Origin of the sequence: Alcanivorax xiamenensis (assembly GCF_009846745.1) — a bacterium.
In the GTDB taxonomy this organism is placed as follows: Bacteria; Pseudomonadota; Gammaproteobacteria; order Pseudomonadales; family Alcanivoracaceae; genus Alloalcanivorax; species Alloalcanivorax xiamenensis.
In genome coordinates this window covers 1-57,671 of sequence record NZ_AQPF01000022.1, presented here as the reverse complement: position 1 = coordinate 57,671, position 57,671 = coordinate 1, and the positions used below count along the sequence as shown (strand labels likewise).

At 61.9% G+C, this 57,671-nt stretch carries 45 protein-coding genes and 1 tRNA gene (1 of these 46 running past the window's edge); 30 read left to right on the top strand and 16 right to left on the bottom strand.

The window, feature by feature from the left end; genetic code table 11:
* The 4 genes from lon to A6D6_RS13405 all read left to right on the top strand — a co-directional run.
* Positions 1-2,103, top strand: partial view of an endopeptidase La gene (gene lon, locus A6D6_RS13420; RefSeq protein WP_133490928.1) — the 3' portion only. Its footprint begins 294 nt before the window's first position; only the last 2,103 of its 2,397 coding nucleotides appear in the window; the start codon falls outside the window, past its left edge; its stop codon occupies positions 2,101-2,103.
* A 186-nt stretch (positions 2,104-2,289) separates the two neighbouring features.
* Complete coding sequence (gene hbs, locus A6D6_RS13415; protein ID WP_133490927.1) at positions 2,290-2,562, top strand: non-specific DNA-binding protein Hbs; 273 nt, start codon at positions 2,290-2,292, stop codon at positions 2,560-2,562.
* Positions 2,563-2,572: 10 nt separating this feature from the next.
* Positions 2,573-2,649: transfer RNA gene (locus A6D6_RS13410), tRNA-Asp, on the top strand.
* 219 nt (positions 2,650-2,868) lie between these two features.
* Positions 2,869-4,785, top strand: coding sequence for a SurA N-terminal domain-containing protein (locus A6D6_RS13405; RefSeq protein WP_133490926.1), 1,917 nt, complete (start codon positions 2,869-2,871; stop codon positions 4,783-4,785).
* Positions 4,786-5,220: 435 nt separating this feature from the next.
* On the opposite strand, the gene nadN is transcribed toward A6D6_RS13405, so the two are convergent.
* The 8 genes from nadN to gloB all read right to left on the bottom strand — a co-directional run bounded on the left by nadN (position 5,221) and on the right by gloB (position 16,162).
* A complete protein-coding gene (gene nadN / locus A6D6_RS13400; RefSeq protein WP_159661002.1) occupies positions 5,221-7,053 on the bottom strand; it encodes an NAD nucleotidase in 1,833 nt (610 codons plus the stop codon).
* A gap of 93 nt (positions 7,054-7,146) precedes the next feature.
* On the bottom strand, positions 7,147-7,950 hold the full coding sequence (locus tag A6D6_RS13395; RefSeq protein WP_159661001.1) for an enoyl-ACP reductase FabI: 804 nt from the start codon (positions 7,948-7,950) through the stop codon (positions 7,147-7,149).
* 81 nt (positions 7,951-8,031) lie between these two features.
* Positions 8,032-9,636: an ABC transporter ATP-binding protein gene (locus A6D6_RS13390; protein WP_159661000.1), complete on the bottom strand. Its 1,605-nt coding sequence runs from the start codon at positions 9,634-9,636 to the stop codon at positions 8,032-8,034.
* Positions 9,633-10,667, bottom strand: a complete 1,035-nt coding sequence (locus A6D6_RS13385) for an ABC transporter permease (protein ID WP_439647237.1) — start codon at positions 10,665-10,667, stop codon at positions 9,633-9,635. The genes A6D6_RS13390 and A6D6_RS13385 overlap by 4 nt, the downstream gene beginning before the upstream one ends.
* Positions 10,667-11,755: a microcin C ABC transporter permease YejB gene (locus A6D6_RS13380; RefSeq protein ID WP_159660999.1), complete on the bottom strand. Its 1,089-nt coding sequence runs from the start codon at positions 11,753-11,755 to the stop codon at positions 10,667-10,669. Before A6D6_RS13380 ends, A6D6_RS13385 begins: the two co-directional genes overlap by 1 nt.
* Entirely contained in the window at positions 11,756-13,555 is a 1,800-nt protein-coding gene (locus A6D6_RS13375) for an extracellular solute-binding protein (RefSeq protein WP_236564103.1), read from the bottom strand.
* A 136-nt stretch (positions 13,556-13,691) separates the two neighbouring features.
* On the bottom strand, positions 13,692-15,086 hold the full coding sequence (locus tag A6D6_RS13370) for a LysM peptidoglycan-binding domain-containing protein (protein ID WP_236564102.1): 1,395 nt from the start codon (positions 15,084-15,086) through the stop codon (positions 13,692-13,694).
* Positions 15,087-15,388: 302 nt separating this feature from the next.
* Complete coding sequence (gene gloB / locus A6D6_RS13365; protein WP_133490921.1) at positions 15,389-16,162, bottom strand: hydroxyacylglutathione hydrolase; 774 nt, start codon at positions 16,160-16,162, stop codon at positions 15,389-15,391.
* Positions 16,163-16,267: 105 nt separating this feature from the next.
* Between gloB and A6D6_RS13360 the strand changes: the two genes are divergently transcribed.
* The 3 genes from A6D6_RS13360 to dnaQ are packed head-to-tail and all read left to right on the top strand — an operon-like array spanning position 16,268 to position 18,251.
* Entirely contained in the window at positions 16,268-17,050 is a 783-nt protein-coding gene (locus A6D6_RS13360) for a class I SAM-dependent methyltransferase (RefSeq protein WP_133490920.1), read from the top strand.
* Between the two features lie 41 nt (positions 17,051-17,091).
* A complete protein-coding gene (gene rnhA, locus A6D6_RS13355; protein WP_133490919.1) occupies positions 17,092-17,535 on the top strand; it encodes a ribonuclease HI in 444 nt (147 codons plus the stop codon).
* Positions 17,532-18,251 (top strand): DNA polymerase III subunit epsilon, encoded by a 720-nt coding sequence (gene dnaQ / locus A6D6_RS13350; RefSeq protein ID WP_133490918.1) that lies wholly within the window; start codon positions 17,532-17,534, stop codon positions 18,249-18,251. The genes rnhA and dnaQ overlap by 4 nt, the downstream gene beginning before the upstream one ends.
* Positions 18,252-18,468: 217 nt before the next feature.
* On the opposite strand, the gene A6D6_RS13345 is transcribed toward dnaQ, so the two are convergent.
* Positions 18,469-19,566, bottom strand: coding sequence for an anthranilate synthase component I family protein (locus tag A6D6_RS13345; protein ID WP_159660997.1), 1,098 nt, complete (start codon positions 19,564-19,566; stop codon positions 18,469-18,471).
* A gap of 96 nt (positions 19,567-19,662) precedes the next feature.
* Between A6D6_RS13345 and A6D6_RS13340 the strand changes: the two genes are divergently transcribed.
* The 8 genes from A6D6_RS13340 to A6D6_RS13305 all read left to right on the top strand — a co-directional run bounded on the left by A6D6_RS13340 (position 19,663) and on the right by A6D6_RS13305 (position 30,677).
* A complete protein-coding gene (locus A6D6_RS13340; protein WP_133490916.1) occupies positions 19,663-21,432 on the top strand; it encodes a hypothetical protein in 1,770 nt (589 codons plus the stop codon).
* Between the two features lie 97 nt (positions 21,433-21,529).
* Positions 21,530-22,216: a GntR family transcriptional regulator gene (locus A6D6_RS13335; protein WP_159660996.1), complete on the top strand. Its 687-nt coding sequence runs from the start codon at positions 21,530-21,532 to the stop codon at positions 22,214-22,216.
* A 45-nt stretch (positions 22,217-22,261) separates the two neighbouring features.
* Positions 22,262-23,152: a methylisocitrate lyase gene (gene prpB, locus A6D6_RS13330; protein WP_159660995.1), complete on the top strand. Its 891-nt coding sequence runs from the start codon at positions 22,262-22,264 to the stop codon at positions 23,150-23,152.
* A gap of 67 nt (positions 23,153-23,219) precedes the next feature.
* Entirely contained in the window at positions 23,220-24,362 is a 1,143-nt protein-coding gene (gene prpC, locus A6D6_RS13325; RefSeq protein WP_159660994.1) for a bifunctional 2-methylcitrate synthase/citrate synthase, read from the top strand.
* A gap of 69 nt (positions 24,363-24,431) precedes the next feature.
* Positions 24,432-27,038 (top strand): Fe/S-dependent 2-methylisocitrate dehydratase AcnD, encoded by a 2,607-nt coding sequence (gene acnD / locus A6D6_RS13320; RefSeq protein WP_133490913.1) that lies wholly within the window; start codon positions 24,432-24,434, stop codon positions 27,036-27,038.
* Between the two features lie 118 nt (positions 27,039-27,156).
* A complete protein-coding gene (gene prpF, locus A6D6_RS13315) occupies positions 27,157-28,341 on the top strand; it encodes a 2-methylaconitate cis-trans isomerase PrpF (protein ID WP_159660993.1) in 1,185 nt (394 codons plus the stop codon).
* 238 nt (positions 28,342-28,579) lie between these two features.
* Positions 28,580-30,064: a 2-methylcitrate dehydratase gene (prpD, locus tag A6D6_RS13310; RefSeq protein WP_133490911.1), complete on the top strand. Its 1,485-nt coding sequence runs from the start codon at positions 28,580-28,582 to the stop codon at positions 30,062-30,064.
* Positions 30,065-30,233: 169 nt separating this feature from the next.
* On the top strand, positions 30,234-30,677 hold the full coding sequence (locus tag A6D6_RS13305; protein ID WP_159660992.1) for a hypothetical protein: 444 nt from the start codon (positions 30,234-30,236) through the stop codon (positions 30,675-30,677).
* A 46-nt stretch (positions 30,678-30,723) separates the two neighbouring features.
* Here the strand turns inward: A6D6_RS13305 and A6D6_RS13300 are convergent, their stop codons facing one another.
* Both A6D6_RS13300 and ppsR read right to left on the bottom strand, forming a co-directional pair.
* The gene (locus A6D6_RS13300) at positions 30,724-31,539 is read right to left on the bottom strand and encodes a thioesterase family protein (RefSeq protein WP_133490909.1); all 816 of its coding nucleotides are present in this window, start codon (positions 31,537-31,539) and stop codon (positions 30,724-30,726) included.
* 26 nt (positions 31,540-31,565) lie between these two features.
* Positions 31,566-32,384, bottom strand: coding sequence for a posphoenolpyruvate synthetase regulatory kinase/phosphorylase PpsR (gene ppsR, locus A6D6_RS13295; protein ID WP_133490908.1), 819 nt, complete (start codon positions 32,382-32,384; stop codon positions 31,566-31,568).
* Positions 32,385-32,668: 284 nt separating this feature from the next.
* Between ppsR and ppsA the strand changes: the two genes are divergently transcribed.
* Entirely contained in the window at positions 32,669-35,041 is a 2,373-nt protein-coding gene (ppsA, locus tag A6D6_RS13290; protein ID WP_133490907.1) for a phosphoenolpyruvate synthase, read from the top strand.
* 539 nt (positions 35,042-35,580) lie between these two features.
* Entirely contained in the window at positions 35,581-35,889 is a 309-nt protein-coding gene (locus tag A6D6_RS13285; RefSeq protein WP_159660991.1) for a Rieske (2Fe-2S) protein, read from the top strand.
* Between the two features lie 9 nt (positions 35,890-35,898).
* On the opposite strand, the gene A6D6_RS13280 is transcribed toward A6D6_RS13285, so the two are convergent.
* Positions 35,899-36,534, bottom strand: a complete 636-nt coding sequence (locus A6D6_RS13280; RefSeq protein ID WP_159660990.1) for a lytic transglycosylase domain-containing protein — start codon at positions 36,532-36,534, stop codon at positions 35,899-35,901.
* Between the two features lie 196 nt (positions 36,535-36,730).
* On the opposite strand from A6D6_RS13280, the gene A6D6_RS13275 reads away from it, so the two are divergent.
* Together A6D6_RS13275 and gorA are read left to right on the top strand one after the other, a co-directional pair.
* Positions 36,731-38,296 carry an FMN-binding glutamate synthase family protein gene (locus A6D6_RS13275; RefSeq protein WP_133490904.1) on the top strand — a complete coding sequence of 522 codons (1,566 nt, stop codon included), beginning with the start codon at positions 36,731-36,733 and terminating at the stop codon, positions 38,294-38,296.
* Between the two features lie 152 nt (positions 38,297-38,448).
* Positions 38,449-39,828, top strand: coding sequence for a glutathione-disulfide reductase (gene gorA, locus A6D6_RS13270; protein WP_159660989.1), 1,380 nt, complete (start codon positions 38,449-38,451; stop codon positions 39,826-39,828).
* Between the two features lie 140 nt (positions 39,829-39,968).
* On the opposite strand, the gene A6D6_RS13265 is transcribed toward gorA, so the two are convergent.
* A complete protein-coding gene (locus A6D6_RS13265; RefSeq protein ID WP_133490902.1) occupies positions 39,969-41,315 on the bottom strand; it encodes a cytochrome P450 in 1,347 nt (448 codons plus the stop codon).
* 340 nt (positions 41,316-41,655) lie between these two features.
* Here A6D6_RS13265 and A6D6_RS13260 point away from each other — a divergent pair, with 340 nt between their 5' ends.
* Both A6D6_RS13260 and A6D6_RS13255 read left to right on the top strand, forming a co-directional pair.
* A complete protein-coding gene (locus A6D6_RS13260) occupies positions 41,656-42,435 on the top strand; it encodes a ParA family protein (protein ID WP_159660988.1) in 780 nt (259 codons plus the stop codon).
* Positions 42,428-42,811 carry a YkvA family protein gene (locus A6D6_RS13255; RefSeq protein ID WP_159660987.1) on the top strand — a complete coding sequence of 128 codons (384 nt, stop codon included), beginning with the start codon at positions 42,428-42,430 and terminating at the stop codon, positions 42,809-42,811. The genes A6D6_RS13260 and A6D6_RS13255 overlap by 8 nt, the downstream gene beginning before the upstream one ends.
* A gap of 109 nt (positions 42,812-42,920) precedes the next feature.
* Here the strand turns inward: A6D6_RS13255 and A6D6_RS13250 are convergent, their stop codons facing one another.
* Entirely contained in the window at positions 42,921-44,042 is a 1,122-nt protein-coding gene (locus A6D6_RS13250) for an alpha/beta fold hydrolase (RefSeq protein ID WP_159660986.1), read from the bottom strand.
* Between the two features lie 151 nt (positions 44,043-44,193).
* Here A6D6_RS13250 and A6D6_RS13245 point away from each other — a divergent pair, with 151 nt between their 5' ends.
* The 4 genes from A6D6_RS13245 to A6D6_RS13230 all read left to right on the top strand — a co-directional run bounded on the left by A6D6_RS13245 (position 44,194) and on the right by A6D6_RS13230 (position 47,808).
* Positions 44,194-44,634: a PaaI family thioesterase gene (locus A6D6_RS13245; protein WP_133490898.1), complete on the top strand. Its 441-nt coding sequence runs from the start codon at positions 44,194-44,196 to the stop codon at positions 44,632-44,634.
* Positions 44,634-45,086: a PaaI family thioesterase gene (locus A6D6_RS13240; RefSeq protein ID WP_133490897.1), complete on the top strand. Its 453-nt coding sequence runs from the start codon at positions 44,634-44,636 to the stop codon at positions 45,084-45,086. Before A6D6_RS13245 ends, A6D6_RS13240 begins: the two co-directional genes overlap by 1 nt.
* A gap of 178 nt (positions 45,087-45,264) precedes the next feature.
* Positions 45,265-46,377 carry a ferritin-like domain-containing protein gene (locus A6D6_RS13235; RefSeq protein ID WP_133490896.1) on the top strand — a complete coding sequence of 371 codons (1,113 nt, stop codon included), beginning with the start codon at positions 45,265-45,267 and terminating at the stop codon, positions 46,375-46,377.
* A gap of 168 nt (positions 46,378-46,545) precedes the next feature.
* Positions 46,546-47,808, top strand: coding sequence for an MFS transporter (locus tag A6D6_RS13230; protein WP_133490895.1), 1,263 nt, complete (start codon positions 46,546-46,548; stop codon positions 47,806-47,808).
* 56 nt (positions 47,809-47,864) lie between these two features.
* Here A6D6_RS13230 and A6D6_RS13225 read toward each other — a convergent pair whose 3' ends face one another.
* Positions 47,865-48,530 carry a YiaD family glycine zipper/OmpA-like lipoprotein gene (locus tag A6D6_RS13225; protein WP_159660985.1) on the bottom strand — a complete coding sequence of 222 codons (666 nt, stop codon included), beginning with the start codon at positions 48,528-48,530 and terminating at the stop codon, positions 47,865-47,867.
* A gap of 213 nt (positions 48,531-48,743) precedes the next feature.
* On the opposite strand from A6D6_RS13225, the gene A6D6_RS13220 reads away from it, so the two are divergent.
* Genes A6D6_RS13220 through A6D6_RS13205 form a run of 4 tightly spaced genes read left to right on the top strand, consistent with a single transcriptional unit; the run spans position 48,744 to position 53,880 of the window.
* Positions 48,744-50,348 carry an FAD-binding oxidoreductase gene (locus A6D6_RS13220; protein ID WP_159660984.1) on the top strand — a complete coding sequence of 535 codons (1,605 nt, stop codon included), beginning with the start codon at positions 48,744-48,746 and terminating at the stop codon, positions 50,346-50,348.
* On the top strand, positions 50,345-51,853 hold the full coding sequence (locus A6D6_RS13215; RefSeq protein ID WP_159660983.1) for a glycerol-3-phosphate dehydrogenase/oxidase: 1,509 nt from the start codon (positions 50,345-50,347) through the stop codon (positions 51,851-51,853). The genes A6D6_RS13220 and A6D6_RS13215 overlap by 4 nt, the downstream gene beginning before the upstream one ends.
* Positions 51,850-53,412, top strand: coding sequence for an FGGY-family carbohydrate kinase (locus tag A6D6_RS13210; protein WP_133490891.1), 1,563 nt, complete (start codon positions 51,850-51,852; stop codon positions 53,410-53,412). Before A6D6_RS13215 ends, A6D6_RS13210 begins: the two co-directional genes overlap by 4 nt.
* A 42-nt stretch (positions 53,413-53,454) precedes the next feature.
* Positions 53,455-53,880 (top strand): MerR family DNA-binding protein, encoded by a 426-nt coding sequence (locus A6D6_RS13205; protein ID WP_159660982.1) that lies wholly within the window; start codon positions 53,455-53,457, stop codon positions 53,878-53,880.
* A 183-nt stretch (positions 53,881-54,063) separates the two neighbouring features.
* Here the strand turns inward: A6D6_RS13205 and A6D6_RS13200 are convergent, their stop codons facing one another.
* On the bottom strand, positions 54,064-55,914 hold the full coding sequence (locus tag A6D6_RS13200; RefSeq protein ID WP_133490889.1) for a cation:proton antiporter: 1,851 nt from the start codon (positions 55,912-55,914) through the stop codon (positions 54,064-54,066).
* 559 nt (positions 55,915-56,473) lie between these two features.
* Between A6D6_RS13200 and A6D6_RS13195 the strand changes: the two genes are divergently transcribed.
* Entirely contained in the window at positions 56,474-57,652 is a 1,179-nt protein-coding gene (locus A6D6_RS13195; RefSeq protein ID WP_159660981.1) for a multidrug effflux MFS transporter, read from the top strand.
* Positions 57,653-57,671 lie beyond the last annotated feature (19 nt).

Sequence of the window (57,671 nt, the reverse complement as noted above, 5' to 3'; positions counted from 1 at the left end):
TTCGACGAGCAGGGCGGGGTGGCGGACGTGCGGGAACTGGACGATCAGTTGCCGTCGCTGAGCGAGCAGGAGGCTCTGGCCCGTTCGCTGCTGGCGCAGTTCGAGGAATACGTCAAACTGTCCAAGAAAGTGGCGCCGGAAGTGATGAGTTCGGTGCAGTCGATCGAGGACATCAGCCGTCTGGCGGACACCATTTCCGCCCATCTTCAGCTCAAGCTGGAAGAAAAGCAGGACGTGCTGGAAATGGCCGATGTGCGCGAGCGGGTGGAACACCTGGTGGCGCTGATGGAATCCGACATGGATGTGCTGAAGATGGAAAAGCGCATCCGTGGCCGGGTCAAGAAGCAGATGGAGAAGAGCCAGCGCGAGTACTATCTGAATGAGCAGATGAAAGCGATTCAGAAAGAACTTGGTGATCTGGACGACAGCGGTAACGAGCTCGAGGATCTGGAAAAACGCATCGACAGCGCCGGCATGAGCAAGGACGCCTTGGAGAAATCCAAGGCTGAATTGAGCAAGCTGCGCATGATGTCACCGATGTCCGCCGAAGCCACGGTAGTGCGCAGCTACCTGGACTGGATGACCTCGGTGCCATGGAAAAAGCGCAGCCGGGTGCGTCACGACCTGGCCCATGCCCGTGATGTGCTGGATCAGGATCATTACGGCCTGGAAGAAGTGAAGGAGCGGATTCTGGAGTTTCTCGCCGTGCAAAGCCGGGTCGGCAAGGTCAAGGGGCCGGTGCTTTGTCTGGTGGGACCGCCGGGCGTGGGCAAAACCTCCCTGGGCCAGTCCGTGGCCAGAGCCACCAACCGCAAGTTCGTGCGAATGGCGCTGGGCGGGGTCCGTGATGAAGCGGAAATTCGCGGTCACCGCCGTACTTATATCGGCTCATTGCCGGGCAAAGTGATTCAGAAGCTCTCCAAGGTCGGTGTGCGCAATCCACTGTTCCTGCTCGACGAAGTCGATAAGATGGGCATGGATATGCGTGGCGATCCCGCGTCCGCGCTGCTGGAGGTGCTGGATCCGGAACAGAACAACACCTTCAACGATCACTATCTGGAAGTGGATTACGATCTCTCCGAGACCTTGTTCATCTGCACGTCCAACTCGATGAACATTCCCGCGCCGCTGCTGGATCGCATGGAAGTGATTCGCCTTCCCGGTTATACCGAGGAAGAGAAGGTCAACATCGCTTCCCAGTACCTGATTCCCAAGCAGATCAAAGCCAACGGTTTGAAGAAGGACGAAGTGGCGTTCAGCGACGACAGTCTGCGTCATATCGTCCGCCATTATACCCGTGAAGCCGGGGTGCGTGGTCTGGAACGGGAGATCAGCAAGATCTGCCGCAAGGTGGTGAAAGAGCATTCGCTGAGCCGTTCCTCCGAGACGGTGACATTGTCCGAGGACAATCTCGATCACTATCTGGGAGTGCGCAAGTTCAGCTACGGTCTGGCCGAGGATCAGGACCAGATCGGGCAGGTTACCGGCCTGGCCTGGACCTCTGTTGGCGGCGAGTTGCTGACCATTGAAAGTGTATCGACGCCGGGCAAGGGCCGTGTCACCACCACCGGGTCTCTGGGTGATGTGATGCAGGAGTCGATCCAGGCAGCCTGGACCGTGGTGAAAAGCCGTTCCCGGATGCTGGGAATTCGTCGCCGGCAACTGGAGCGTAACGATCTGCACATTCACGTGCCGGAAGGGGCGACCCCAAAGGATGGTCCCAGCGCCGGGACTGCCATGTGCACCGCCTTGGTTTCGGTATTGTGCGGGATTCCGGTTCGCGCCGACGTGGCGATGACTGGCGAAATCACCCTGCGTGGTCAGGTTCTGGCCATCGGTGGACTTAAAGAAAAATTGCTGGCCGCTCACCGCGGTGGCATAAAAACCGTCTTGATTCCTCAGGAAAATGAGCGCGACCTGAAGGAAGTGCCGGAAAATATCAAAGCGTCATTGGATATTCGTCCGGTAAAATGGATCGATCAGGTGCTGGAAGTGGCCTTGACGCAAACGCCTACGCCTTTGAGCGAAGCGGAAGTTGAAGAGGATCTGGCCCTGGCCGATGAAAAAGCGCAGCGAGAATCAGAGCGGCCAAGTACTCATTGAGCCGCCTTTTTTTCCGCGTTTAACAGTTTGATTTGGCAGACTTTTTTACAATCACGTGAGTTATCGGTATAGCGCCTTTCCTTTCTTGACGCCTGCCTAAAGCCATTGGTATAAAGGCGGCTTCGTCGTAAGGAGAGTGCGTTACGCCTCGACCACGAAACCGGGAAACAGCAAAAGGGGAATTTTGTGAATAAATCAGAACTGATTGATGCGATCGCAGCGGCTGCTGACATTTCCAAGGCCGACGCGGGTCGTGCTCTGGATGCGACGCTGGAAGCGGTCACCGGTGCACTGAAGAAAGGCGATAGCGTTTCTCTGGTTGGCTTCGGTACTTTCTCCGTGAAGCAGCGTGCCGCTCGTGAAGGCCGCAATCCGCAGACCGGTGAGACCATCAAGATCGCCGCAGCCACCGTGCCGGGCTTCAAAGCCGGCAAGGCACTGAAAGACGCGGTGAACTAAACTGGTTCCGGGAGCGGTAGTTCAGCTGGTTAGAATACCGGCCTGTCACGCCGGGGGTCGCGGGTTCGAGTCCCGTCCGCTCCGCCAGTCCCAGGAAGCGTATCCGGAGAGCGGATGCGCTTTTTTGCTTTGAGAACCTGTTCATGATTTTTATCTCGCCTGGCTCCGGTCTTCGTGCCGGGATCATCGAATTCCGCATGCGGAGGTAAAAATCATGAACAGGCTCTCTGGAACCCGGAACCGTCTGGCGCCTTGGTGTTCCAAATAAAAACGAATCGATTGATCGGTATCTCTTTGGAGTGAAGCATGCAGGAGTTCAGGCGATTTGTCCGCGGGCCCGTGGGCAAGGTTCTGCTCGCCGCCATTATTCTCCCTTTTATTATTTCCGGGTTTTATGGTTATTTCACCGGTGGGGGTGACTCGGTCTCGGTGGCCGAAGTGGACGGCAACAAGATTTATCGCAACTACGTGACCGCGAGAACCGAGCGGCTGCGGCAGATGCTGCGTCAGCAAAGTCCGGGTATGAACGAGGCCATGCTTGATGCCTATGTGCGTCCGGAAATGGTGCTGGAAGGTATCATCAACGAGCAGCTCACTTTGTCCGCCGCCAATAACGCTGACATGGCTTTCAGCGAAGTGCAGGCCGCGGCGGAGATCCGTTCCAATCAGGCGTTTTTCGAGAATGGAAAATTTTCCGACGAACAGTTCGAGCGTTTGTTGCGCAGCCAGGGCATGACCCCGCGTGGCTATCTCGATGGCTATCGTCAGGACCGGCTGACCCAGCAGTACCGGTTCGCCTTCACCGGCACCGACTTCGCGTTACCCGGTGAGCTCGCCGAACAGCGCCGCCTGGGTGAGCAGACCCGTGACTTGCGTTATGTGCGGTTGTCCCTGGCGGATCTGGAAAGCCAGTTCAACGCCACCGATGAGCAGGTGGAGCAGTATTACCAGGACCACCAGGACCAGTTCATGCGCCCCGAGCGCTATCGCATCAGCTATCTGGTGTTGAGCCCGGAGCAGTACGCCGGGCAAGTTGAGGTCAGCGACGATGATATTAGCGCCGAATACGAAGCTCGCCGCGGCATGGCGGAGAGCCGCGCCAATGGTTCCAAGGAAGTGGCCCATATTCTGATTGGCACGGACGGCCGCGGTGCGGATGAAGCGCTTGAGCGTGCCCGTGAAGTGCGCGAGGCCATCGAAGGTGGTGAGTCTTTCGCCGATGCCGCGAAGACCTATTCCGATGACCCGGGCAGTGCCGATAACGGCGGTAATCTGGGTATGCTGGCTCCCGGCTCGTTGCCGGAGGCATTGGATGAGGCACTGAAGTCTCTGTCCGTGGGCGATGTTTCCGAGCCGGTGGTGTCTGAATCCGGTGTGCATTTGCTGACCGTGCTGCGCGAGGACAAGCAGACCTTCCCGCCGCTGGACGAAATGCGCGAGCGTCTGACCGCCGATCTCAAAGCCGCCCGTGCTCAGTCCATGATGATGGACGCGTTGGCACAGATGGAAGAACTGGTGTTCGAGCATGGTGATCTGCAGACTCCGGCGGAGCAACTGGGCCTGAAAGTCGAGACCACGGATTGGGTAGCTCTGAATGCCCTGCCGGCGGAGCTGGATTCGGCCAAGGTGCGTGAAGCCCTGAACACGCCGGCGGTGAAAGAGCAGGGCCATAACAGTGACGTGCTGGAGCTGAATGGTGGCCGCTATTTGGCGGTGCATCTGGAGGATCGCCAGGAGCCGGAGCCGTTGCCGCTTGATCAGGTGGCGGAACGGATTCGCGATACCCTGAAGGGCCAGCAAGCGCGGGAAAAAGCCAGCTCTCTGGCCGAGCAGGCGCGCGAACTGGCCAAAGAGGGCAAGGCGATGGATGAAATCGCGGCCTTGGCAAATGTCCAGATCGAAGAGCAAAGCGCGGTGCATCGCGGTGCTCGTCAACCGGCACCGATGGTGGTGCAGCAAGCCTTCACACTGCCATGGACGCAGGAGCAGGGCGCCTCTGAAGTCCAGGTGGCGGATTTACCCAATGGTGGCTGGGTGGCATTTCAGGTTACCGGTGTGACTGACGGCGGTGGGGAGCCGCTGCCGGAGAACCAGCAGAAGCAGGCTTTGCTGCAACTGGGTGAGATGGAAGGTGAGCGCGACTTCGAGCAGGTCATGGCGTTCCTGCGCGATACCCGCGATGTTGCCATCCATGCCGATGAGCTGCGAGCCAAACCTGAGTAAGTCGCCGACGTCGCGACGATGATGAAAGCCCGCCCTGATTCAGGAGCGGGCTTTTTTTGTGTCCACCATCCGTGGCGGTTACCCTTTGGGCCGTCGCAAGCGACGTCAAAAATCGTTCCCGACGATTTTTTGTTTCGCTGAAAAGGGAATGGGGAGCGCCATCGGAGCACGCTAACAGGGGAACCTCATAGCTTTGCAGGCATGGATTCGCGCTGTATTCGCTGGCAAGCCAGCTTCCCACAGCGGCTCCGTAGCTCCCTCTGTGGGAAGCTGGCTTGCCAGCGAATTGGTGTGCCAGCGTGCTGCGTATAGGCGGACTGTTTCATAACTGTGGGGCAGCTGTGCTTACTGTCCACAAACCCCGCGATGAACATATAAAAAGCCCGCCCTGTTTCAGGGGCGGGCTTTTCATTAGACCGTCCACGGTGATGCCGCTTACTCCGGCGCCGGGGTGTAGTAACGGGTGGAATAGGTGTCCTGAGCCGGCTTGCTGACCGTGCCGACTTCCATCATGTAGTCGACAAAGGACTGTGCGTAGTCAAGGAAAGTGTCCTCGGCGCGGCCATCTTCGCTGACCGTACCGAAGGTCACGTAGCCGTCCTGACCGCTGGCGGTGAAGCTGTTGCTCACCACGGTCAGCTCGGTACTGTCTTCCAGTGGCTGCCACTCGCCTTCGTTGCGCTGACGGTACTCTATGTCATAAAGACGTGCACCTTCAGGCCGATTCATGTCCACGTACCATCGCAACCCGGCGGCATAGGGGTAAGCACCGGAGGAGTCCGTGTGGGCATACTCCACCGCTTCATTGAGGACCTGGCGGATTTCCGCGCCGGTCATTTCCAGGTTGGTGAGGGTGTTGCCGAACGGCAGCAACTTGTAGGCATTACCAATGGTGACGGGGCCCGCCGGGATATCGATGCGCACGCCGCCGGCATTCTGGATGGAGACGTCGGCTGCCTTGCTCATGAACAGAAAGGCGTTGGCCACCACATTGGGAATATCACCGCCACGATCGGGATCCTCGCTGGGGCAAGGATCGCCATACTCCTGACCGGGGATCCGGGCCAGGCACAGGTCTTCGGTGGCGGTGCCGATCTCGATATTCTGGAATTCATCGAGTTGGTCGGTAAAACCAGCCAGCAGCGTCCGCGCATTGAGGTCGGGGCTGGTCAGACTGAGTTGAGCGTCGGCGTCAATGGCGGCGAGGATCTGTTGCCGTTCCGCTCCCTCCGGCTGGTAGGTTTCGTCGTTGGCGGTTTCGCGGGTGATTGAGTCTCCCAACAGCAGGTGCGGCACCCCCGCGCAGGCGGTGACGTTACCCTCGCCATCCCACTCCACGTTCAACTCTCCCACCACCTGGGAGTACTGCCAGGCCTGGGCGACGCAGGCCAGATCGCCATCGGCGTTGGTCACAATGGTGGGGTAATCACCGGATGCGGGCAGGCCATAATCAGCAAAATCTCCCAGCAGGGTGTGCGAGTCACCGCCGATGATCACATCCACGCCGGACAGATTGGCGGCCATTTCCAGATCGTTCTGGTATTGGTAGTGGGTCAGCAGGACGATTTTATTGACGCCTTGATCGGCCAGCTCGTCGATCATGGCCTGGGCGGTTTCCTGCTCGTCCAGGAACTGAGTGGTGTCCAGCGGGCTGGAACTGTTCTGGGTTTTGCCGGCGATGTCGATGCCGATAATGCCCACCTGTTGCCCGTTCACTTCGTGGATCACGTAGGGCTTGATGTAGTCGTCCTCGGCGTTGGGCGCCAGCGGGGTGCCTACTTGAGGTTTGACGTTGGCGGCCAGAGCCGGAGTCCCGCAGCTGTCATCGGCGAGGTAGTCGAGGAACTTCTTGAGGCCGGCGTCACCCCGGTCGAATTCGTGATTCCCCAGAGCGAAGGCGTCGAAACACACCTGGTTCATCAGCTTGGCGTCGGCCTCGCCTTCGAAGCTGGAGAAGTACAGAGTGCCGGTGATGGCATCCCCCGCGTGCAGCTTGAGGACATTGCTCCGCGCTGCTTCCCGTTCGGCGATCTTGGCCACCACGCGGGGAAAACCACCTGACTCAAAGGTGGTTTCCGCGCCGGCGATATCCAGCGTCAGGCTCGACGGCTCCAGATTGGAGTGATGATCGTTGATATGAAGGAGGGTCAGGGACAGCGGCTCCCCACCGTCGCTGTTATCGTTATCGCTGCCGTCGCCACCGCAGCCGGCCAGGGCCAGCGCGGATACCAGTGGCAACAGGGCCAGAGAGGTTTTCGGGCTCACCATCGGGCTCCTTTTTTGATCGGTTCGGAGCCGCCAGCCTGACAGTGGAATATGTCAGTGTGGTGATGGGAGAGGGCGGGGAGAGGGCGGCGAGGATTAATCCTCGCCCGGTTCCTCGAACGGCATGGAGACGGTGGCGGCCCCGGCGTCCACATAGGTGATTTCACCGGTGATCCCGGAGGCCAGATCGGAACACAGGAAGGCGGCGGTATTACCCACTTCCTCGATGGTGACGTTACGGCGCAGCGGCGCCTTGGAGGCGTTGTACTCCAGCATGGTGCGGAATTTCTTGATGCCGGAGGCGGCCAGGGTGCGGATCGGACCGGCGGAAACGCCGTTCACGCGGATCCCTTCCGGGCCCAGGCTGGAGGCCAGATAACGCACCGAGGCTTCCAGACTGGCTTTGGCCAGGCCCATGACGTTGTAGTTCGGCACGGTTTGGCGGGAGGCATGATAGGACAGCGTCAGCAGGGCGCCATTGCGGCCTTGCATCAGAGGCCGTGCCGCCTTGGCCAGCGCCACGAAGCTGTACGCGGAGATATCGTGAGCAATGCGGAAGCCTTCCCGGGTGGCGACCTCGGCGAAGTTACCATCCAGTTCGTTGGCGGGAGCAAAGCCCACCGCGTGCACCACGCCGTCCAGGCCGTCCCACTGTTGCCCCAGGTCGGCGAACACCTGGTTGATTTCCTCATCGGAGGTCACATCGCAGGGGAAGCACAGATTCTCGTTGCTGCCATAGGCCTCGGCGGCTTTCAGCACCCGCTTTTTCAGCTTGTCGTTCTGGTAGGTGAAGGCCAGTTCGGCGCCTTCCCGGTGCATGGCTTCGGCGATACCGGTGGCGATGGAGCGATCGCTGGCGATGCCGACGATCAGGAAGCGTTTGCCCGCGAGAAAACCCATGGTCTGTCCTCGAATATTGGTGTTGAAGATAGCTGCTCCAAGTATAGAGAAAACCGGCCGGGGATAAACGGTGCCGGCCTTTCAATGTGCAACGGCGTGTTTCTTCTCGGTACTGAAAGCCGCGTCGATCAGGGTGCGCGTATAGTCGTGAGCAGGCCGCTGAAAGACAGTCTCGGTGTCGCCGTGCTCGACCACCTGGCCCTGGCGCATCACCAGCAACCGGTGGCTGAGGGCTCGCACCACCTTGAGGTCATGGCTGATGAACAGGTAGCTGAGCCCGTGCCGGCGTTGCAGATCGCGCAGCAGATCCAGTACCTGGGCCTGTACGCTGCGATCCAGGGCGGAGGTGGGCTCATCCAGGATCAGCAGATCCGGTTTCATGATCAATGCCCGGGCGATGGCGATCCGCTGGCGCTGGCCACCGGAGAACTCATGGGGATAACGCTCCAAGGCCTCGGGATCGAGTCCCACTTCCCGCAGCAGCTGCCGCACCCGATCCCGGCGCTGGTCGCGGCTCAGATCCGGTTGGTGTACGCGAAGTCCTTCCTCCACCGCTCGCAATACCGTCAGACGCGGATTCAGGCTACCGAACGGGTCCTGGAACACCACCTGCATATGGCGCCGCCAGGGACGCAGGGCGCCACCCCGCAGACGGGTGAGATCCTGATCCAGCAGCATTATGCGGCCCTGGCAGGCAACCAGCCGCAGCAGCGCCAGCGCCAGGGTCGACTTGCCGGAGCCGGATTCACCCACCACGCCCAGGGTTTCACCCCGGCGCAGTTGAAAGGAAATGCGGTCCACCGCCCGGGTCTCCTCCCGTGGACCGAACCAGCCACGGCGACCGCCTTTGAAGCTCACTTGCAGATCATCCGCCCGCAGCAAGGTGGGCGCGTCATCCGGCACCGGTATCGCGGTACCGCTCGGCTCGGCGTCGATCAGATGGCGGGTATAATGTGCTTGTGGCTGGCTCAACACCTGCTCCGACGGGCCACTTTCCACCACCTTGCCGTGGTGCATCACCGCCACGTCCTCGGCGAACCGGCCCACCAGTCCGAGATCATGGCTGATCAGCAGAATGCCCAGATTGCGCTCATGCTGCAGGCGTTTGAGCAGGTCCATGATGGTTTCCTGGACGGTCACGTCCAGGGCGGTGGTGGGCTCATCGGCGATCAGTAACTCCGGGTCGTTGGCCAGGGCCATGGCGATCATCACGCGCTGGCGTTGTCCACCGCTGAGCTGGTGCGGATAGCGCGACAGCATGGCTTCGCTGGCGGGCAGCTCCACCTGGCTCAGCAACGACAGGCTGCGTTGGCGCGCGGCGGCGCCGTTGAGCCCCTGGTGAATGCGCAGCGTTTCACCGATCTGTTTCTCCACCGTGTGCAAGGGGTTCAGCGCCGTCAGCGGTTCCTGGAAGATGGTTCCGATACGGCCGCCGCGCAAACGCCGCCGTTGCGGCTCCGAGCAGGCCAGCAGATTCTCATCATCCAGACGCAGGGCCTTGGCCTCGCGGGTAGCGCTGGCGGGAAGCAGGTCGAGGATGGACATGGCGGTCAGTGATTTGCCGGAACCGGATTCCCCCACCAGCGCCAGCATGCGGCCCCGTTCCAGTTTGAGACTGACCCGATCCACCACCGGCGCGGCGTCGCCAAAACGGACCGTCAGTTGCTCCAGCTCCAGCAGGCTCATGACAGGAATTTCCTCGGGTCGAAGGCATCGCGCACGGCTTCGCCGATGAACACCAGCAGAGACAGCATCAAGGCCAGGGTGGCGAAGGCGCTCAGTCCCAGCCACGGGGCCTGCAGGTTGGCTTTGCCCTGGCCGAGCAGTTCGCCCAGTGACGGTGATCCCGGTGGCAGGCCGAAGCCGATGAAATCCAGGGAGGTAAGGGTGATTACCGCGGCGTTCAGTACGAAGGGGAGATAGGTCAGGGTAGCGACCATGGCATTAGGCAGCATGTGACGGAACATGATCACCGGCGTGCGCACGCCGATGGCCTGGGCGGCACGCACATACTCCATGTTGCGGCAACGCAGGAACTCGGCGCGGACCAGATCCACCAGCGTCATCCATGAGAACAGCAGCATGATCACCAGCAGACTCCAGAAACTGGGCACCACGAAGCTGGAGAGGATGATGATCAGATAGAGGATCGGCATGCTCGACCAGATCTCGATAAAGCGCTGTCCGGCCAGATCGGTCCAGCCGCCGTAATAGCCCTGGATCGCGCCCACCATGATACCGATGGCGCTGGCGCTGAGGGTCAGCATCAAACCGAACAGCACCGAAGTACGGAATCCATAGATCAGGCGCGCCAGAACGTCCCGACCCTGATCATCGGTGCCGAGCCAGTTCTCCGCGGAAGGCGGCGCTGGCGCCGGCACGGTGAGCTCGTAATTGATGGTGGTGTAGTGGTAACGGATCGCCGGCCAGAGCATCCAGCCTTTTTCCTCGATCAATTCCCTTACCACCGGATCCCGGTAATTGGCTTCGGTCTCGAAGAAACCGCCAAAGGTGGTTTCCGGATAGGTGTGCAGCACCGGGGTATAGAAAGCACCGTCATATCGGATCAATAAAGGCTTGTCGTTGGCGATCCACTCCGCGCCGAGACTGACCAGGAACAGCACCAGAAACACCAACAGGGACCAGAAGCCGCGACGGTTGGCCCGAAATGCCCGCCATTGCCGCCGCCAGAGGGGGGCGCTTGCCGTCGCCATCATCAGTGGGCCCTCCGCTCGAAATCGATACGCGGGTCCACCCACATGTAGGTCAGGTCGGAGACCAGTTTCAGCAGCATACCCAGCAGGGTGAAGATGAACAGGGTGCCAAACACCACCGGATAGTCCCGATTGATTACCGATTCGAAGCCAAGCAGCCCAAGGCCGTCCAGAGAGAAAATGTACTCGATCAACAGCACGCCGGTGAAGAACACGCTGACGAACGCCGCCGGGAAACCGGCGATGATGATCAGCATGGCGTTGCGGAAAACATGGCGGTAGAGCACCTGCTTTTCACTCAGCCCCTTGGCCCGGGCGGTCTGGACATACTGTTTGCCGATCTCGTCGAGGAACGAGTTCTTGGTCAGCATGGTGAGGGTGGCGAAATTGCCGATGACAATGGCGAGGGTGGGCAGGGCGATGTGATGCAGGTAATCGGTGATCTTGCCGGACCAGGATAACTGCGCGAAGTTGTCCGAGGTCAGGCCTCGTAGCGGGAACCACTCGAAATAGGAGCCGCCGGCGAACAGCACCACCAGCAGGATGGCGAACAGAAAACTGGGAATGGCGTAGCCGATGGCGATGGCGGTACTGCTCCACACATCGAAGCGGGAGCCATCCTTCACCGCTTTGCGAATGCCCAGCGGAATCGACACCAGATAGGCGATGAGCGTGCTCCACAGCCCCAGCGACACCGACACCGGAATCCGTTCGATGATCAGATCCGACACCGGACGATCACGATAATAGGACTCGCCGAAGTCGAATCTCAGATAATTGCGCAGCATGATCCAGAAGCGTTCCAGGGCCGGTTTGTCGAAGCCGTAGAACTGTTCGATACGGGCCACCAGTTCCGGTGACAGCCCGGTGGAGCCGCGATAACCGGAATGCCCGGCACCACCGATGGTATCCGCGGTGGTGCCGGCGAAGCCGCCGCCGGGACCCCCGCCGCCGCCCTGACCCTGGAGCTCGGCGAGCACGCGCTCCACCGGGCCGCCAGGGGCGGCCTGCACCACCAGGAAGTTCAACAACAGAATGCCGAACAAGGTGGGAATGATCAGCAATAACCGTTTGAGAATATAACGTGGCATTTATTCCGCCGTTGTATCCCACCAAAGGTCCAGCGCCCCGTCGACACCGAGGTACGGCGGCAAATCCGGGTGGGCCAGCCGCGAGCGGTAGGCGAAGCGGTGATAATCCATCCCCCAATTGGGGATCACGTAGAATCCCCACTGCAGGGCGCGATCCAGCGCCCGGCTGCTGGTCACCAGGGCCTCACGGTCCTTTGCGGAAATCAGCGTTTTTACCAGACTGTCGATGGCAGGGTCCTTGATGCCGGCGTAATTGCGGCTGCTGGGACGGTCCGCCGCCTTGCTGGACCAGAAATCCCGCTGCTCGTTGCCCGGGGAGGACGACTGGCCCCAGCCGCCGACGATCATGTCGAAATTGAAATTTCGTATGCGCTGAAGATACTGGGATTCGTCCACGCGAATCACATCGGCATTGATGCCCAGCGCCTTGAGATTGCGGGCGAAGGGCAGAACCACACGTTCGAAAGCCGGGCTGTAAAGCAGAAACTCGAACTTCACCGGCTTCCCTTCGGGGTTGAACAACTGTCCGTTTCGCACCTCGTAGCCGGCCTTCTTGAGCAGAGTTTGGGCGGTACGCAGATTCTCCCGCGGACGGCCGCTGCCGTCGGAGACTGGCGGCTGGTACTCCTCGGTAAAGACTCGCTCAGGCAGCTCATCACGTAAGGGGGCCAGCAGCTTAAGCTCCGTCTCGGAGGGCAGGCCAGTGGCGGCCATTTCCGAGTTCTGGAAATAGCTGCGGGTACGCTTGTATTGATTATAAAACAACTGCTTGTTGGACCATTCGAAATCCAGCGCATAGGCCATGGCTTCCCGCAACACCGGATCCTGAAACAGTGGACGGCGCGTGTTGAAGATAAAACCCTGCATGCCCGAGGGGTTCTGGTGATGGATTTCTTCCTTGACCAGTTTACCGTTGTTGAAATCCCGCCCGGTGTAGGCGGTGGCCCACAGTTTTGAGTTCATTTCGAAGCGGAAGTCGTAATCGCCTTTTTTGAAGGCTTCCAGCGCTACGGTCTGATCCAGGTAGTACTCGAAGATCACCCGGCCGAAATTGTACTGGCCCTGGATCACCGGCAGGTCCCAGGCCCAGTAATCATCGCGGCGTTCGTATACCACTTGCTTGCCGGGCTTGAAACTGGCGATGCGATAGGGGCCGGACCCCATCGGCACGGTGAGATCCGCCTGAGTAAAATCCTTGTCCTTCCAGAAGTGCTTGGGTAATACCGGAAGCTGGCCGACGATCATCACCAGTTCCCGGTTGTCGCCGGGTTTGAAGGTGAACTTCACCTTGCGTTCGGAGAGCGCCTCCACTTTTTCCACATCGGCATAGTAGTAGGCGTAAAGTGGCTGGCCATGTTCAGTCAGCTGATTGAAGCTCCATACCACGTCCTCGGCGGTGACTGGCTGGCCGTCGGCGAAGCGGGCTTGGTCACGCAGAGTAAAGGTGATCCAGCTGCGGTCGTCGGGCCATTCCATGCGTTCGGCGAGCAGGCCGTATTCGGTGAACGGTTCATCCAGGCTGCGCACGGTCAGGCTGTCGTAGAGGAAGCTGGGACCGAGACCGCCGACGCCGGCGGCGGCGCTGCCTTTGGGCAGGTAGGGCATGAAGCTGTCAAAGCCGCCAATTACATGGAGCTTGATCTGACCGCCGGTGGGGGCGTTGGCGTTGACGTAGTCGAAGTGACGGAAGGAAGGGCCATACTTGGGAGCGTCGTACATGGTGATGGCATGGCTGCTGTGCACTTCGGCGAGCGCCGGCAGGGCCAGCAGCAAACCCAACAGAATGGTGACGGCTCTCATCGTTATTATCCACTCCTGATCGTCATCGAATCCCACATTAGAGCCTGTCGAAGGCTTGGGTGCCAGCTTTCAATGCCTTCGACAGGGTATATGACCATGAGCGGCGCGCGGCGTTCCGGCGGTCCGCACGGTTCGATCAGGGAGCCTCGCGAATGTCCACGAACAGCGTGACACGGTCACCGGGGCGCAGGTAGCGGCGCTTGCTCAGGGCATTATTCCAACTGCGAATATCGTTCACGGACACATTAAAGCGATTGGCGATGGTGTACAACGAATCACCGTGACGTACCGAGTAACGAACCTGACGGACCATTTCCGCCCTCTGAGTCCGGCCGCCGCCATCGTTGCCGTTCACTACTTTCAAGGTCTGCCCGATTCGCAGCGGTGCCTTGGGGTCGAGATTGTTCCACCGGGCCAGGTCGCCTACCGATACCTGGTAACGTCGTGCCAAATCCCACAGTGTGTCACCGTCACCGACCCGGTGCGCCAGCCTACGGCCCTGAGAGTTGGCGCTGTCACCGGCCGGGGGCACGCCGCTCCTGGCGGATTGCGGAATCAACAGGGTCTTGCCGGCGATGATGGTGTTGCCCTTGAGATGATTGATTTCGCGCAGGACCTGCACTTTGGTGCGATGGCGTTGGGCGATACTTTGCAGATTGTCGCCTCGGGCAATGGTGTAACGCTGCCAGCGCATCCGCTGGCCGGTGGACAGGGTGGCCAGACCGGCCTTGAACCGTTCCGCCTTGTCCGCCGGCACCAACAGACGGTGCGGTCCGGCGGGGGCGGTGGCCCAGCGATTGAAGCCGGGATTAAGCAGATACAGCTCTTCCATCGGCACTTCGGCGAGTCGGGCTGCCTGGGTCAGGTCCAATTGCCCGCCGGTATTGACGCTGATGAAGTAGGGCACATCGGCGATCGGGTGCAGGGCCACGCCGTATTGCTTCGGATTCCTGACGATGTCCGCCACCGCCAGCAGCTTGGGAACATAGGCAGTGGTTTCCGTGGGCAGATCCAGACTCCAGAAGTCCGTGGGTTTGCCCGCCGCTTCATTGCGTTTCTGTGCCCGGAGAACGGTGCCGGCGCCGGCATTGTAGGACGCCAGCGCCAGCAGCCAGTCGCCCTCGAAACGGTCGGCGAGTTGCCGCAGGTAAGTCAGGGCGGCCCGGGTGGAGGCGATGATGTCGCGGCGACCGTCGTACCACCAGTCCTGGCGCAGGCCGAAATGCTGGCCCGTTGAGGGAATGAACTGCCAGGGGCCGGCGGCGCGGCCGTGGGAATAGGCGAAGGGGTCGAAGGCGCTTTCCACCACCGGCAGCAACGCCAGTTCGGTGGGCATGTCGCGGGCGGTGGCTTCATCGACGATGAACTTCAGATAGCGTTCCGCGCGGGTGGTGACCCGGGTGAAATAGACCGGGTGACGAGTGTAGAAAACACGCTGTTCCTCCACCCGGGCATTGTCCACCCGGGGCAGGCCATACCCTTCGCGCAAACGTACCCAGAGATCCTGGTCCGCCGGTTCGGCGACGCCCACGGGAACAGGTTCCATGCCGTTGGCAAGGTCGGATGCACCTGCCTCCGAGCCCGGTATTGGTTCTTGTTCCGGCTCCGGTGCCGCCGGTGGCATGGGCGGTAATTCATCCACGGATGGTGTTAGTGAGCAGCCCCCGCTAAACAACAACACCCCCAAGGCAAAAACGCCTAGAAGTCTATGCATGTCAATTATATGGCTATTGAAATTCCGGTGAATTCTAGGGAGCGGGAAAGGTTACGGCAAGGTTAAATATGGTGGTGCGGGGAGGGGCGGACGCCCGGTGCCGGGCGCCCGCCCCGCGATCAACCGCTGTCCTTCCAGCGCCGCAGGGCGGCAAAACTGTCCACCGGAGTATCCAGCGGCGCCTCGAAGTGGCGCTCACAGGACTGGCGCAGAGCTGGCTCGGTGGCGCGCAGGAACGGGTTGGTACGGCGCTCCATGGCGATGGTGGAGGGCAGGGTGATGCGCCCGGCATCGCGCAGGGCCTTGACGTCGTTCAGGCGCGTGCGGACGTCGGGGTCCTCGGGGGTCACCTTGGCGGCGAAGGTGAGATTGGCCAGGGTGTATTCGTGGGCACAAAAGACCTGGGTGCCCTCCGGCAGCGCGGCCAGCCGGGACAGCGAATGATGCATTTGTTCCGGGGTGCCTTCGAACAGCCGCCCGCAGCCTCCGGCGAACAGCGTGTCGCCGCAGAACAGCCAGCCCGGCTGACGGGCATGGTAGGCGATGTGGCCCAGGGTGTGGCCAGGCACGTCCAGTACTTCCAGCTCCAGATCCAGGTCCGCCAGTTTCACCCGGTCGCCGTCATTGAGGGGGTGGGTAAGGCCGGGAATGGTTTCCCGGGCCGGACCATGGACCGGGATCTCCCGGTGTTCCAGCAAGGCTTGAACGCCGCCGACATGGTCGGGATGGTGGTGGGTGATAAGAATGCCGGTAAGAATCAGGCCCTGTTCGCGTAACCAGGCCTCAACCGGGGCGGCGTCGCCAGGATCAACCACCACGCAGTGATGGTCACGGCGGAGGGCCCATATGTAATTATCCTGGAAGGCGGGAATCGCCGTAGGGGTCTGAAGCATGTCGTGCTACCCTTGTTTTGGCGCTGATACTTGGCGCTGGAACTGATACCGAACATCCACGTTAAGCCTGTCACGGAGTCAAGCCTACCACGGAGAGCGTCACGGATGCAGTTGCCCCCTTTGCCCCGCGGCCCCTACCGGCGCCACCCCCAGGATATGCCGCACCGCTTTGATCGCTGGCTCGACAGCGACGCCGGCCGCGCGTTGCTGAACGAGGAACGCGAGCTGCTCGCCGACTGGCTGCCCAGACTGGTGGGGCAGCGGGCGGTATCGGTGGGCTCCAGCGCATGTCGCCATATGCTGGAAGGTATTCGTATTCCTTGGTGCTGCAACGTTACGCCGCCGAAGCTGGGCGGCGGTCAGGTGCAGGCTCAGGCCAGGGCGCTGCCGATAGCCAAGAACAGCGTGGATGTGTTGTTGCTGCACCATGGCCTGGAGTTTCAGAACGAGCCGCACCAGGTGCTGCGGGAGGCGGCCGGTTGCGTGGCGCCGGGTGGCATGATCGCGGTGGTGTCGTTTCAACCGGTCAGTCTGTTGGGGCTGGCGCGCTGGTTCCGGCCTGGTGCCAACCGCCGGCCCGGCTGGGTCGGCCGTTATTTCACCCCTTATCGGGTCAGTGATTGGCTGCAGGTGTTGGGGTTTGAAGTGGAAGGACTGGCCAGCGGCTTTCATAATCTGCCGTTGGGTGAGCGCGGCCGCCGCAGGTTGTCCTGGCTGGAATGGCTGGGGCGGCGCCTGTGGTGGCGTCACGGTGCCAGTTATTTGCTGGTGGCGCGCAAGCGCGCCGCCATGGTACGGCCTCTGGCGCCGTCGTTCCGGCGGGGCGAGCCATCACATCCGACGGTCATCTCCGTGCCGTTGGCCCGCTGGCAACGTAACGTGGAATGAGCGCAACGCGGAATGATCATCGAAAGTGACTGGAGTGGTTCTTGAAGACAGTGGAAATTTTTACCGACGGCGCCTGTCGTGGCAATCCGGGCCCGGGAGGCTGGGGGGCGCTGTTGCGTCATGGCGAGCACGAAAAGGAATTATTCGGTGGCGAGCCGTTGACCACCAATAATCGCATGGAATTGATGGCGGCCATCGTCGCTCTGGAAACCTTGAAGTCCCCCTGCCGGGTGGTGCTGACCACGGACTCCCAATATGTACGTCAGGGTATCACCGAATGGATGGCCAACTGGAAACGGCGTGGCTGGCGCACCGCCTCCCGCCAACCGGTGAAGAACGCTGACCTGTGGCAACGCCTGGATCAGGCCGCCGCGCCCCATGAAGTGGAGTGGCACTGGGTACGAGGGCACAGCGGGCACGCGGAGAACGAACGGGCCGACCGCCTGGCCAACCGTGGAATTGATCAGATGAGAGTGGACGGATGAGACAGATCGTACTGGATACCGAAACCACTGGCCTGGAGCCCGCCGCCGGACACCGTATCATCGAGATCGGCTGCGTGGAGGTGATGAATCGCCGTATTACCGGCAACAACCTGCATCTGTACATCAACCCGGAACGGGAAATCGACGAAGGGGCGATGGAGGTGCACGGGATCACTCTCGAGTTCCTGGCCGACAAGCCGGTGTTCGCGCAGGTGGCCGAGGAATTCGTCAATTTCATCGATGGCGCCGAGTTGGTGATCCATAACGCGCCTTTTGATGTCGGTTTCATCAATCATGAATTGAAGCTGCTGGGCGCCCGCTGGGGTACGGTGGAGCAGCGCTGCCGGGTACTGGATACGCTGCGGCTGGCGCGGGAGATGCACCCCGGGCAGAAGAACAGCCTGGACGCGTTGTGCCGCCGCTACGACGTGGACAATGGCCACCGGGAGTTGCACGGCGCTCTGCTTGACTCGGAGATTCTTGCCGACGTTTATCTGGCCATGACCGGTGGCCAGACCAACCTTTCCCTGGGTGGGCAGGATGGCGGCGGCGGAGGCCAGCGGCAGGCGGAGGCGATTCGCCGGCTGAGCGCGGATCGTCCTTCGTTGCGAGTGGTGTCCGCCGGTGGTGACGATCTTCAGCGCCATCTGGACAAGCTGCGCTCGATGGCGGAGCAAAATGGCCAGCCGACATTGTGGGAGAGCGAAGAGGGCTGATACCGAAGTCGAAAGAGCATCACGGTAGTCCATGGGGGCTGGAGGCATGAACGCGCGCTGCATTCGCGAGCCAGCTCGCTTCCCACGGAGAGCACTACAGAGCCGCCGTGGGAGCGGCCTTGGCCGCGAATGGAGCGCCTCAGTGGCGCGTGTAAGAGTGCTGGCGAGTCGCGGTACAGCAATGATCGACGGACCGCAATGTTCCTTTGGTGCCGGGCTATAACACCGCCATCAGTTTTTCCACCTTAAAGCGGCTCTCCCGATACTCTTCCTCGGTGGTGGAATCGATCACGATGCCACCGCCGCCGTGGCAGTACAGCGCGTTGCCCCGGGTGTAGAGGGTGCGGATCAGAATGTTGCTGTCCAGCCGGCCCTGATCGTCCTGCCAGAACAGCGTGCCGCAGTAGGGGCCGCGCGGCACCGGTTCCAGTTCCTGAATGATTTCCATGGCCCGTTTCTTCGGCGCGCCGGTGATGCTGCCTCCGGGAAAGGCGCTGATCAGCGCGGCCAGGGGCGTCACCTCCGGACGCAGGCGTCCGTGCACGGTGGAGACCAGATGCTGGACATTGCTGAAGCGGCGTAACTCGAACAGCGGGTCCACCGTTATCGAGCCCGGTTCGCAAACCGCGCCCAGATCGTTGCGTAACAGATCGACGATCATAAGATTCTCGGCGCGGTCCTTGGGATTGGCCAGCAGGGCTTCTCCCAGGCGCCGATCTTCCTCTTCATTGTTACCGCGCGGCCGTGAGCCCTTGATCGGCTCGGTGACCACGTCGCGGCCGTCCACCCGCAAGAAGCGCTCCGGCGATACGCCGAACACTGCTTCGCCACGATCACGGAAAAAACAGGCATGGGGAGCGGGGTGCGCACGCGCCAGCCGCTGGAAGGCGATCAGCGGATCGCCTTGGAAGCGGGCATCGAAACGTTGACTGTAATTTACCTGATAGCAATCTCCGGCTACGAGATAGCAACTGATCCTTTGCAGTGCATAGGCATACTTATCAGCAGTTTGCTGTGGCTGGAACGGCCGGGTCAGACGGAAGGCGCCGGACTGCTCCTGGAACGGCCGCGGCGTGGACCGGTAAAGGTGCACCACCGCCGGCGCATCACTGTCGCCGATGCCCTGTAGAGCCAGGCCCGCCGCATAGGGCAGCAGTCCGCAGGCGAACCGGTAACCCCGGCTGAGGGCGCTGGCGACCCGTTCTGGCAGGGCGCTCAGGGCGTCGCGGTCTCGCGCGTAAAGCGTGTGATCGGGTGGTCCGAGGGCCAGCAAACGGCCATTTTGACGAAAGACGACGTGAACGCTATCAAGCATGAGGTGTCGGGAAAGGCTCGCGAGCGGCGAAAACAGGCCGGCTAGTGTAGCGCCACCGGCGCCGGGCGGCGAGCCGTGGTGAAGGAATAAACGCGCATGAAAAAACTGTTGTTGATATCCGGCTGTCTGGCCCTGGCGGCCTGCGGTGGTGGGGGCAAAAGCTATTCCCAGCATGACGTGGGGGTCTGCCCCTCCACGGCGCGGTGTCTGCTGGAACCTGGTGGTGAGTATCAGGTGACGTTGGAGGGCACCGTGGCGACCAACCTGTCTTATGAGTGCGGCAGCTCTCTTTATTATGTATTGGATACCGCCACCGAGCAGTTGCCAGCGGACCGGGCCCTGTGTCCGTCGGACGCTGAAAGCATCGCTTTCTTTCTCGGGGACCGCCGCTACAAGGGGCGCTGGGTCACCCTCGGGGAGGCCTATTTGCCGCAACGGCTGACAACCCGCGATTATCGTTTCACTCTGGCCGATATGGTGGAGGCGCCGCGCCGGATCGCCGCCAGCGACTATCGGGTACGCAACCGGACGGCGTTGCTGATGGCGCTGGACAGTGATCCGGCGACCTCGCGGCTCGAATTGCCGGAAGTGGTGAATGAGCTGGTCAGCGAGAACTTCGATACCCTGGTACCGTCGCTGGAATTTGATTATCCGGACTATGCCGCTTTCCGCGCCGCCTGGCAGCCGTTGTTGGATGCGGTGTCCGCGGAGGCTACGGTTTCCGGTTTCCCGGCGGATCCGTCCACGGTGACCGCCCGGATCGATAACGCCAACACGGCGACGCGGGCCGGCCAGTATGTTCTCGAGACCTGTCAGGATGGCGCCGCCCCCTGTGATCAGCCGAAGGCATTCGACAGCAACCAGAACGCGCTGCGCATGGAATCCCTGGTGCTGCCCGATGGCCGCGTGCTGGGTTTGGGACAGCTGCAAAAAGGGGATCCGGACAACGGAGGCAGTGAGGATCTGGTGGCCTGGGAAGGTGTTCCCACGCTGGCGGCGGGACTGACCGTCCAACAGGGAACCCTGGTTGGCCTCTTGAACAGCACGGCCGCCACCGACGCCACCCTGAGCGGGCGTCTGCTGGGGCATCGGGCGCTTTACATCAATCAGCGGGTGGGGGGCGGTTTCGTCACCGACTTCGCGCTGGATCTGCCGGGCAGTCCGTCCGCCCCCAGTGGTGGTGAAACCGGGCGGATCCAAGGCAGCGTGCTCGGCGCCGGCAACATTGGCCTGAGTGTTCGTGCTACCCAGACCGGGTCGGTGATGGGGAACGGTGACGGGCTTGGCGGTGCCGCCGGCTATTACGCCGTGACCCTGAAACGGGCCTGTGCCAGTGACTCGGCGGAGTGTTCGGACTTCATTCCCACCAGGGAACTGGGCAGCGACGGCAACTATCCGCGGTGCTTGCGGGATGGCAGTGGCGTCTGCCAGCCGTTGGAGCCGAACCAGGCCCGCGAGCGGAACCGGGCCGATCAGAACCAGACCGAAACCTTCGTGGTGCGGATCGCCAACGACGGCACCGCCTACGCCGCCGCGACCTGCGAGGACGAGCTGCTTCCAGCCGGATTGGTCACCTCCGCCAGCGCCAACACCGCGACAGTGGCGTTGCTGCTGGCGCCAGGGGCCACCAACCGGACCGGAACACCGCATTTTGGAACCCGCATTGACGGCACCCTGGATCTGACCAGCGGCCCTCGCACCTTGTATCGCTCTGACCGTTACAGCGAACGTCTGCGTGGCACTTGGCGTGATCTCTACCGCCCGGCCCAACTGCGGGCCGCCGGAAGCAATGATCTGGAACGCCAGGACTCGGAAAGCCGTGGCTCGGTGGAATGGCGTTATCAGGGTAGTGCTTGCGCTCTCTGAGTCCATCTCGGCATCATTGTCGACAATAATCATTGAAAGATTGGATGGCGCCGAGTAAAGTCGCCACCTGATCCTTCAATTGTCGACAATGGATGCCATGACCCACGCCCTCGACGATAACGTAAGAACCCTGGCGGATCGGGTGTTTGCCCGTCTCCAGGACGATATCGTGCGCGGTGTGATCGCCCCCGGCACCAAAGTCAGTGAAACCGATCTCGCCAGCCGCTACGGCGTCAGCCGCGGCCCCTTGCGCGAAGCTCTGCGCCGCCTGGAATCCCGCAAGCTACTGGAGCGGGTGGTCCATGTGGGCACCCGCGTGACTTCCCTCAGCTTCGACGATCTGATCGAAATCTACTATGTGCGCGAAGCGCTCGAAGGCATGGCCGCGCGCCTTGCCGCCGAGAACATGAGTGATGAGGAAGTGCGCGGTCTGACCGCCTTGCTCGGTCAGCACGAACAGCAGCAGGACCTGCGCGAGGACACCGCTTATTTTCAACGCGAGGGTGACCTCGATTTCCATTACCGCATTATCCAGGGCAGCCACAATGCCACGCTGATCCAGATGCTGGTGGGCGGGTTGTACCACCTGGTGCGGATGTACCGTTATCAGTTCAGTACCGTGTCCAACCGGCCGCAGAAGGCCCTCAACGAGCACCGCCGTATCGTCGAGGCGATCGAGGCTCGGGACGCGGACCTGGCGGAGCTGTTGATGCGCCGCCATATCAGCCGGGCAAGAGAAAATATCGAACAGCAGGCGAAGCGGAAAGAGCCGGGCGCCGTCTGAGCGTCCCGCGCCGTGAGCCGGGTGGAACCGACACAGGAGATGACAATGAGCCAGCCGAATAGCGCCGGCGCCCGTTTTCGACGGGCCCTGGCCGAAGAAAAGCCCCTGCAGATCATGGGCACCATCAATGCCTACTGCGCCATGATGGCGGAACAGGTGGGCTACCGGGCGATCTACTTGTCCGGTGGCGGCGTGGCCAACGCCTCCTATGGTTTGCCGGATCTGGGCATGACCTCCATGAACGACGTGCTCGAGGATGTGCGTCGCATCTCCGCCGCCAGTGAGGTGCCGTTGCTGGTGGACATCGACACCGGCTGGGGGGGCGCCTTCAACATCGGCCGCACTGTCAAGGAAATGATCCGCGCCGGCGCCGGCGCCGTGCACCTGGAGGATCAGGTGGCGCAGAAACGCTGTGGTCACCGTCCGAACAAGGAAATCGTTTCCCAGGAGGAAATGGTGGATCGGGTCAAGGCCGCCGCCGATGCCCGCACCGATGACGACTTCTTCATCATCGCCCGCACCGACGCGTTCCAGAAAGAAGGTCTGGATGCCGCGGTGGAGCGCGCCCGTGCCTGTCTGGAAGCCGGCGCCGACGGCATCTTCGCCGAGGCCGTGCACACTCTGGATGACTACCGGGCCTTTTCCGACGGCATCGGTAACGCGCCTCTGCTGGCCAATATCACCGAGTTCGGCGCCACGCCGCTGTTCACCCGCGAAGAACTGGCCGACGCCGGGGCCAGCATGATTCTGTATCCTCTGTCGGCGTTCCGTGCCATGAACCAGGCGGCGTTGAACGTGTATCGCGAGATCCGCGAAAAGGGGACCCAGAAAGAAGTGGTCGACACCATGCAGACACGTATGGAACTGTACGATTTCCTCGGCTATCACGACTACGAGCGCAAACTGGACGAGTTGTTCGCCAAGGGCAAGGGCTGATGACAACCCCTCTCCCGGCAGAGGAGGGGGAGACGTAAATACACGGAATTGAAGCAGGAGAATGACAATGGCAGAAGGCAAGAAACTGGCGGGCGCCGGCCTGCGAGGCCAGGTGGCAGGTAAAACCGCTCTGTCCACCGTGGGTAAATCCGGCTCCGGGCTGACATACCGGGGCTACGACGTGAAGGATCTGGCGGAACACTGCCAGTTCGAGGAAGTGGCTTACCTGATTCTCAAGGGCGAACTGCCCAGCCAGGCGCAATTGGACGAATACAAGGCCAAACTGAAAACCCTGCGCGGTTTGCCCCAGGCCCTCAAGGAAGTGCTTGAGCGTATTCCCAAGGACGCCCATCCCATGGATGTGATGCGCACCGGCTGTTCCATGCTCGGTAATCTGGAGCAGGAAGACACCTCCGTTCTGGGCGTGTTCCCGAATCAGGAAGACTGTGTCGACCGCATGCTCGCTTGTTTCCCGTCGATCATCTGCTACTGGTATCGCTTCAGCCACGATGGCGTTCGTGTGGAAGAGAACACCGATGACGATTCCATCGGCGCTCATTTCCTGCACATGCTGCGTGATGAAGCCCCCAGCGAACTGCATGAGCGGGTCATGAACGTGTCCCTGATCCTGTACGCGGAGCATGAATTCAACGCCTCCACCTTCACCGCCCGGGTTTGCGCTTCCACCCTGAGTGACATCCACAGCTGTGTCACTGGCGCCATCGGCAGCCTGCGTGGCCCTCTGCACGGCGGCGCCAACGAAGCGGCCATGGACATGATTGAGAAGTTCAAGGACGCCGACGACGCCGAGCAGGGCATGATGGGCATGCTCGAGCGCAAGGAAAAAATCATGGGCTTCGGTCACGCCATCTACAGCGAGTCCGACCCGCGCAACGCCATCATCAAGAGCTGGTCCGAGAAGCTCGCCGCCGATGTGGGCGACACCGTTCTGTACCCGGTTTCGGTGCGTTGCGAGGAAGTCATGTGGCGGGAGAAGAAACTGTTCTGTAACGCCGACTTCTTCCACGCCTCCGCGTACCACTTCATGGGAATCCCGACCAAGCTGTTCACCCCGATTTTCGTGATGAGCCGCCTGACCGGTTGGGCCGGCCATGTCTTCGAGCAACGCGCGGACAACCGTATTATCCGCCCGAGCGCCGAGTACACCGGTCCGGAGCTTCGCAAGGTAACCCCGATCGCGCAACGCTGATCCGGGAAGGGGAGCGGTGCGCCGCTCCCTCGACCCAGCCCGCCAACCCGACTCGATTGATGCCTAGCCATGAACACTGATTACCGCAAACCGCTGCCCGGTACCGATCTCGACTACTTCGACACCCGTGCCGCGGTCGACGCCATCCAGCCTGGCGCCTATGACAAACTGCCCTATACCTCCCGCATCCTGGCCGAACAGCTGGTACGCCGCTGTGCACCGGAGGCGTTGACGGATTCTCTTAAGCAGTTGATTGAACGCCAGCGTACCCTGGATTTCCCCTGGTACCCGGCTCGTGTGGTGTGCCATGACATTCTTGGACAAACCGCGCTGGTGGACCTGGCCGGTCTGCGTGACGCTATCGCCGAGAAAGGCGGGGACCCCTCCAAGGTGAACCCGGTGGTGCCGACCCAATTGATCGTGGATCACTCCCTGGCCGTTGAGCACCCGGGCTTCGAAAAAGACGCCTTTCAGAAAAACCGGGAGGTGGAAGAACGCCGTAACGCGGACCGCTTCCACTTTATCAACTGGACCAAAACCGCGTTCGATAACGTGGACGTGATCCCGCCGGGTAACGGCATCATGCATCAGATCAATCTGGAGAAGATGTCCCCGGTGGTGCAGGTCCGTGCTGATGGCAGCGGACGGAGCGTGGCTTATCCGGATACCTGTGTGGGGACCGACAGTCACACTCCGATGGTGGATGCCCTGGGCGTGATCTCCGTGGGCGTGGGTGGTCTGGAAGCCGAAAACGTGATGCTGGGCAATCCGTCCATGATGCGTTTGCCTGACATTGTCGGCGTGGAATTGACCGGTAAATTGAAACCGGGCATCACCGGCACCGACCTGGTACTGGCATTGACCGAATTCCTGCGCCGTGAGCGGGTGGTCGGCGCCTATCTGGAATTCTACGGCGAAGGCGCCGACAGCCTGTCCGTGGGCGACCGCGCCACCATCGCCAACATGACCCCGGAATACGGTGCCACCGCCGGCATGTTCTTCATCGACGATCAGACCATCGAGTATTTGAAGCTGACCGGCCGTGAAGATGAGCAGGTGGCTCTGGTGGAGACGTTCGCCAAGGAAACCGGATTGTGGGCGGACAGCCTGAAAGCCGCCGAGTATGAGCGCGTGCTGAAGTTTGATCTGTCCGGCGTTGAGCGCAATCTGGCCGGACCGTCCAACCCGCATGCGCTGCTGCCCGTGTCCCAGCTGCACGATCGTGGCATCGCCAAGGAATGGGAAGAGGAAGAAGGGTTGATGCCCGATGGCGCGGTGATCATCGCGGCCATCACCAGCTGTACGAATACCTCCAATCCGCGCAACATCATCGGTGCCGGGCTACTGGCCCGCAACGCCAACAAACTGGGCCTGGTACGCAAGCCCTGGGTAAAAAGCTCCCTGGCGCCGGGCTCCAAGACGGTGAAGATGTACCTGGAAGAGTCCGGCCTGCTGCCCGAGTTGCAGAATCTGGGCTTCGACGTGGTGGCGTTCGCCTGCACCACCTGCAACGGCATGTCCGGGGCTCTGGATCCCAAGATCCAGAAAGAGGTCATCGACCGCGACCTGTACGCCACCGCCGTGCTTTCCGGCAACCGTAACTTCGACGGCCGCATCCACCCCTACGCTAAGCAGGCGTTCCTGGCCTCGCCGCCGCTGGTGGTGGCCTACGCCATCGCCGGCACCATCCGTTTCGACATCGAAAAGGACGCGCTGGGCAAGGACCAGGACGGCAACCCGGTCTACCTGAAGGACATCTGGCCTTCCGATGAGGAGATCGACACCATTGTGAAGTCGGCGGTGAAACCGGAACAGTTCCGCAAGACCTATATCCCGATGTTCGAGAAGAAGGGCGATGGTGCTCGCGCCGCCAGCCCGCTGTACGACTGGCGTCCGCAATCCACCTACATTCGCCGCCCTCCTTACTGGGAAGGCAATATGGCGGGCCAGCGCCAGATGAAGGGCATGCGGCCGCTGGCGATCCTGCCGGACAACATCACCACCGATCACCTGTCGCCCTCCAACGCCATCCTGCTGGACAGCGCCGCCGGTGCCTACCTGCACAAGATGGGCCTGCCGGAAGAGGACTTCAACTCGTACGCGACGCACCGTGGCGATCACCTGACCGCTCAGCGTGCCACTCTTGCGAACCCGAAACTGTTCAACGAGATGTGCCGTGACGACAGCGGTAACGTGATCCAGGGCTCGCTGGCACGGGTGGAACCGGAAGGCCGGCAGATGCGCATGTGGGAAGCCATCGAAACCTACATGGAGCGCAAGCAGCCGCTGATTATCGTTGCCGGCGCGGATTACGGGCAGGGCTCGTCCCGTGACTGGGCCGCCAAAGGCGTGGCACTGGCCGGGGTGGAGGTGATCGCCGCCGAAGGTTTCGAGCGGATTCACCGCACCAACCTGATCGGCATGGGCGTCATGCCCCTGCAGTTCGAGGAAGGCACCACCCGCAACACGCTCAAGCTTGACGGCACGGAAATCTATGACGTGGAAGGTGAACTGGCGCCGCGTGCGACGCTGACGCTGGTGATTACCCGCAACAACGGTGACGTGGACCGCGTGCCGATGATCTGCCGGTTGGATACCGCGGAGGAAGTCTCCGTCTACACCAACGGCGGCATCCTGCAGAAATTCGCCAAGGAGTTCATGGCGGAAGCAGGCTGAGAGACGCCGGCACGCTCACACGTGACACGCCAGCACGCTACAACCGGAGCCGTTCTTCGGTTTGGCGTGTTGCGCGCGGCGTGTCGCGTGCAAGCCTTACTCATAAAGTGAGAAACGCATGACACATTCATCCCAGCCCCATGCTCCGCAGATCAGGATTCCCGCCACCTATATGCGCGGTGGCACCAGCAAGGGCGTTTTCTTCAATTTGCAGGATCTGCCGGAAGCGGCGCGGGTTCCCGGTGAGGCCCGGGACAAGCTGTTGCTGCGGGTGATCGGCAGCCCCGATCCCTACGGCAAGCACACCGACGGTATGGGCGGCGCGACGTCCAGCACCAGTAAAACGGTGATCCTGTCGAAAAGCGAAAAACCGGATCACGACGTGGATTATCTGTTCGGTCAGGTTTCCATTGATCAGCCTTTTATCGATTGGAGCGGTAACTGCGGCAATCTCACCGCGGCGGTCGGTTCCTTCGCCATCAGCAACGGGCTGGTGGATCCGGCGCGGATTCCGGAAAACGGCACGGTGGTGGTGCGGATCTGGCAGGCCAATATCGAGAAGACCATCATTGCCCATGTGCCGGTCACCAACGGCGCGGTGCAGGAAACCGGCGATTTCGAACTGGATGGCGTCACCTTTCCGGCGGCGGAAGTACAGATCGAATTCATGGATCCGGCGGATGGCGATGGCGCCATGTTTCCCACCGGCAATCGGGTGGATGAGCTGGACGTCCCCGGCATCGGCACCCTGAATGCGACGCTGATCAACGCCGGTATTCCCACCATTTTCGTCAACGCGGCGGACATCGGTTACACCGGTACCGAACTGCAAGGCGACATCAACGAGAACGCCGAAGCGCTGGCCCGCTTTGAAACCATTCGTGCCCACGGTGCGGTGCGCATGGGTCTGATCAAGGACATCAGCGAGGCGGCCGCGCGGCAGCACACGCCGAAGGTGGCCTTCGTCGCACCGCCGGCCAGTTACACCTCTTCCAGTGGCAAAGCGGTGAGTACCGATGATGTGGATCTGCTGGTACGCGCTCTGTCCATGGGCAAACTGCACCACGCCATGATGGGGACGGCGGCGGTGGCCATCGGTACCGCCGCGGCGATTCCCGGCACCCTGGTGAATCTGGCCGCCGGTGGTGGCGAGCGTAACGCGGTGCGTTTCGGCCATCCCTCCGGCACCTTGCGGGTCGGCGCCGAGGCCGCCGAGGTCAATGGCGAATGGACCGCCACCAAGGCGATCATGAGCCGCAGTGCGCGAGTCCTGATGGAAGGCTGGGTGCGGGTGCCCGGATAATCCGCGTCCGGTTTGACGGATTCCGCGGTATCGTCATTCGCCGCCAAGACAGCTTCCCACAGCCGTATCTTCGCGGAGCCGCTATGGGTGCTGCCTTGGCGGCGAAGGGGCGTGTCGCGGATCAAGCCCTGACGCTGTAAGCCCTCGCCGGATTGACCGGCCCCTTCACATCCCGCATCTTGAACGTCGGATAGCCGTCGCCATTCCGCCTTTGAATAACGGAAAAGGAGTGAGCCCGATGAGCAGTAACGTCGATCAAAACCTGCGCCCGGATTACGACGTCGAAATCCAGGCGATTGTCGATTACGTCCTCAACTACCGCATCGATTCCCTGGAAGCCTGGGACACCGCCCGCAATTGTCTGATGGATACGCTCGGTTGCGGGTTGCTGGCGTTGCGTTTCCCGGAATGCACCAAGCATCTGGGCCCCCTGGTGGAGGGAACGGTGGTGCCCCATGGCGCCCGGGTGCCGGGCACCTCGTTCCGGTTGGATCCGGTGAAAGCGGCCTGGGACATCGGCTGCATTGTCCGCTGGCTGGACTACAACGACACCTGGCTGGCGGCGGAATGGGGCCATCCGTCGGACAATCTTGGCGGTATCCTGGCGGTGGCGGATCACCTTTCGCAAAAGAACCTGGCCAATGGCAAGCCGGCACTGACCATGAGGACGGTGCTGGAAGGCATGATCATGGCCCATGAGATTCAGGGTGTGCTGGCGCTGGAAAACTCGTTCAACCGGGTCGGCCTGGATCATGTGGTGCTGGTAAAGGTCGCCACCACCGCGGTGGTGGGCAAGATGATGGGCGCGAATCGTGAGCAGTTGCTGTCCGCGGTGTCTCACGCCTGGGTGGACGGGCAGTCCTTGCGTACCTATCGGCATGCACCCAACGCCGGTTCACGTAAATCCTGGGCCGCCGGTGACGCCACCAGCAGGGCGGTGCGGCTGGCGGACATCGCGCTGCGCGGGGAAATGGGTATTCCCGGCGCGCTCACCGCGCCGCAGTGGGGCTTTTACGACGTGTCGTTTTCCAAAACCAACAAGGATCAGAAGCTGAAACCGGAGGGGGAACGCCGTTTCTCGTTTCAGCGGGAATACGGTTCCTACGTAATGGAAAACATTCTGTTCAAGATCAGTTTCCCGGCGGAGTTTCATAGCCAGACCGCCTGCGAAGCCGCCGTGACCTTGCATCCGCGGGTCAAGGACCGCCTGGATCAGATCGACCGGATTGTCATTACCACCCACGATTCGGCGATCCGCATCATTTCCAAGGAGGGGCCGTTGGCCAATCCGGCGGACCGGGATCACTGCATCCAGTACATGACAGCCGTGCCTTTGATCTTCGGCGACCTGGTGGCGGAAAATTATGAGGACGATTTCCATGCCGCTCATCCGCTGATCGACGAACTTCGTGACAAAATGCAGATCGAGGAAGACGAACGCTACACGAAGGATTATTATGACCCGCGGAAACGATCCATCGCCAACGCCGTTCAGGTGTTTTTCAAGGATGGTTCCTGCACCGACCAGGTCGCCGTGGAATACCCCATCGGCCACCGTCGCCGTCGCGCGGAAGGTATTCCGCTGCTTGAAACCAAATTCAGGCGTAATCTGGAAACCCGCTTTCCCAGCGGGCGGGCCAGAACGGTCTTCGAGTTGTGCAAGGATCAGGCGACCCTGGAAAGGACCCCGGTAAACGCATTCATGGACTTGCTGGTGATTTGAGCCGGTCTCGTACCGCACACCGGTAAGCCGCCCAAGACTGGCGGCAACCCCGCCAACCCCAGCGACGCCGAGGCGTCGCACCCAGGCCCGGCCACAAGCTGGGCCTTTTTTATGGTGGCCAATCCCGGGTAAGGCGTCGAAAGCGGTTAAGAGCGAGGTCTTAAGCGACATGGAAGTGGTTGTTGTTTTCATGCTGGTGATGGCCGTAATCGGCATCGCCACGGCTGGAGTTGACTATGCACGGCGGCGTGGCAAAAAGCAGAAGACTAATAAAGAGAGGATGCCAACAGGTGGGATCCCTTGGCACGCGGTGAAGAAGTTCGCGCTTGCGGTGCTCTGCATTACCGTTCTTTTTGCCGGGTCGTTCGCCTATATGGAACACTTTGGCGGTAAGGGACGGAGGGCGGCCGTGTCGGCCTGTGTGGCACTGGCGACCGCCCAGGGGCTGGATATCGAATGGCGCCTGAATGAACGGATGCAGACGGTGGGGCGTGTCTGGTCTTTCCGGTACTTCGATGGGCGCGCGAATGCCGACGGGTATAGCGAGGATTATGAGTGTCGCGCGTACCACCATCGCGGGGAGGGGTGGACGGCGGAGATCTCCCGAGAATAGTGTCTCCGCCAGGATAAAGAACAATCGGTGCGCTCGGTTGGCGTGTTCAGCCAGCGTACACCGGCATCGCCAGCGTCGCTTGCAGCACCCGGCCCACCGGGCCATGCTCATCGAACAGGGTGGTTTCCACCAGGCCGTTGCCGTTGTCCTCCATGCGGGAGCGAGCGTCCAGTCCCAGCCAATCGCCACGCGGGTCACGGTGCAGGTACAGCGAGATGTCGGCATTGATAGTGCCGATGTCCCCGGCGACTTTCAGTTGCCCGACGCCATTGCCGAAATCCGACAGGGTGGCGGCCCGCACCACGGTGGAGCAGGGCGCGCCTTCGATTACCGGGACCGGCAGCCGCATCCAGGCCCGTCCCCGGCCACGCCCTTCGACGCCATCGATCAGTGCCACCTCCACGGTGCTGTGCAGGCCGGGGAGGGGCAGACGCGGCTTTTCCAGGTCCCGTTCCGCCACCGCGATCAGCGAGGCCACTGGCCGGCTGTCTCTGGCGGGTAGAGCGGGAGCGTCGAAACGGGCTTCGGCGGGTACGGTCACCGGGGTGCGTTCCAGATACAAGCCGGTTGCCCGGGATACCACCACACCGTCAGCCGACAAGGTACCTTGCAATACCCGCAAGCGTCGCCCGGCGCGCACGGTCTCCACCGTCGCCAGCAACGGTTTGGCGGGTACCGGACGCAACAGGTCCAGGGTGAAGCGGGCCAGACGCAGGTCGGCGCCGTCCATGGCATCCTCCATGACCGCCGCCAACAGGCCGGAAGGGGAGCCGCCATGCAGAAAATCAGGGCTCCAGGGCCCCAGGGCCGCCTGATTCGGGTGATAAAGGTCGCCATCGCGACGAAACAGTCCACGGGTCATGTTGTTGTCCTTTTCTTTGCAACGGGTTACTGCAGCCGCCGGGTCAGGCCTTTCATGGCCAGGATGCGGGTGCTGATCTCCTCGATGGACAGCTCGGTGGCGTCCAGATGGGGAATATTGAATTTGTTGTATAGGGCCTGCAGGGCGCGCACCTCCATCTCGCACTGGCGTGGTGATGCGTAACGGCTGCCCGCCTTGCGTTCGCTACGGATGGCGCTGAGGCGGTCCGGATTGATGGTCAGCCCGAACAGCTTGTCCTTGTGGGGCGCCAGGCTGTCCGGTAGACGCAGATCATCGAAATCGTCTTCGGTGAGCGGATAATTGGCGGCGAACAGGCCGAACTGCAGGGCCAGATACAGACAGGTCGGGGTCTTGCCGGAGCGTGACACGCCGATCAGGATGACGTCGGCCTGGTCGTAGTGCCGGGTGCGGGCGCCGTCGTCGTTGTCGAGGGCGAAGTGCACCGCGTTGATGCGAATCCGGTAGGCCTGCTGGTCACGGATGGCGTGGCTCTGGCCCACCTGGAGGCTGGAGCGCACTCCCAGTTCGTCCTCCAGCGGCTGCAGGAAGGCGGTGAACAGGTCCAGTACGCGACCTTTGCAGGTGTGCAGGATCTCACGATGGTCGTCGTGGACCAGAGTGGAGAACACCACCGGCGCCGCGTCGTCGCGCTCCGCGGCCTGATTGATCCGCGCTACCGCCTCGCGGGCGAGCTCATTGGACTGGACATAGGGGATGGTGGTCTGGCTGAATTCGACACTGCCGAATTGGCTCAGAAGACTGTGACCCAACGTCTCGGCGGTGATCCCGGTGCCGTCGGAGACGTAGAATGCGGATCTTTTCATGCGGTGAAGCTCCTCGTGGGTACAGATGGCGGGCCCGCGAACATGGGCCCGTCGCGGCCGGTTGACCGTAACGCCGGCCTGGTTCTAAACGAAAGTCGTAACAGTTTACCCAATCCATGCGGGCAAACCGCCTTGGTTTTGAGTAGAATGGCGGCTCGGTTCAATCCGGTAAAGGAACTCCTGGTTAATTTTTCTCCACGGTTCCGGGCGCCTCCGGCCTGGACCGGGATGTATTAAACAGTGGGTTTCCACAGTATCGGCCAGCAATATCTAAGGAGACGACCTTGGCGGAGTACGTAGTCTGGTTTAAGGATCTGGGCAAGGGAGACGTGGAACGCGTCGGTGGTAAAAACGCCTCCCTCGGCGAGATGATCAGCAACCTGGCGGCGGCCGGTGTGTCCGTTCCGGGCGGTTTCGCGACCACCGCGGAAGCCTTCCGCGAGTTTCTGGAACACAACGACCTGACCACCAAGATCAACGACGCGCTCAGCAGCCTGGACGTGAACGATGTGGTAGCGCTGGCGGCGACCGGTGAGCAAATCCGTAAATGGGTGGTGGACGCGCCGTTCCAGCCCGCCCTGGAAGCCGCCATTCGTGACGCCTACGAACAGATGTGTGAAGGCAACGGTGATCTGCCGGTGGCGGTGCGCTCTTCCGCCACCGCGGAAGATCTGCCGGATGCTTCCTTTGCCGGTCAACAGGAGACCTTCCTCAATATCCGCGGCCTGGACAGTGTCATGGTGGCGGTGAAGGAAGTGTTCGCCTCCCTGTTCAACGACCGCGCCATCAGCTACCGGGTGCATCAGGGGTTTGACCACAAACTGGTGGCCCTGTCCGCGGGCATCCAGCGTATGGTGCGCTCCGAAACCGGCGCCGCAGGCGTGATGTTCACCCTGGATACCGAGTCCGGTTTCCGTGACGTGGTCTTCATTACCGCGTCCTATGGCCTGGGCGAAATGGTGGTGCAGGGCGCGGTGAACCCGGACGAGTTCTACGTTCACAAGAAAACCCTGCTCAACAAGCGCCCGAGCATCCTGCGCCGCAATCTCGGCAGCAAGATGCAGAAGATGGTTTACGGCAGCGAAGCGGTGGCCGGCAAGTCCGTGCAGACCGTGGATGTGAGCGCCGAGGACCGTCTGCGCTTCTGTCTCTCCGATGCCCAGGTGGCGGATTTGTCCCGCCAGGCCATCGAGATCGAAAAGCATTACGGCATGCCCATGGACATCGAGTGGGCGCTGGACGGCGATGATCAAAAACTGTACATCGTGCAGGCCCGTCCGGAGACGGTGAAGAGCCGTTCCGACGCTTCCGTCATGGAGCGCTACCTGCTCAAGCAGACCGGCAAGGTGCTGGTGGAAGGCCGGGCCATTGGCCAGCGCATCGGCGCCGGTCCGGTGCGGATCGTTTCCAGCATCAAGGAAATGGAAAAAGTGCAGCCCGGCGATGTGCTGGTCACCGACATGACCGACCCGGACTGGGAACCGGTCATGAAGCGGGCCGCCGCCATCGTCACCAACCGGGGTGGCCGGACCTGTCACGCAGCGATCATCGCTCGCGAGTTGGGCGTGCCCGCCATTGTCGGCTGTGGCGACGCCACCGAGCAGCTCACGGACGGTCAGAAGGTGACCGTATCCTGTGCCGAAGGCGACACTGGCAACATCTATGAAGGCATGCTGGACTTTGACGTTCAGCGTAACTCCATCGAATCCATGCCGAAGTTGCCGTTCAAGATCATGATGAACGTGGGCAACCCGGATCGCGCCTTCGATTTCGCCGCGCTGCCGAACCAGGGCGTGGGGCTGGCCCGTCTCGAGTTCATCATCAATCGCATGATCGGTGTACACCCGAAGGCCCTGTTGAACTACGACACCCTGCCGCGGGACGTGCAGCAGGCCGCCGACAAGCGTATCGCCGGCTACAACGACCCGGTGGATTTCTACGTGGAGAAACTGGTGGAGGGGATTTCCACCCTGGCCGCCGCCTTCCACCCGGAGAAAGCCATCGTCCGTCTGTCGGACTTCAAGTCCAACGAATACGCCAACCTGATCGGCGGCAAGCTCTATGAGCCCGAGGAAGAGAACCCGATGCTGGGCTTCCGTGGCGCCAGCCGTTACATCAGCGAGAACTTCCGCGACTGCTTCGAGCTGGAATGTCGCGCGCTGAAGAAAGTACGCGATGAAATGGGCTTCACCAATGTGGAAATCATGGTGCCCTTCGTGCGTACACCGGGCGAAGCCGAGCAGGTCATCGATCTGCTGGCCAAGAACGGTCTGAAGCGGGGCGAGAACGGTCTGCGCATCATCATGATGTGCGAACTGCCCACCAACGCGTTGCTGGCCAATGACTTCCTCAAGTTCTTCGATGGCTTCTCCATCGGCTCCAACGACCTGACTCAACTGACCCTGGGTCTGGACCGTGATTCCGGTATCGTCAGCCACCTGTTCGATGAGCGGGATCCGGCGGTGAAGGCGCTGCTGAAGATGGCCATCGACGCCTGTAATGCCCAGGGCAAATACGTGGGCATTTGCGGTCAGGGCCCGTCCGATCACCCGGATCTGGCCAAGTGGCTGATGGAGCAGGGCATTTCCTCCGTGTCCCTGAACCCGGATTCGGTATTGGATACCTGGTTCTACCTGGCGGAGAAACACGGCCACTAATCGGTCCGTGCTGAACGAAAAAGCCGTGTCCCGAAAGGGGCACGGCTTTTTTTGTGGCCGCCATCCCTGGCGGCCACCCTTCGGGGCGTTGCTGGCACAACGTCAAAAATCGCTCCCGGCGATTTTGTGGTTCATCGCGGCTTGGCGGGAAGCGATCTTACCTTGCATCAGGGACAGCGTAGCCGTGTTACGCCTTTGCGGGAACGTCGTGAAGCAGGTTCCGCAAAGGCGTAACACGGCTACGCTTCGAGGTGAGGGTCTGGCATAGAAGGGCCTCGAAGTCGCTGTGGGAGATTCTATGGTGCCCCGCAAAGCTCTTTTAAGGGGTGCGGGGCGCCATGGAATCTCCCGCGGATTGGGCCACGAAGCCGCTGTGGGAAGCTTGCTGGCAAGCGAATGGCCAACGGAGAGGCATTCGCGGCCAAGGCCGCTTCCCACAGCGGCCTTGTAGCGACCTCTGAGCAGCCCTCAATAGATGGCCATGCTATTGCTTACAGGAACCCCCTCCGTGCTATCGTTCCCGAAAAAGAGGGAACAGCATGTTTTATCGCATCATTCGCACTCTGGAGCTGTACGACGGTCTGCGCCTGCCGGTGCGGGTGGCCGGGGTGGAGTTATTGCTGGTGCACGATGACGGGAAAACCTGGCTGATTCAGCGCCGCTGTCCCCATGGTGAATTTCCGTTGGAGCGGGCCACGGTTCATCGCGGCGTGCTCCGCTGTCCGGGGCATGGTTTGGAATTCTCTCTGGACAGCGGCCGCTGTCCGAATCAGAGCTATCAACTGCGCCGCTACCGTATTGACTACGAAGGGCCCTGGCTGGGAGTGTGGGTGGCCGATGGCGACTGATTCCGGGAATCAGCGGATCGCCAGGGTGTCGTCGTCCTGAGCGGAGCGGGCGGCCAGTTGCACCTGGTAGCGCAACCTCAACGCCTTCACCTTTTGTACATAGGCCTGGGTTTCGGCAAAGGGCGGGATGCCGTCGTAGCGGCGGACATTGCCTTCTCCGGCGTTGTAGGCCGCCAGCACCCGATCCAGATCATCGAAGCGGCCTTGCAGATAAGCGAGAAAGCGGGTCCCGCCGTCGATGTTCTCATCGGCATCGAACGGGTCCAGCACCTGAAGATGCCGGGAGGTCTCCGGCATCAATTGCATCAGTCCCTGGGCGCCGACCCGGGATACCGCCAGGCGATTAAACAGGGACTCGGCGTGGATCACCGCTTTGACCAGCGCGGCCTCCACGTTATGGGCACGGGCGGCGCGGGCGATGACCGCGTCGTAGCGGTCGCGCTGGGCGGCGGTGAGGCCTCGGGGCACGTAGTTCCAGCCCTTGCGGACGGACAACAGGGTATACTCCGGGCCAACCCGGTCACGAGGTTGATCGGTGAACAGAATGCTGCCGTCGGCGGCCCGATACTTGTAGATGTCCCGGGCCCAGGACGGCGATCCTACCAGCAGGATCAGAAGCAACCCGAATACCCCAAAGCGTGTCATATCTCGTTATTCAATCCGTGCTGCTATTGTTTATCGGTCCATATCCAAATGGACGGTTCCCCCAAGGGTTCCTTTGATACCATAGCGGACGGCCACGGGGTAGGGGGTAACGGCTTCCCTCTGAACCAGGTCTCACCTTTCCCGCGGGGGCGCTGGCCAGTACTCTTTACAGAGCCCGAGTCGTCAAGGAGGAAGTATGTTGTCTCCACAGCTGCAGTCTTGGCTGGATACGTTCATTACCTGGCTGGAACTGGGGTTGTTGCTGGCCCTGGTGATCGTGCTGCTGACCGCCCTGGTGCTGTGGTTTCAGGATCGCTATCTGCAAACCGCCCATTCCATCCGCCGAAATTATCCGCTGATCGGCCGGTTCCGTTATTTCTTCGAGCACCTGGGCGAATTCTTCCGCCAGTATTTCTTCGCCATGGACCGGGAAGAGTTGCCGTTCAACCGCGCTCAGCGCAGTTGGGTGTACCGGGCGGCGAAAAATCTGAGCAACACCGTGGCGTTCGGCTCCACCAAGCAGAATGGCGCTGGCCGGGTGGTGTTTCTCAATACGCCGTTTCCGACCCTGGAGAAGGACGCGGCGGAGACCATGCCATTGATGATCGGGCCGCACGCCCGTCAGCCCTACGTGGCTCGCAGTTTCTACAATATTTCCGGAATGAGCTTCGGTGCTTTGTCGAAACCCGCGGTCAGGGCGCTATCCCACGGTGCCTCGCTCGCCGGGTGTTGGCTGAATACCGGGGAAGGGGGACTGGCCCCCTGGCACCTGGAGGGCCACTGTGATGTGATTTTCCAGATTGGCACCGCCCGCTATGGCGTGCGCGATGCCGAGGGCAACATGGATGACGCCAGGCTGGAACAGGTGGCGCAGCGCCCGGAAGTGAAGATGATCGAGATCAAGCTCAGCCAGGGGGCCAAGCCGGGCAAGGGCGGGATTCTGCCGGGGCCCAAGGTGACCGAGGAAATCGCCGCGATTCGCGGTATCCCGGTGGGACAGCCGTCGATCAGCCCCAACGGCCAACCGGATGTGGGCAGCGCCGCCGATCTTCTGGACATGATCCACCACGTCCGCGATGTCACCGGCAAGCCCACCGGTATCAAGGCGGTTATCGGTTCCTGGCAGTGGCTGGAAGACCTGTTCATGGAAATCCATGAACGCGGTCTGGACAGTGCGCCGGACTTCATCACCATCGACAGCGGCGATGGCGGCACCGGCGCCGCGCCGATGTCATTGATGGACGATGTGGGGTTGAATCTGTCCGAATCGTTGCCCCTGGTGGTGGATTTGCTCGACGGCTTCGCCCTGCGGGAGCGGATCCGGGTAATCGCGTCGGGCAAGCTGATCACGCCGAACATGGTGGCCTGGGCCATCGCCATGGGCGCTGATTTCTGTGTCTCGGCACGGGGCTATATGTTCGCCTTGGGATGCATCCAGGCCATGCAGTGCAACCGCAACACCTGTCCCACCGGCGTCACCACGCATAACCCCCGTTTGCAGCGTGGCCTGGTGCCGGCGGAAAAGGCCCAGCGGGTGGCTTACTTTCATGCCAATCTGGTCAAGGAAGTGGAAACCATCGCCCACTCCTGCGGCGTCGGCGAGCCGCGGGAATTGCGCCGGCATCATGTTCGGCTGGTCAATTCCAATGGCGATTCGATTCCCATGGAAGAATTGTGGCCGCCAATTGAGCGCGGCCTTTATCTGACCGAGGGGCGTCCCAGCCTGCATGCGCCCTTTGCCCGTTTCCGCGTGGGTGCCTGAAGATCGTCAACAGGCCCTAGAGGGTATCGCCGTCCGCTATCGGCGTTATTGTCAGCGCCGGCTTGTGATTCCCGGGACAGGCGCCAGAATAACGGCATCTTCCCGGGGACCGTAACCGGTGCCCTGATCCAACATGAATCAAGGAGCAGCTTGTGTCCGCTGAATTTGACCTGGTAGTGATCGGCGCGGGATCCGGCGGTGTGCGTGCCGCGCGCATGGCCGCCAGCCATGGCGCCAAAGTAGCGATCATCGAGGAGCGCTTTTTTGGCGGCACCTGCGTCAATGTGGGCTGCGTGCCGAAGAAGCTGTTCGCTTATGGCGCCGGGTTCCCTGGTGAGTTCGAATTGGCCGCCAGTTATGGCTACCGGGTGGCTGACTGGTCCTTCGACTGGGCTACCTTGCGGGACAACAAAACCCGTGAAATCGAGCGCTTGAACGGCATTTATCGCAAGCTGCTGGACGGCGCCGGGGTACAAATCTTCGAAGGCCATGGCCGGGTCGAGAGCAGTGGCACGGTCAGCGTGGACGGCGGCACCGTACTCCAGGCCCGCCATATTCTCATCGCCACCGGCGGCAAGCCGTACGTACCGGACTTCCCCGGCCGTGAACAGGTGCGTATCTCCGATGATCTGTTTTACCTGGAGCGGTTGCCGAAACGGGTGGCGGTAGTCGGTGGTGGTTACATCGCCAGCGAGTTCGCCTCCATTCTGAATGGTCTGGGCGTGGCGGTGACGCAACTGTATCGCCGGGAGCTGTTCCTGCGCGGCTTCGACAAGGATGTGCGGGAGTTCGTCGCCGAAGGCATGCGCCACGCCGGCGTGGACTTGCGTTTCAATACCGACGTGACCGCCATCGAGGAGCAGGGCGGAGAGAAAGTGCTTCGCCTTACTGACGATTCCGAGCTGCGTGTGGACGAGGTGTTCTATGCCACCGGCCGGGTGCCGAGGCTGGACCGGTTGTTCGCCGACGGCATGGCGGTGCGAACCAATGAGCGCGGCGCCATTGAGGTGAATGATCGCTTCGAGACCAGCGTCGCCAATGTTTATGCCTTGGGCGATGTGATCGACCGGCTGCAGTTGACGCCGGTGGCGCTGGCCGAAGGCATGTGGCTGGCGGCCTTCCTGTTCGGTGAACAAAAACCGGAAGGACCGGTGGTCTACAGCGACGTGCCCACGGCGGTGTTCTGCCACCCCAATATCGGCACGGTCGGTTTGACCGAGGAGCAGGCTCTGGCGCGTTATGGCACGGTGCGGGTGTACCGCAGCGAGTTCCGGCCGTTGCGTTACACCCTCAGCGACATTCAGGAACGCACGCTGATGAAGCTGATCGTTGATGACAGCAGCGATAAGGTGGTGGGACTGCACATGGCCGGCGAGGAGGCCGCGGAAATCACCCAGGGTTTCGCCGTCGCCATTCGCATGGGCGCCACCAAGGCGGACTTTGACGCTACCGTGGGCATCCACCCCAGTTCCGCCGAGGAGTTCGTCACGTTACGCCAGGGCGAGACGGTGACCGCCGCGCCGCGAAACTGACTGGTGTTTTGGCAAACCCGGAAAGCATTCGCGGCCAAGGCCGCTTCCCACAGCGACTTTGTGGCTCCCTCTGTGGGAAGCTGGCTTGCCAGCGAATGCCGTGCGTCGGCGTGTTGCGTGTCAGCCGGGGCGCTTGGCGCTTAAAGTCGCTCCAGCGTCACTGGCAAGCCATCGGCGGGCACCGGCAGGCTGCGGGTGTCCAGCGGCATTTCATAATCGTCCGGCACCTCCCAGCGAAAACGCAACAGCATCTGATGCAATACGGATTTCACTTGCATCTCGGCGAAATGCAGACCGATGCATTTATGCGCGCCGCCGCCAAAGGGAACCCAGGCATAGGGGTGTACCCGGTCTTCACGGCGGGCATCGCTGAAGCGCTCCGGGTCGAACCGTTCCGGATCCGGCCAGTATTCCTCCATGGAATGGGTGAAAAACGGCGCGATATTGATGAAGGTGCCGGCCGGAATATGGAAACCGTCATACTCCACGTCCTTGACGGTACGCCGGGGCATGCTGGGCACCGGGGCGCATAGTCTCAGAGCTTCCTTCATGGCCATGCCGATACCGGGGAGTTTGTCCAGATCCTCGTGTTCCAACCAGGGCTTGCCCAGCGCCAGGGATTCCTCCCTTAGCCGTTCCTGCCATTGCGGCTCCCGGGCCAGATGATAGAGCAGGGTACACAAGGTGATGGTGGTGGTGTCGTGGGCCGCCATCATCAGAAAGATCATATGGCTGACCACGTCCTCGTCGCTGAATTCATGGCCATCCTCGGTACGGGCCTGGCACAGCATGCTGAACAGGTCGCTATCCGGAGCGGCGCGCTTGGCACCGATATCGTCCATGAACAGCCGTTCAAGAACCCGTCTGCCCCGTAACCCTTTGGACCAGCCAAGCCCCGGTACCGGAAAACGGACCAGGGAGGTGCCGGCGCGTACGGTATCGATAAAGGCGCGGTTGATCCGGTCCGTCTGATCCCCCAGCTCCCGTCCCATGAACACGTCGGTGGCCAGATCCAGAGTCAACTGCTTGAGAGCCGGCAGCAGCTTGACGGGGCCCTCGGACCAGTGCGACAGACCTTCCTCGGTGCGTGGCGCCATCCGCTGCAGGTAACCGCGCAGGGCTTCACGCTGGAACGCCTGTTGCATGATACGGCGATGCCAACGGTGCTCCTCGAAATCCAGCAGCATGATGCCGCGATGGAAGAACGGGCCAATGAAGTAAGACCAGCCCTGGTGGTTGGAAAACAGATCGCCACGGTTCATCAGTACAAACTGATTGGCGTCGGGGCCGAGCATCTGCACCATCTTCAAACCAAACAGGTGAGTCCAGGACACGGGCCCGAAACGGTCATAACGTTGCCGTAACGTGGTGACCGGGTCGCGCATCATCGCCAGGGTGTTGCCGATCAACGGCAGCCCGGCATCGCCGGGGACCGGTTTCAACGTGCTGCCAGCGGGAACCGGCGCCAGCGGGGTGATGGTGGCCATGTAGCTCTCCGTTCATGGTAATGCCGTTATGGCGATGCCGTTGTCGTTATGATGTCGGTGTATATAACGTGTTTACCTGCATGCTGAGCATGCTTCGGGCGGAAGGCAATAGCGGGTATATGTCTTTCTGTCGGATATTTACCCGGTGGTGGGTAAAGAACGATCATGTGGCGGGCAGCTCCCGTATTCTCCCGGCCACGGCGGGCCATCAACGGCTTATGCACGCGGTTATCCACAGAAACTGTGGACATCCCGCACGCCTGTGGCGTTGGTCTCCACGGCCGCTGTTCCATGCTGGCCGGCTGTGTACCATGTGGGCTCGGGTTATGGAGGTATTTTGATGCGAACAGTGGTGTTCAACCGCAAAGGCGGGGTCGGCAAATCCAGTATCACCGTCAACCTGGCCGCCATTGCCGCCAGCGAAGGCCGCAAGACGCTGGTGGTGGATCTGGATCCGCAATGCAACGCCAGCCAATATTTGCTTGGCATGGAGGCGTATCGGGGCGAGGACGGGCCCGCCCCCAACATCGGTTCATTCTTTGCGCAGACGCTGTCATTCAAGCTCAAGGAAAAGGCGCCGCGGGAATATGTGCACACCACTCGTTTCGAGAACCTGTATCTGCTGCCCGCCAACGGCGAGCTGGGTGAAGTGGAACACCTGCTGGAGTCCAAGCACAAAATCTACAAACTGAGAGGTTTGTTGAAGGCGCTGGCACGGGAGTTCGATGCCATCTATGTGGACACGCCACCGGCGTTTAATTTTTATACACTTTCGGCGTTGATCGCCTGCGACCGGGTATTGATTCCGTTCGATTGCGACGCCTTCTCACGCAAGGCGTTGTATTCGCTGCTGGAAAATATTCACGAAACCCGGGAGGACCATAACGAGGACCTTTCCGTGGACGGCATCGTCGTCAACCAGTACCAGCCCCGTGCCCGTCTACCCCAGGAGCTGGTGGCGCAGTTGCAGGAGGAGGGGCTGCCGATCCTCAACAGCCGGTTGTCCGCCAGTGTCGCCATGCGTGAATCCCACGACAAGGCATTGCCACTGGTGCACTGGAATTCGCGTCATAAACTCACCGACGAATACCGGGCGCTGTACCGGGAGCTCTATGGCTGAATCCACTTGGCGCCGTGCCCGGCAACGGGCCGGCCGTGTACTCAAATCCCCCGCCAGTGCCGCCAAGGCCTGGGCCAATCGTGACCGTCTGGGGGAAGCCTGGGACAGGTTGCAGTTGGCCGGGAGCATGCTGAAGGACTGGTCCCTACGGCGTTATCCCCAGGCGCCCTGGGCCACGCTGATCACGGTGGCGGCGGTATTGATCTACTTCCTGATGCCGCTGGACGCGGTGCCGGACATGATCCTCGGCGCCGGTTTGCTGGATGATCTGGTGGTGCTCAATCGCGCCTGGCGCTGGATCGGTTCGGACCTGGAGAAGTACCGGCTGTGGCGGGACGGGCAAGAAGAGCCGGACGCTGGACGCCGGACGCTTTAGAACGCGGTTTCTTGAAGCGTTGCGGGTCTAAATAATCGCGTTCAAGGCTTGCACGGGCCGGAGGCCGGGCTTCATCGTCTGGCGTCTGGCGTCTGGCGTCTGGCGCTTTTCACCCCCGCGCCGCCAGCCAGTCGGCGATGATGCGCCAGGTATGGGACGGGGCCTTGCTGCCGGCAAAGACGCCGGCATGACCGCCCGGCGCTTCCTCGAAACGCTTTTCGCTACTGCCCACTACCTTGAGAATGTCCCGCGCCGCGCGCAGGGTGACGATACGATCACTGGTGCCGCCGATGGCCAGCAGATCCTGGGTGACGTTGGCGAAATCCACTTCGTGGTCAGCCAGTTTGATACGGCCGTCGGCCAGACTGTTGGCCAGAATCAGTTTCTCGATCACTTCTCTGACCACCGCGCCGGGGTAGTCCACCATGTCGTTGAACCACTGGCCCATGGTCATGTATTCGGTGAGGTAGTCGCGGTCGGCGGAGTTGCGCCATAAATCCACGTAGGACTGCACCAGCCCCGGCGGATTGGTGAGCTTGAACCCCCATGACAACAGGTTGGCGGGAATGTGAAACAGCTTGCTGTCCAGTGGCTCCAGACGCACCTGGAACCAGTCATGCACCTGCATGGCGGGGATCGCGGCAAGACTGAAGACGGTGCCGAACGGGCCGCTTTTGTGGAAATTCACCGGGCTGGCGATGGTGGCCAGGCTGTGCACCGGCGCCCCTGGGTGGCCGCCCAGGTACATCAGGCTGAGCAGGCCGCCCATGCAATAGCCAAGCAGGTTGATGTCCCCGGCGCTGGTGTGGTCGCGTACCGCTTCCACCGCCGCCGGCAGCCAGTGATTGACGTAGGTGTTCAGATCCAGCTCGCGGTCCGCCTTGGAGGGCTGGCCCCAGTCGATCAGATAGACGTCGTGGCCGCGCGCCATCAGGTAACGCACCATGGAGCGGTTCGGCATCAGGTCGAAGGTCCAGCAGTGGATCCCCAACGCCGGCACCAGCAGCAACGGTCGGCGGTGCTTGTGACGCTCCACCGGCACGCTCTCATCGCCCACCGGAATCCGCTCCATGGGTGGCAGACTGTAGTGGCGAACCGACATGATGCCGTCCTGGTAGATACGATCCCAGGGGGTTTTGTCGGTCTGGATGAAGCGGCGCGGGTGGCGTCGGCGTTCCATTGCCAGACCCAGGGCGCGGGCGCCGTTCTTCAGGGAGAAACGAGGTGACATCAGGGCTCCGAACTGCCAGGCCCGGCGATAGAGACTCACCGGGCATTTGCCATTGGCGCTTTTCAGCGCTAAAACAAGGCGTTAAGCTTGCCGCGCTTTGACCAAGGGAGCATTGGCCGCCGTGACAGATTCCTCCGTACCGTATACGCGAATGGACGTTTGCAAACGTTCCCTGGAAACCGTGCGTCACTCGCGCATGCTGGGCCTGCAAGTGCTCAGCGCGGAAGAGGAAGGGGTGCGGCTGCGTTTGCCCTGGCGCGAGGATCTGGTGGGTAATCCGGACACTGGCGTGCTGCACGGCGGCGCGGTCTTCGCTCTGATGGACCACGCTGGCGGCATGGCCAACAGCTGCCGGCTCTATCCAGCGGTGGAGATCACCCCGACCATCGATTTGCGCATTGATCACCTGCATGCGCCAACGCCGGGCAAGGCGGTGATCTGCGACGCCACCTGCTATCGCCTCAGCGCCCACGTCACCTTCGTGCGCATGACAGCCTGGGAAGAGGGCGACGAACAGGGCGAGCCGGTGGCCACCGGTCAGGCCACCTACACACGTATGAAACTGGACAGAAGCGGGCGGGTGGCATCCTGATGAGCGACACACTGAAAGCATTGGTTCAGGCCTGCCGGGCCGGCGAAGCGGATTACCAGGATCTGATCGACCGGGTGCCTTACGCCCGTTTTCTCGGCATTCAGGTGCGGGCCCAAGGGGAGGAACTGACCTTCATTCTGCCCCGCAACGAGAACAATCTGGGCAACCCGACCCTGCCGGCATTGCACGGCGGCGCCGTGGCCGGGTTCATGGAGCAGGCGGCCATCATCTTTATTCTGCTGCAGATGGGGGAGCCGCGGGTGCCGAAGACCATCGATTTCACCATCGACTATCTGCGTGCCGGGTTGTACCAGGATACGTTCGCGGAATGCCGGGTCACCCGCCTTGGCCGGCGTATTGCCAATGTGCATATCAGCGCCTGGCAAAGGAACCGGGAAGAACCGATCACCATTGCCCGCGCTCATTTTCTTCTTTCCGATGAAAATGCTTGAGGTTTCTTTTCCATCTTATTGATAAGAAAGAAAAAGAAACCATAAGTTGATGTCATTTTTGATTGTGATTTTACGACAGATTCAACGGCAAATTGTCATTGTCCGACATTGCCGTTGGTGGTCGGCCTGACTAGCGTGATGAGAGCATCCAGCTGCGTAAAGCATAAGGAGCCTCATCATGCGCATCAAGGAATTGGCATCCCCGCCATCGGACATCACCTACTATGAAAGCTGGGACGGTCCCGGCAGCGACGATCTGGAAGAGCGGCTCACACCGGCCCATGTCGAGGACGTGGTGGAAATCTTCCAGACCCCGCTCACTGGCCATTACAACTGGGACTACAGCAGTGCCGATGGCCGGATCCGCAAGCTCTACCGGCTCGGCAAGGAACTGAACTGGAACGCGGACATGGATGTGGACTGGTCGCAAAACTTCCCGAAATCGGAAGTGCCGCTGGATCAGAAACTGAACCCGTTCCACGACTGGGAACCGTTCGCCACGCTGCCGGATGAGGAAAAACTGCGCTTCGGCTGGCACAACCTGGCCTGGATGCTGGCTCAGTTCGTTCATGGGGAGCAGGGCGCCTTGCTGGTGGCCTCGCAGCTGGCCAGTTGCGCGCCGACCTACGACGCCAAGCTCTATGCCGCCAGCCAGACCTTCGATGAAGCCCGCCATGTGGAGGTATTCACCCGCTATCTGCAGGAGAAGATCGGCATTTTCTACCCGGTCAACAAGCATCTTAAATCGTTGCTGGACAAGATCCTGTCCGACCCGCGCTGGGATCTGAAATTCATCGGTATGCAGATCATCATCGAAGGGCTCGCCCTGGCCGCCTTCAACACGCTCAAACTGACCGCCCAGGACCCGCTGCTGCGGCAAATCATCCAACTGGTTGTGCGCGACGAGGCCCGTCACGTCACCTTCGGTGTCAATTACCTGGAAGACTTTGTGCAGACCCTCACCGAGCAGGAGAAGGAAGAGCGGGCCCATTTCGCCTACGAAGCCTGCGTGGTGATGCGTGAGCGGCTGATCGCGGTGGAGGTGTTCGAAGAGTTTGGCTGGGATGTGGAACAGGCGCGGGAGAAAGCGCTGGCATCGGCGTTGATGGCGCAGTTCCGCAATCTGCTGTTTACCCGCATCATCCCCAACCTCAAGCGTATCGGTCTGCTGACCGAGTCGGTAAGGCCCAAGTTCGAGGCTCTGGGGATTCTGCAGTTCGAGAACCTGGTGGACGACGGCGAAGTGGACTGGGCGGAGTTGTCCCGGCCGCTTTACGATGAGGTTTCCTGAAATCGGTTCCGATTCGCTGGCAGTTCGGCTTCCCCCAGAAGGGGCTACGGAGCCGCTGTGGGAAGCTGGCTTGCCAGCGAATCGCCACCTGATTCGTCACCCCCGGTTACCAAAGGAGCAATTCGGCTGACACAAAGGGTGCTACCATAGCCCTTTTCGGAGGACCCCATGCCCGCCGCGTCGCCCGCCGCCCGTTCCCCGGCATTCGTGCAAACCCTGCTGCTCGCCGCCGTCGGTGTCACCGCGTTGGGCCAGACCCTGGTGTTTACCTTGCTGCCGTCACTGGGGCGTTCCACCGGGTTGGCGGAGATCCAGGTGGGGCTGATCATCAGTTGCTCTTCTCTGGCCTTCGCTCTGGCCAGCCCGATCTGGGGGTACCTGAGCGAGCTGTACGGGCGCCGGCCGGTGTTGATCATCGGGTTGAGCGGTTACGCCGTGGGCACTGTGTTGTTCGCCGTGGTGTTCCATCTCGGCCTCAATGGCTGGCTCACCGGTGGTGCCCTGGTCGCTTGTCTGGTGGTGGCGCGGATGAGCCAGGCGGTGATCATGGCCGCCACTCCGCCCTCGGCGGCGGCCTATACCGCGGATATCACCGCCCCGGAAGCGCGTACCCGGGGCATGGGGCGCATCGGCGCGGCCAACAATCTCGGCACCGTGCTGGGGCCGGGCATCGGTGGACTGTTGGCCGCGCTCACGTTGATTCTGCCTCTGTACCTGGTGGCCGCCGTGGTGGCCTGCATGGCGCTGCTGATTTTTCTGCTTTTGCCGCCTTCCCCTTATCGCACCCAGGCGCCGGATACGCGCGTACGCAGCGTCATGGCCACGGGACTGCGGGCTTACACCGACCCCCGTTTTCGTGATCTTTTGATCACTGGTGTGGTTCTGTTCATGAGCTTTGCCCTGGTGCAACAAACCCTGGGCTTTCTGTTTCAGGACGCGCTGCACATGTCTCCCTCCGCCGCCGCCGGGGCCTTGGGCACGGCCATGATGGCGGCGGCGGTGACCTCGCTCACCGGGCAGATTCTGGTGGTGCAATGGTTGCGCGCGCCGGCCCTGGTATTGCTGGGTATGGCGGTGCCGCTGATCGGCGCTGGCGCGTTGCTGTTGTGGTTGTTCGATCAGCGCCTGGCGTTGACCGTGGCGGTAATGCTGGTGGGGTTGGGGATCGGTTTCGGCATGCCGGCGATCATGGCCCTGGCCAGTCTGCGCGTGGACAGCTCCGAGCAGGGTCGGGTGGCGGGTCTGGCCAGTGCTTGTCCTTCCCTCGGATTCATCATCGGCCCCTTGGCCGGCACCGCGCTGTACAGCATTGATCATCGCTTCCCGTACATCATGGTGGCGGTGTTGATGGTGCCGCTGGCGGTATTGGTGTGGCGACTGCGGCGGCGTTCAGTGGCCGGGGCGAAGGCGGAAGCGTCCGGGGAAGAGTAGGTCGTCGATAAGGCGGGGCGAAGCTCCGGCCATGAGACCGGAGCCGGACTTGCCGTTTACTTGGTGTACGGCAGCAGGGTCAGTTCAACCCGGCGGTTCTGTTCACGGCCCTGGGCGGTACCGTTATTGGCGATCGGCTGGGTCTCACCAAAGCCCACCACGTCCAGGCGCACAACTTCAACGCCGTAACTGCTCAGTACGTTGGCCACGGATTGAGCGCGTTGCTGGGACAGCAGCAGGTTGTAGCGTTCGCCGCCGGTGCTGTCAGTGTGGCCGGCCACCTGGATCATGGTGGACTTGTACTCCTTGAGCACTTCACTGACGGACTCCAGTACCGGACGGAAGTTGCTCTTCACGTCGGACTGGTCGGTGTCGAAAGTGACATTGCCCGGCATGTTCAGAATGATGTTGTCACCGTTACGGGTCACGGACACGCCGGTGGCCTGCAGCTTATCCCGCAGTTTCTTTTCCTGAACATCCATGTAATAGCCGACGCCGCCGCCCGCCACGGCGCCAATGCCCGCGCCGGCCAGAGCCCGTTCCTTGCGTTCCTTGGCATTGTCCGAAGTGGCGATACCGATCAGAGCCCCGGCTACCGCGCCGATGGCGCCGCCGGTGGCGGTCTTGCTGGTTTGACTTTCGCCGGTGTAGGGATTCACGGTGCTACAACCGGCAAGGGTGACGGCGGCGGCAAGCATGGAACAACCGAGGATGTGTTTCATTGTGTCTCCTTGTTATCTCGAAATCCGGATCTGCCTGATCCAAGGTACTGTAATCGTGGGACTGTACCATAGTGTTCCGGTAAAAAGCGGTAAAGCCTAGCGGTTCCGGAATGAGGAATGAAACCGGCGGTGGCGGGTTTTGGCATGGCCGGCCGGTGCAACGGTGACAGGGACCGATTACCATCGGAAACGGATCAGAACAGGGAATTCACTATGCGTCGTTGGAATGGGTGGGGGGATGAAGCCACGGAGTTTCCGTTGCGGCCCTCCGCCGTGCGTTTTTTGCGTCATCGCATCGGCAACGGGCGGCCATTGGCCGACGCCGATCTGGACCAGGTGATCGCGTCGGTACCGGAGAGTCGCCTGCCGGAACACCCGTTGGTGGACCGTTCCCCGGAGGCCCGTGTCCGCCATGCCCGGGGACAGAGCCTGGGGGACTGGTTGGCGATGCGTTCGGGACAATTCGGAGTCTTTCCGGACGGGGTGGCCCGGCCGACCGACAGTGACCAGGTGCGGCAACTACTGGACTGGGCGCTGGCGCGGGGCGCGGTGGTGATTCCCTATGGTGGTGGTACCTCGGTGGCCGGCCACATCAACCCGCCGGTGGATGATCGGCCGGTGTTGACCTTGAGCCTGGCTGCCATGGACCGGTTGTTACGGCTGGACCCGGAGAACCGCCTGGCGCGTTTTGGTGCCGGCACCCCGGGCCCGGCACTGGAAGCGCAATTACGTGAGCATGGATTCCGCCTCGGCCATTATCCCCAGTCCTGGGAGCTGTCCACGGTGGGCGGCTGGGTGGCGAGCCGTTCCAGTGGCCAGCAGTCCCTGCTGTATGGCCGCATTGAGCAGCTGTTCGCCGGAGGCCGTGTTGAAACACCCGCCGGCGGTTGGCGTCTACCCACCATCCCGGCGTCGTCAGCCGGCCCGGACGTCCGCGAATGGGTGCTGGGCAGCGAAGGCCGGCTGGGCGTGATCACCGAGGTGGATGTGCGTATCAGTCCGCTGCCCGAGTTTGAGCAATTTTACGTGGGTTTCGTGCCGGGCTGGGATCAGGCCCGGGAACTGGCCCGTCAGCTTGCCCAGGACAGGTCCTTGCTGTCCATGGCCCGTTTCTCCAACGCCGAGGAGACCGCTACCCAACTGCGTCTGGCGGCCTCGCCGCTGGCACTTTCCGCGCTCAACCGCTACCTGTCCTTGCGTGGATGCGGCGATGGACGCTGCATGGTGACTTTCGGTGTCAGTGGGGAAACGGCGCTTTGCCGGGCCGCCATGAAACGCGCCTCGGCCCGGGTGCGGGCCCATGGTGGGGTCATGATCGGCAGGAGCCTGGGCAGAAAATGGGAACACGCCCGCTTTCGCTCCCCGTACCTCCGTCACGGATTGTGGGAGCACGGTTACGCTGTGGACACGCTGGAAACCTGCGTGGAATGGTCCAAGGTGGATGAGACCGTGAGCGCCATCGAAAACGCCCTGCACGCCCACGCCGGAGAAGGCGAGAAAGCGCTGGTGTTCACGCATTTGTCCCATCTCTATCCCCAGGGTTCCAGTATTTACACCACCTACGTGTTCCGCTGTTCGGCGGACTATGAGCAAACCCGGCGGCGCTGGTGGGCGATGAAGTCGGCGGCCAGTGACGCGCTGGTGGCGCGTGGCGGCACCATCAGCCACCAGCATGGCGTGGGCCGTGATCACCTTGGCTGGCTGGGCGAGGAAAAAGGCGTCCAGGGGGTGGCGGCGTTGCGTGCCCTGGCCGCCCATTTCGATCCTTCCGGACAGCTTAATCCCGGCTGTCTGGTGGCACAGGAGGAGAATCCATGACACTGGGGCCACGGCCGACACTGGCGTCACTGAGTGAACAGAACTGGGACCTGATCGTGATCGGCGGCGGCATCACCGGCGCCGGCGTATTGCTGGAAGCCGTGCGCCTGGGCTACCGGACCCTGCTGTTGGAGCAGGCCGATTTCGCCTGGGGCACATCAAGCCGATCCTCGAAAATGGTCCACGGAGGCTTACGTTACATCGCCCAGGGCCAGGTGCGGCTGACCCGCGACGCGTTGAGAGAGCGGGAACGCCTGCTGCGTGAACTGCCGGGGCTGGTGGAACGCGCCACCTACCTGTTCCCGCTGCGCAAGGGGAGCTTCCCCGGGCGCTGGCCAATGACCGCTTTATTGGGCGTCTACGATTTCCTGGCCGGTATCCGCGACCGTGCCTATCTGAGCAACGAGGCCCTGCTGAAACGGGTGCCGGGGCTGGATGCTCAAGGGCTGGCTGGCGCGCTCAGCTACACCGATGCCCTCACCGACGATTGCCGGCTGGTGCTGAGGACCCTGCTGGAAGCCGCCCGTTATCAGGGCAGGGCGCTCAACTATGCGCGCGTCACCGGCGTGAGCCATGAGGGCGCCGCCACGTCGGCGCCGTTACGGGTGGCGGTGCGGGATTTGACCGATGACGCCACCGCGACCCTGAGCGCCCACGCGGTGATCAATGCCACCGGCGCCTGGGCCGGGCAACTGGGCGGCGACGAGGAGCGAATCCGGCCATTGCGAGGCAGCCACTTGTTCTTTTCCGCCGACCGGCTGCCGGTGCGGGACTGCCTGACCGTGCTGCATCCCCGTGACCAGCGCCCGGTATTCATCTTTCCCTGGGAAGGCGTGGTGTGCGTCGGCACCACTGATCTGGACCATGGGGAAGACCTCAATCGGGAGCCGCGCGCCTCGGCACAGGAAATGGACTACTTGCTGGAGCTGCTCAACCAGCAGTTCCCCGGCGCCGGGCTTGGCGCCGGAGACGTGTTGTCGTCCATGGCCGGAGTCCGCCCGGTGATCCGCTCCAGCCGACCCGGCAAGCCCTCCGCGGAAAAACGGGATCACGCGGTATGGGAGCACGACGGCATCATCTCGGTGAGCGGTGGCAAGCTCACCACGTTCAGGCTGATTGCCCTGGACGCGCTGCTGGCGGCCGGCTTGCTGGACCGCACCGGCTGGCGCCGCGCCCGGCGCGGCAACGTCCCTCTGTACGCACCGATACCGGAGGCGCCGGCGCAGGTGGATGAATTCCTGCACGGCGACCAGGACGACGATGCCTTGTTGTCCTGGTGTCTGGAGCATGAAGCCGTGGTGCATCTGGATGATCTGCTGTTACGCCGTACCCGCCTGGGGCTGCTGCGGCGCGACGGCGGCCAGGCGCTGCATGACCGCTTGCAAGGTCTGACCACCGCCAAGCTGGGCTGGGATGCGGCGCGCTGGGAGCGGGAGTGGCAACGTTACCGGCGGCTGCGCGATGACTATTACGGCGTTCCGGGCGGGTTGGCGGAGGCCTCGTGAGCACGCCGCTGCTGCTGGCCCTGGACCAGGGCACACAGAGCGCCCGGGCGCTATTGTTCGATGCCCGTGGCGAACTGGTGGCAAGGGCGCGGCAGCCGGTGGAGTCGTATTGGCCCGGGCCGCCGGGAGAGGCGGAGCAGGACGCGGAACATTTCTGGTGGGGCCTCGGCGCGGCCTGCCAGACGTTGTGGCGCGCTCACCCCGATTTAAAGGAACGGGTACAGGCGGTGGCGTTGACCACGCAACGGGCCTCGGTGGTGTGCCTGGATCGGGACAATCGGCCGTTGCGGCCAGCTGTGATCTGGCTGGATCGGCGCCGTGCCGCCGCCTATCCGGAGCTGCCCTGGTACTGGCGCTGGGGCGTCAATGTGCTGGGGCAGGGCGGCACGCTGCGCCAGTTTCGCGGCAAGGCGGAATGCAACTGGCTGGCCGAACGCGAACCGGAGCTGTGGCGGCGTACCGAGCATTTCGTGCTGTTGTCGGGGTTTTTGACCTGGAAGCTGTGCGGGGTATTGAAGGACTGTACCGCCAGCCAGGTGGGTTACCTGCCGTTCGATTACCGGCGCCGGCAATGGGCCAGGCCCGGAGACCTGAAATGGCATGCTTTGAGGGTGCGTCCCGAACAGTTGCCGGAACTGGTGCCGCCGGGACAACCGCTGGGCCGGATCAGCGCCGAGGCCGAAGCCCACACCGGCATTCCCGCCGGTCTGCCTCTGATCGCCTGCGGCGCCGACAAGGCCTGCGAGGTGCTGGGCTCCGGCGCGCTCAGCCCGGACATCGGTCACGTCAGCTACGGCACTACCGCCACCTTCAATACCAGTAACCACCGTTACGTGGAACCGTACCCGTTCGTGCCCGCCTACGGTGCCGCGGCGCCGGACTATTACACCTCGGAAATTATCGTGCAGCGCGGGTACTGGCTGGTGGAATGGTTCAAGCGCGAGTTCGCCGCGGAAGAAGTGCAACGTGCCGAGCGTCAGGGCGTGGCGGCGGAAGCCTTGTTCGACGAGTTACTGGACCAGTCGCCGCCGGGGGCGCTGGGGCTGATGCTGCAACCTTTCTGGAATCCCGGCGTGCGTTTCCCGGGGCCGGAGGCCAAGGGCGCCATCCTCGGGTTCGGTGACGCCCATGATCGCCCGCACCTTTACCGCGCCATCGTTGAGGGGATCGCCTACGCGCTCAAGGATGGCCAGGAGCGCCTGCAGAAACGCAATCGCGTTCCGGTTCGTGAGCTGCGGGTTTCCGGCGGCGGATCACAAAGCGACCGCATTTTGCAGATCACCGCCGATATCTTTGATTTACCGGTGGTGCGCCCCCATACCTTTGAAACCTCCGGGCTCGGCGCGGCCATCAATGCCGCCGTGGGGACCGGGCTGTATCCGGATCACGAACGGGCGGTGGCGGCGATGACCCACCCGGGACCACGCTTTGAGCCCCGGGCCGGCCCTCGTGACCAGTATCAGCAATTGTATCGGCGGGTCTACCAGCGTATTTATCCTCGTCTGTCGGGGTTATACCGGGAAATTCGCGCCATCACCGGTTATCCGGCGGACCTGTGAGCGGCCCGCCGTAAACCGTCTGACCAGAGAAGGGAGAGCACCATGCGCGTGACGGATCTGGCACGCCGCGCGGACACCACCACGGAAACCGTGCGTCACTACACCGACCTGGGATTGCTCGCGCCGCGCCGCAATCCGCACAACGGCTATCGGGAATACGGTGTCGAGGATTTGCGCCGGTTGTGCTTCGCTCTCAAGGCCCGCAGTCTGGGTTTCACGCTCAGTGACGTGGCGGAATTGATGTCCGCCAGTGGCGCCGGCCAGACGCCGTGCCCGCGAGTGCGTGATTTGATCGAGACCCGGCTTGCAGAGGTGGAGGAGAGGATTCAGGAATTGCAGGCGCTGAGTCTGCGCATGCGTCAGGCAATGGAGGCCTGGGAAGACACGCCGGATCGCCATTTATCCGACGGCCGTATATGCGGACTGATCGACTCCTTCGAGCGGATTGGCAAGGAGATATCGCCCTAATTTCCGACACTCCCATCGGGGCCGTTATTGGCGAGCAAGCTCGCTTCCCACAGAGTGGGCTATAAAGCCGCTGGGGGAGCCGAGCTTGCTCGCGAATGGGGTTCGCCCAGGCGTTGAGCAATATTCGCTTGCAAGCAAGCTTCCCACAGCTGCTAAAGGTCACCTGTTTTTGTCCACTGCCTTTTACCCCGGCAGGGCAGAGCCATTGCCGTTGTCACCATTGTTTTTTTCCTTCGCCGTTTCCTTGGCGTCGTCCTCGCGGATCAGACCGAACAGTGACCAGCCGGACTTGGGTTCGGGACGGCTGTCGGCGCTGAAAACATGGATGCGATCACGGCTATCCACCGCGAACAGCGGCCACACCTGGCGATCTTCCACCTGCAGATAGGCGGCGTAATCGAATTCGTCGGTGAGGCGGGTCTTGCGCACTTCGGCACCCTGGCTGATCAGACTGGCGAGCCGGGCGTAGGTGAGATCCTCATCGAACAAAGTGCCGCCGCGATGCTGGGACGCAATCTCGTGTTTCTCTTCCTTGTCACCGGACCAGGGCAGGCTGTAGACATTGCGTTCGCCGAACTCCAGGCGGTAGCGCATGGTCGCCACCGCGTTCATTTCCCGTCGCGGGCTCATCGCCAGCAGCTTGCCGTAGCCCACCAGATCCAGGTACTGGTCGGCATGGCTGGAAACCGCGTTGCCGTAGTAAGTGGCCAGGCCGGCCATCCGCGCCGCGCGGATGTTCTCCCAACTGGAATCGGTGACCATGGCCGGGAAACCATTCTGATTGAGTGCCTTGCCGATGGCTCGAGCCACCGGATTGGCACCGATGATCAGGAAGCCGCGCGGCGCCGGTTCCGCCACTTTCAACAGCCGCGCCAGCGGACGCGCGGTCAGGCTTTGCAGCGCCACGGTGCCGATGATCACCGAGAAGGTCAGCGGCACCAGCAGCTCGGCGCCTTCCACGCCGTTGCTTTCCAGACGCTCCGCGAACAGGGCGGACACCGCCGCGGCGACGATGCCGCGCGGCGCGATCCAGGCGAGCAATGCTTTCTCCCGCCAATTGAGTTTGCTGCCCAGCGTGGACACCCAGACCGACAACGGGCGGGCCACCAATTGCACCACCAGCAACACCACCAGGGTGGCGCTGCCCAGCTGCGCCAGCTGGGCCATGTCCAGGCGGGCGGCGAGGATGATGAACAGAACCGAAATCAGCATCACCGACAGGTTCTCCTTGAAGTGGAGAATATCGTCGGTGCGCACGCCCTTGAGGTTGGCCAGCACGATACCGGTGGCGGTGACCGCCACCAGCCCGGATTCCTCGCCAAGCCAGTTGGCCAGCACGAACTCGCCCACCACCACGGACAACACCAGGAAGCTGCGCAGGTATTCCGGGACCAGATGGCGCTTGAGCAGAAACGCCAGCATGAACGCTACCAGGGAACCGATCACCACGCCCAGCACCATGGACTGGGCGAATAACCAAAGGCCATGCAGCAGTGCTCCCTGGCCGGTGGCCGCCACCAGTTCATAGGCCAACACCACCAGAATCGCGCCGAGCGGATCGATGACGATGCCCTCCCAGCGCAGCAACCGTGACACGCTGCTGACCGGCCGCACGCTGCGCAACAGCGGAACGATAACGGTAGGGCCGGTGACCACCACCAAGGCACCGAACAGCAACGCCATATCCAGTGGCAGTTTGAGGAAATGCCAGGTGGCGGCGGTGACCACCGCCCAGGTGACCAGAGCGCCCCAGGTCACCAGTCGGCGTACGGTGCGCTCCAGACCGCGTATTTCATCGAATTTGAGAGTGAGCGCGCCTTCAAACAGGATGATCGACACCGCCAGGGACACGCTGGGCAGTAACAGGTCGCCGAACATGGCTTTGGGATCGATCAGCCCGAGGCCGCCACCGAGCAGCAGACCGGACAGCAGAAGCGGCAGAATCGCCGGCAGTTTGAGGCGCCAGGCGCCCCATTGGCATAGAAAGGCCACCACCACGATCAGGGCAAGCTGGATCGGAAGAGTCAGTTCCATGAACATCCTTTTACTGGCTTGGGAGTGCCCGGTGGCCCGGGGCATCTGCGCAAGTGTAGGGCCTCACTGGTCGTATCGGAACCGTCCGGGAGCATGGATTTTTCAATGGTTGCCGATGTCGGCCCGACGGATTGGGGCGATTGCGCCACGAAGCAGGGGAAATGGTGCCGACGGTGTTAGGGCCTGTTCATGCTATTTTCGTCCCGCCTGTTGCGGCTAAAACGTCACCAATCCAGGCGCGAGGAGAGAAGTTTGGTTGTTCCAAATGAACGACGAGTAACGTAGAGTGGTGGCGTTTTAGCCGCAACCCGAAGGGCTGGAGCCCTTTTTACCTCCCGCGTCGTTGTCGGTTACTCATTTGGAATGACCAAACCGCGTGCCCTCCGCCTCGTTGGAGGCAAAAAGGGCATCCAGCAGACGGGATGAAAATAGCGTGAACAGGCCCTGATCTTGTGACTGCCCGGCCACGCTGGCCGGCGTCGCGTACCCCGCTTATACCCCTGGCGAACCCCGTGAGACCCGACGGGTGAGGAAAGCCGTTCGCCAAAAACGAGCCTGTATGTCTGCCATTTCCCCCACGCGCCTGGCGATCATGCTGGGCAGTCTGGTGGCCCTCGGGCCGCTGGCCATCGATACCTATCTGCCGGCGCTGCCGACCATGGCCGATGACTTCGGCGTGGCGGTGCACGCGGTGGAGCTGTCGGTGAGTTTTTATGTGATCGGGGTAGCGCTGGGACAATGGCTGGGTGGTCCGTTATCGGACCACTTCGGGCGCAAGCCGGTGGCCTATGTGGGACTGCTGGTGTTCTTTCTCGCCAGTCTCGCCATCGCCGTCACCGAGAGTGTGCGGATGCTCTATCTGCTGCGGGTGGTCCAGGCCGTTGGTGGTGGCGCCACGGTGGTAATCTGCGCGGCTTCGGTGCGGGATCACTTCACCGGTCCGGATGCCGGCAGGGTGCTGACCACCATCGGCCTGGTGATGTTGATGGCACCGTTGCTGGCGCCCGCCATCGGCGCCGTGTTACTGAAACAACTGGGCTGGCAGAGCATCTTCGTGTTTCTGGCGGCTTATGCGGTGGTGGCGGTGCTGGTATTGCGGTTCGCGTTGCCCACGGTGATACCGAAGGTGGATCCGGAGCCGCTGCGTCATCGCATGTTCGCCGCCTATGGCCGGGTGTTGCGGCAACGGGTGGCGATGGGGTTCATCCTCACCAACAGTCTGGGCTTCTCCGCCATGTTCATCTTCATTACCGACGCGGCGTTCCTCTACATCGATTATTTCGGTATCGATGAAACCCGTTTCCCGATCTATTTCGGCTGCAACATCGTCACCATGCTTGGTCTGAACCGGCTCAATGTGCTGTTGCTGCGCCGCTATCGCGGCGCCGACATTCTCGGCGTGGCGCTGGTGATTCAGACGTTGTCGGCGCTTGCTCTGCTGGTGCTGACGTTAACCGGGGCCTTATCGCTGTGGAACACGGTGCCCCTGATCATGATGGTGGCGGGTATGGGCGCGCTGATCATTCCCAACGCCATCGCCAGCTTTCTCGCCTACTTTGACAGTGATTCCGGCGCCGCCACTGGTCTCAATGGCTGCCTGCAGTTCCTGCTCGCGGGACTGATCGGCACCGGGCTGGGAATGATACATAACGGCACTCCATTGCCGATGACCGGATTGATGGCGGCGACGGCGCTGGCGGCATTGGGATGCTATTGGGGCCTGGCGCGGAGGAGTTGAGAATCGCTGGACGCTGGAC

Bases quoted from the DNA above. Each gene is read 5' to 3' on its own strand.
- A6D6_RS13405 (WP_133490926.1), top strand. From the start codon at position 2,869: ATGCAGGAGTTCAGGCGATTTGTCCGCGGGCCCGTGGGCAAGGTTCTG.
- nadN (WP_159661002.1), bottom strand. From the start codon at position 7,053: ATGGTGAGCCCGAAAACCTCTCTGGCCCTGTTGCCACTGGTATCCGCG.
- A6D6_RS13395 (WP_159661001.1), bottom strand. From the start codon at position 7,950: ATGGGTTTTCTCGCGGGCAAACGCTTCCTGATCGTCGGCATCGCCAGC.
- A6D6_RS13390 (WP_159661000.1), bottom strand. From the start codon at position 9,636: ATGAGCCTGCTGGAGCTGGAGCAACTGACGGTCCGTTTTGGCGACGCC.
- A6D6_RS13385 (WP_439647237.1), bottom strand. From the start codon at position 10,667: ATGATGGCGACGGCAAGCGCCCCCCTCTGGCGGCGGCAATGGCGGGCA.
- A6D6_RS13380 (WP_159660999.1), bottom strand. From the start codon at position 11,755: ATGCCACGTTATATTCTCAAACGGTTATTGCTGATCATTCCCACCTTG.
- A6D6_RS13375 (WP_236564103.1), bottom strand. From the start codon at position 13,555: ATGAGAGCCGTCACCATTCTGTTGGGTTTGCTGCTGGCCCTGCCGGCG.
- gloB (WP_133490921.1), bottom strand. From the start codon at position 16,162: ATGCTTCAGACCCCTACGGCGATTCCCGCCTTCCAGGATAATTACATA.
- A6D6_RS13360 (WP_133490920.1), top strand. From the start codon at position 16,268: ATGCAGTTGCCCCCTTTGCCCCGCGGCCCCTACCGGCGCCACCCCCAG.
- dnaQ (WP_133490918.1), top strand. From the start codon at position 17,532: ATGAGACAGATCGTACTGGATACCGAAACCACTGGCCTGGAGCCCGCC.
- A6D6_RS13345 (WP_159660997.1), bottom strand. From the start codon at position 19,566: ATGCTTGATAGCGTTCACGTCGTCTTTCGTCAAAATGGCCGTTTGCTG.
- A6D6_RS13340 (WP_133490916.1), top strand. From the start codon at position 19,663: ATGAAAAAACTGTTGTTGATATCCGGCTGTCTGGCCCTGGCGGCCTGC.
- A6D6_RS13335 (WP_159660996.1), top strand. From the start codon at position 21,530: ATGACCCACGCCCTCGACGATAACGTAAGAACCCTGGCGGATCGGGTG.
- prpB (WP_159660995.1), top strand. From the start codon at position 22,262: ATGAGCCAGCCGAATAGCGCCGGCGCCCGTTTTCGACGGGCCCTGGCC.
- prpC (WP_159660994.1), top strand. From the start codon at position 23,220: ATGGCAGAAGGCAAGAAACTGGCGGGCGCCGGCCTGCGAGGCCAGGTG.
- acnD (WP_133490913.1), top strand. From the start codon at position 24,432: ATGAACACTGATTACCGCAAACCGCTGCCCGGTACCGATCTCGACTAC.
- prpF (WP_159660993.1), top strand. From the start codon at position 27,157: ATGACACATTCATCCCAGCCCCATGCTCCGCAGATCAGGATTCCCGCC.
- prpD (WP_133490911.1), top strand. From the start codon at position 28,580: ATGAGCAGTAACGTCGATCAAAACCTGCGCCCGGATTACGACGTCGAA.
- A6D6_RS13305 (WP_159660992.1), top strand. From the start codon at position 30,234: ATGGAAGTGGTTGTTGTTTTCATGCTGGTGATGGCCGTAATCGGCATC.
- A6D6_RS13300 (WP_133490909.1), bottom strand. From the start codon at position 31,539: ATGACCCGTGGACTGTTTCGTCGCGATGGCGACCTTTATCACCCGAAT.
- ppsR (WP_133490908.1), bottom strand. From the start codon at position 32,384: ATGAAAAGATCCGCATTCTACGTCTCCGACGGCACCGGGATCACCGCC.
- A6D6_RS13285 (WP_159660991.1), top strand. From the start codon at position 35,581: ATGTTTTATCGCATCATTCGCACTCTGGAGCTGTACGACGGTCTGCGC.
- A6D6_RS13280 (WP_159660990.1), bottom strand. From the start codon at position 36,534: ATGACACGCTTTGGGGTATTCGGGTTGCTTCTGATCCTGCTGGTAGGA.
- A6D6_RS13275 (WP_133490904.1), top strand. From the start codon at position 36,731: ATGTTGTCTCCACAGCTGCAGTCTTGGCTGGATACGTTCATTACCTGG.
- A6D6_RS13265 (WP_133490902.1), bottom strand. From the start codon at position 41,315: ATGGCCACCATCACCCCGCTGGCGCCGGTTCCCGCTGGCAGCACGTTG.
- A6D6_RS13260 (WP_159660988.1), top strand. From the start codon at position 41,656: ATGCGAACAGTGGTGTTCAACCGCAAAGGCGGGGTCGGCAAATCCAGT.
- A6D6_RS13255 (WP_159660987.1), top strand. From the start codon at position 42,428: ATGGCTGAATCCACTTGGCGCCGTGCCCGGCAACGGGCCGGCCGTGTA.
- A6D6_RS13250 (WP_159660986.1), bottom strand. From the start codon at position 44,042: ATGTCACCTCGTTTCTCCCTGAAGAACGGCGCCCGCGCCCTGGGTCTG.
- A6D6_RS13245 (WP_133490898.1), top strand. From the start codon at position 44,194: ATGGACGTTTGCAAACGTTCCCTGGAAACCGTGCGTCACTCGCGCATG.
- A6D6_RS13240 (WP_133490897.1), top strand. From the start codon at position 44,634: ATGAGCGACACACTGAAAGCATTGGTTCAGGCCTGCCGGGCCGGCGAA.
- A6D6_RS13235 (WP_133490896.1), top strand. From the start codon at position 45,265: ATGCGCATCAAGGAATTGGCATCCCCGCCATCGGACATCACCTACTAT.
- A6D6_RS13230 (WP_133490895.1), top strand. From the start codon at position 46,546: ATGCCCGCCGCGTCGCCCGCCGCCCGTTCCCCGGCATTCGTGCAAACC.
- A6D6_RS13225 (WP_159660985.1), bottom strand. From the start codon at position 48,530: ATGAAACACATCCTCGGTTGTTCCATGCTTGCCGCCGCCGTCACCCTT.
- A6D6_RS13220 (WP_159660984.1), top strand. From the start codon at position 48,744: ATGCGTCGTTGGAATGGGTGGGGGGATGAAGCCACGGAGTTTCCGTTG.
- A6D6_RS13215 (WP_159660983.1), top strand. From the start codon at position 50,345: ATGACACTGGGGCCACGGCCGACACTGGCGTCACTGAGTGAACAGAAC.
- A6D6_RS13205 (WP_159660982.1), top strand. From the start codon at position 53,455: ATGCGCGTGACGGATCTGGCACGCCGCGCGGACACCACCACGGAAACC.
- A6D6_RS13200 (WP_133490889.1), bottom strand. From the start codon at position 55,914: ATGGAACTGACTCTTCCGATCCAGCTTGCCCTGATCGTGGTGGTGGCC.
- A6D6_RS13195 (WP_159660981.1), top strand. From the start codon at position 56,474: ATGTCTGCCATTTCCCCCACGCGCCTGGCGATCATGCTGGGCAGTCTG.